A 57,671-nucleotide genomic window follows, 5' to 3' on the forward strand; every position below is an offset into this window, starting at 1 on the left:
CGCCAAACACGGCGCCAAGATGGTGACCGCGGTGGCCTGCGCGCGGGTCCCGAAGCTGACCGTGGTTATCGGCGGATCCTATGGCGCAGGCAACTATTCGATGTGCGGGCGGGCGTACTCGCCGCGCTTCCTGTGGATGTGGCCGAACGCGCGTATCTCGGTGATGGGCGGCGAACAGGCCGCCTCGGTGCTGGCCACCGTGCGTGGTGAACAGCTTTCGGCCGCCGGCAAGCCCTGGTCTCCCGAGGAGGAAGAGGCGTTCAAAGCCCCGATCCGCGCACAGTACGAGGACCAGGGCAACCCCTACTACTCGACCGCCCGTCTGTGGGACGACGGCATCATCGATCCTGCCGATACCAGAACGGTTGTGGGGCTGGCACTCTCGGTCTGTGCCCAGGCCCCGCTGGAATCGGTCTCCTACGGCGTCTTCCGGATGTGACATGTTTGACACTGTCTTAGTGGCCAACCGCGGTGAGATCGCGGTGCGAGTGATCCGCACGCTGCGCCGGCTGGGTATCCGCTCCGTCGCCGTCTACAGCGACGCCGACGCCGACGCCCGCCACGTGCGCGAAGCCGACACCGCGGTACGGCTGGGACCGGCGCCGGCGCGGGAGAGCTATCTCGACATCGCGAAGGTAATCGACGCGGCGGCGCGCACCGGTGCCCAGGCGATCCATCCCGGGTACGGATTCCTCTCCGAGAAAGCGGATTTCGCTGCGGCGTGCGACCGCGCGGGAGTGGTCTTCCTGGGCCCGCCGACTCGTGCGATCGAGGTGATGGGCGACAAGATCGCCGCCAAGAACGCGGTCGCGGCATTCGACGTGCCGGTGGTGCCGGGGATCGCGCGTCCGGGGCTGACCGACGACGAACTGATTGCCGCCGCCGACGAGGTGGGCTACCCAGTGCTGGTCAAGCCGTCCGCCGGCGGTGGCGGCAAGGGCATGCGGATGGTGGAGGACCCGGCCCGGTTGCGCGACGCGTTGGTGAGCGCTCGGCGCGAGGCGGCCTCCGCATTCGGGGACGACACACTGTTCCTGGAGCGATTCGTGCTGCGGCCCAGGCATATCGAGGTCCAGGTGCTCGCGGACACCCACGGCAATGTGGTGCATCTCGGTGAGCGGGAATGCAGCCTGCAACGACGTCATCAGAAGGTGATCGAGGAGGCGCCGTCGCCGTTGCTGGACGCCGCCACTCGGGCGCGGATCGGCGCCGCCGCGTGCGACACCGCCCGCAGCGTCGACTACGTCGGCGCCGGCACGGTCGAGTTCATCGTCTCCGCCGACCGCCCCGACGAGTTCTTCTTCATGGAGATGAACACCAGGCTGCAGGTGGAACACCCTGTCACCGAAGCGGTTACCGGGCTCGACCTCGTCGAGTGGCAGCTGCGGGTCGCCGCGGGTGAAAAGCTGGCCTTCGCGCAGGACGACATCGAGTTGCGCGGGCACGCGATCGAAGCCCGGGTGTACGCCGAGGATCCGGCACGCGGGTTCCTGCCCACCGGCGGTCGGGTGCTGCAGGTCGTCGAGCCGTCCGGGCCGGGCGTACGGGTGGATTCCTCGCTGCGGGCCGACACGGTGGTCGGCAGCGACTACGACCCGATGCTGAGCAAGGTGATCGCGCACGCTGACGACCGGGCGCAGGCGCTGGCCCGCCTCGATCAGGCGCTGTCGCAGACCGCAGTCCTCGGTGTGCAGACCAACATCGAGTTCCTCCGCTTTCTGCTCGCCGACCAGCGGGTGCAGGCCGGAGATCTCGACACGGCGCTGCTGGACGAGCGGCTGGGCGACTTCGAGCCGCTGGCGGCCCCGGACGATGTGTTCGCCGCGGCCGGCCTCTATGTCCAGTGGGCTCTGCAACGGCGCAGCCGGGGCGACCTGTGGGCCAGCCCCAGCGGCTGGCGCGTCGGCGGTGCCGCCGCTGCGGTGCGCACCGCGATGCGAACCGCGCAGCGCAGCGAGACCGTAGCGGTGCGGGGCCTGCCGGATGCGGCCGAGGTGACAGTGGGGGATGGCGAGACGCTTTCTGCGAGTGCGCAAGTCGAGGCTGGACGGTTGAGCGTGACGCTGGGTGGTGCGCGCCGGGATTACCGGTGGGCCGAGGTGGACCGGCATCTGTGGATCGCCGACGAGCGGGGCACCTGGCACATCCGGGAGGCCGAGGAACACAAGATTCACCGTGCCGCAGGGGAGCGGCCCGCTGAGGTCGTCAGCCCCATGCCCGGCAGCGTCATTGCGGTGCAGGCCGATTCGGGCGCCGAGGTTTCGGAGGGCGACGTGGTGGTAGTCGTCGAGGCGATGAAGATGGAGCACTCGCTGACGGCACCCGTCTCCGGTCAGGTGGAGGTGTTGGTGTCCGTCGGCGATCAGGTGACGGTCGACCAGGTGTTGGCCCGGCTGGTCCCGGCCACCGAAGATGCAACTGAAGGCAAGGATTAGCGAATCATGACGACAACGATTCCCGCAGGGACCATTCCGAAGGAATACGAGGACCTCCGCGACACGGTGGCCGACTTCGCGCGCACCGTCGTAGCACCGGTCTCGGCCAAACACGACGAGGAGCACAGCTTCCCGTACGAGGTCGTCGCCAAGATGGGGGAGATGGGGCTGTTCGGCCTGCCCTTCCCGGAAGAGTACGGCGGCATGGGCGGTGACTACTTCGCGCTCGCGCTGGCACTGGAGGAACTCGGCAAGGTCGACCAGTCGGTGGCCATCACCCTGGAAGCCGGCGTCGGGCTGGGCGCCATGCCGATCTTCCGTTTCGGCACCGAGGAACAGAAGCAACGGTGGTTGCCGGATCTGCTGGCCGGGCGGGCGTTGGCGGGATTCGGGCTCACCGAACCGGGCGCGGGATCGGACGCCGGCAGCACCCGGACCACCGCGCGTCTCGAGGGCAATGAGTGGATCGTCAACGGCAGCAAGCAGTTCATCACCAACTCCGGCACCGACATCACCTCGCTGGTCACCGTCACCGCCGTCACCGGCACCATCGCGGACGGCAAGAAGGAGATCTCGACCATCATCGTGCCCAACGGCACACCGGGATTCATCGTCGAACCGACCTACAACAAGGTCGGCTGGAACGCATCGGACACCCATCCGCTGACCTTCGACGACGCGCGCGTCCCCGAGGAGAACCTGCTGGGTACCCGAGGCAAGGGCTACGCCAATTTCCTGTCGATCCTCGACGAGGGCCGCATCGCGATCGCCGCGCTGGCGACCGGGGTGGCGCAGGGCTGCGTCGACGAAAGCGTCAAGTACGCCAATGAGCGACAGTCGTTCGGCAAACCCATCAGCTCCTATCAGGCGATCAGCTTCAAGATCGCCCGCATGGAAGCCCGTGCCCACGTGGCCCGTACCGCGTACTACGACGCCGCGGCAAAGATGTTGGCGGGCAAGCCTTTCAAGAAGGAGGCGGCGATCGCCAAGATGGTCTCCTCGGAAGCGGCGATGGACAACGCGCGCGACGCGACCCAGATTCACGGCGGCTACGGCTTCATGAACGAGTACCCGGTCGCCCGTCACTACCGCGACAGCAAGATCCTGGAGATCGGCGAAGGCACCACCGAGGTGCAGTTGATGCTGATCGCCCGGTCGCTGGGGCTGTCATGAGTCCCGCCGAGCGCGAATCCCACGACGCCGAATCGGCGCGTCGCGTCGCAGAAGTCACACTCGACGCGGAGAAGGGGGACGGCAAGCGGATAGTCCAGCGGGGTTTGTGGTTCGAGGAGTTCGAAGTCGGCACCACCTACCTGCACCGGCCGGGCCGCACCGTCACCGAGGCCGACAACGTTCTGTTCACAACGTTGACGATGAACACCCAGTCGCTGCATCTGGATGCGGCCTGGGCCGCCGAGCAGCCAGGTTTCCGCGGTGAGCGGCTGGTGAATTCGATGTTCACGCTCTCCACGCTGGTCGGATTGTCCGTGGCGCAGCTGACGCTGGGCACGATCGTCGCCAACCTCGGCTTCTCCGAAGTGTCCTTCCCCAAGCCGGTCTTTCACGGCGACACCCTCTATGCCGAGACCGTGTGCACCGACAAGCGGGAGTCGAAAAGTCGTCCGTCTGAAGGCATCGTCACGCTGGAGCACACTGGGCGCAATCAGCACGGTGATGTGGTGGCCAGGGCGGTGCGCACCACGCTCGTGCAGAAGCGCCCGTCATGAGCCTGCGCGCGGCGGGGCCGGGATGGTTGTTCTGCCCGGCTGACCGTCCCGAGCGTTTCCTGAAGGCCGCCGCGGCTGCCGACGTGGTGATCCTCGACCTGGAAGACGGTGTTGCCCCGGCTGAGAAGCCGGCCGCGCGGATTGCGTTGCGGGACAATCCGTTAGACCCGGAGCGCACCGTGGTGCGGATCAATGCGGCCGGCACCGAGGATCAGGCCCGGGATCTGGAAGCCCTGGCGGACACGGCCTACACGACGGTGATGCTGCCCAAGACGGAGTCGGCCGCTCAGGTGGCGGAGCTGGCGCCGCGCGATGTGATCGCGTTGGTGGAGACCGCGCGGGGAGCGTTGTTCGCCGCCGAGATCGCCGCCGCCGAGCGCACCGTCGGGATGATGTGGGGTGCCGAAGATCTGATCGCCACCCTGGGTGGCAGCTCCAGCCGGCGTGCGGACGGCACCTATCGTGATGTGGCGCGCCACGTTCGCTCGACGATCCTGTTGGCGGCCAGTACCTTTGACCGTCTGGCGCTGGACGCGGTGCATCTGGACATCCGTGATGTCGAGGGCTTGCAGACCGAGGCGCTCGATGCCGTGGCGGTGGGCTTCGACGTGACCGTGTGCATCCACCCCAGCCAGGTTGACGTGGTGCGCAAGGCCTACCGGCCCAGCGACGAAACCCTGGACTGGGCGCGCCGGGTCCTCCAGGCGGCCAAGACCGAGCGCGGGGTGTTCGCGTTCGAGGGGCAGATGGTGGATTCTCCGGTGCTGCGGCACGCCGAGGCGATGCTGCGCCGGGCGGGGGAGCCCGCGCCCGAGTGAGCGCGGCTGTCGTGTGGGCGCTCGTCGCCCTGGTGGAGTTCGGTGGCCTCATCGCACTGTTCGTCGTACTCGTCGTGTCCCGGAACCGGCTCACCGGCGCCAGGAATGCGCTCGAGCGGATCCAACAGAATAGACCCCGCCGTCGACGACGGCCGGGGGTCGCCCCGCTTGCGATCAGGACCGTCTGGCGCACCACGGATTCGCTCATCAGCAAGGGAATCGGTGCCACCGTGCGCAACTCGGTTGAGGACCTTGCCGGCTGGGCTCGGGTGGAACGTCCTGACCTGGCCAGAATGACAGCCGACGGCATCGTGGTGATCGCCTTCTCCGACATCGAAGGCTCCACCGAACTCAACGAGGAGCTCGGCGATCGTGGCTGGGTGAAGCTCCTCGAGCGCCATAACAAGCTGATCTACAAACACGTCGACGGCCATGGCGGTCACGTGGTGAAGACGCAGGGCGACGGCTTCATGATCGCCTTTCCGGATCCGGTCAAAGCGGTGCGGTGCGGCATCGCTGTTCAGCGTGCTCTGCAGTCAGAACCCGAGCGGTGGGACCACATCCGGATCCGCATCGGCCTGCACATGGGTGAGTCGGTGCGGCGGGGCGACGACCTCTTCGGTCGCAATGTAGCCATGGCGGCGAGGGTGGCAGGCCAGGCCGGCGGAGGGGAGATCTTGGTGAGCGAGACGGTTCGGGAAGCGATTTCCTCAGCGTCCGACATCATGCTCGGGACACCGCGCGAGGTCGAACTGAAAGGACTCCGCGGCAGCCACGCGGTCTACCCTGTCGCGATCTGACGAACCTGCCGAACCCGGTCACCGATGTCCACGTTGACCTGCGCCCGGACCGGCACGTCTCGCTGCGCGGACAATCGCGCGTTGGCGATCCTCTCGCGCGCGGGAACCGGCTCTGCCAGTTCGGCTTCCAGCATCCTGCTGATGGATTCGTCGATAAAGTCGAAAGCCCCGACGTCCGCCGGTGCCGGACCACTTCGCGCGGATGCGGTCAGAGCCGGATATCCGGCTACCGTCGGCGTCGAGGTGCGGAAGGTGACGGCGCGCGAGTACTTCGGCTGCACATCAACCACTTTGACGCGCAGCTTCTCGGCCGGTAACTCCCCGATCACCTCGCCGGTTTCGGGATCGCGAAGCGGGTCGCCCGCATCCGCCAGCACTGCGAAAACCATATCGGCCTTCGTTCCGTGCACCGAACCACGATTGATGATCAAGGTGTACTGGTCTTCCACGCGCGCCACACTGCCGCAGATCACATCGCCATCGGCGGCGGCGGTGCGGGTCTCGGGCGCCAACTGGCGCGGCATGTGTTCGGCGCCGCTCAAGGACAACTCGGTGGCGGTTCTCGCTTTGACCACTTCGATGAGTGCGCCGTCATTCGCGCCGCTTTCGAGATGAGTCTGCGCTGCCGAAAGCCTTTCGTCGACGTAGCGCACCGATCTCTGCAACTGCAGGGATGTGAAGACGGCCTCCTGCACTGTTCTCACCAGGTGCTGGTCGAGTTTCTGCCCGGCGTACCACCGTGTTCCGTAGCTGCCGATGGCGATGCAGAGGCCCGGAACGAAAGCGATGACACACGCCTGGCCGATCGGATTGGAGGGAAACGCGAGGGCCCCGAAAATGCTCGCCACGGCGAGTCCGCTCAGCAGCGCCAGTTTCTGCAGCGGAGTCGGTTTGATCTCGGCCAGCCGCGCGAGGCGCCTGCCCAACCGGGCCAGCCACCGGCCAAGGTGGGTCAGCCACTGACCGAGGTGAGCGAATCCGATCGCCAGTTGTCCCGGTACCGCTGCGAAAAGTGTTCTCCACGTTGTCTTCTCCGGCCCACTCGCGGTCGCTGCGGGTGTCGCGGATGCATTGGGCGCCGATTGCTCGGGCACCTCGGCCCCGCCTGCACGTGTTTCGCCGTCAGCCACGCCGTCATCATCGCATTGCCCGGTCGCCTGGGGCACGGGACGCGACGGTTCTGGTTGGTTCGGTTATCCGGACTCGCCGTCAGCGCCCGGGGCGAAGGAATCCAGGGAGTTGCCACCTCGCCCGCCGGCACCAAGGGCGCTCCCGCCGGCGCCGCCCTCCAGTCCGATCCCGAAACCGGTGATGCCGCCTGGTCCGCCAGCGCCGCCGTCAACTCCGTTGGCGCCGTTCCCGGCGGGGAAGTTGCCATTGTCGTTCTGGACGCCGCCGCCGCCTCCGCCGCCGCCGGTACCGCCGGGCTGCCCGCTGCCCCCTAAGCCACCATTTGCGCCGGCGAACGATGCGCTACCACCCGTTCCGCCGGCTCCGGCGGTGCCCCCGGGCCCACCGGCGGCGCCACCGCCGCCACCACCGCCACCGGTGGCGATTCCGGAGCCGAATACGGTGCCGGTGGCCGCACCGCCGCCACCGCCGCCGCCACCACCTCCGCGGCCGCCGTCCACTCCGGTGGCAACCGCGCCGCCACCCCCGCCGCCGCCATTACCACCGGTTGCGGCGTGGGTGAAGCCGATGTCTGAGGCCGGCCCGCCGGTGCCGCCTTTGCCGCCGGTGCCGCCGTTGCCGCCGAGCGCGCCACCGCCTCCGCCGGCGCCGCCGGTGCCACCCGCGCCACCGCCACCCCCGCCACCGGCATAGCCGATGACGCCATTCTGGCCGAGCGGGTTCGCGCCGCCACCGCCGCCCTCGCCGCCGCGGCCTCCGTTACCGCCCTGGCCGCCGGTCGTGCCGCCGGCGCCGGGAGCCCCACCGGCCCCGCCGTTGCCGGCATTGCCGCCCTGGCCGCCCGCCGCGCTCATGTTGGCGCCGGTGCCATTGCTGACTCCGCCGCTGCCGCCGATGCCGCCATCGCCGCCAACGCCGCCCTTGCCGCCGGCGCCCGCCCCGATCCCGTTGATGCCGTCTCCGCCGGCCCCACCCGTGCCTCCGTGACCACCGCGGCCGCCTTGGCTGCCCTTAGTCGGAGTCGCGCCGTTGGTGCCGTCGTTGCCCATGCCGCCGGTGCCTCCTTTGCCGCCGGTGCCGCCGGTGCCACCGGTGCCGACGTTCCCCGTTTTGCCCCCGTCGGACCCGATGCCGGCTGCCCCGGCAGTGCCGCCGGTGCCGCCCTTGGCGCCATCGGCACCTGCCACTCCGCCCACGAAGATGCTGCTACCGCCGTCACCGCCGTTGCCGCCTACGCCGCCGTTGCCGCCATCGCCGCCGTCGCCGCCACCGAAGCCTGGGGTGAGGCCGGCCCCGCCGGTGCCGCCTTGGCCGCCGGCGCCGCCGCGGCCGCCCTGCTGTCCCGCCGCCGGGACCAGGGCGTTGCCGCCGTTTTGGCCGCGGGCGCCGGCGCCTCCATCGCCGCCGTTACCGCCGCGGCCGCCTTGGCCGGTGCCGCCATCTTCGCCGCCGTTGACGCCGAGCCCTGCTGCGCCGGCGGTGCCGCCGGTGCCGCCACGTCCGCCGGTCGCCCCGTCTGCGTTCACGCCGGTATTCGCCCCGCCGTTTCCGCCGGTGCCGCCGGTGCCGCCGTTGCCGCCGTTGCCCCCGTCGCCGCCGCTGCCGGGCGTGAGGCCGGCCCCCCCGGTGCCGCCCTGGCCGCCAGTGCCGCCGCGACCGCCCTGCAGCCCTTGTTCGGGGTTCTGGCCGTCGGCGCCGGTATGGCCGGTGCCGCCGGTGCCGCCGTCGCCGCCGTTGCCGCCGAAGCCGCCGTGTCCGTTTTCCCCGGTCGCGCCACCGTCGGTGCCGGTTCCGGCGGCGCCCGCGGCTCCGCCGGTGCCGCCGGTGCCGCCGGCCGCGCCGTCGCCGCCGTTGTTGCCGGTGTTCGATCCGCCGGTGCCGCCGTTGCCGCCGGTGCCTCCGATGCCGCCGTTGCCACCGTCGCCGCCGTTGCCGAGGGTGAAGCCGGCGCCGCCGGCGCCGCCTTTGCCGCCGGCCCCGCCGGTGCCGCCCTGCTGCCCCGCGGTCGGGTTGAGGTCTCCGTTCGTGCCGATTGCTCCGTGGGAACCGGCGCCGCCGGTGCCGCCGTTGCCGCCGGTGCCGCCGTGGCCGTGGGCTCCTGCGGTCCCGCCTGCGGCGGCGGCGCCGCCTTTGCCGGCGGCCCCTCCGGCGCCGCCGTCGCCGCCGTCGCCGCCGTCTTGTCCGAGGGGAAGGATGCTGGTGCCGCCGGTGCCCCCGGTGCCGCCGGTGCCGCCGGTCCCGCCGGTACCGCCGTCGCCGCCGCCGAGGTTGTCGATGCCGGCTCCTCCGGTGCCGCCGTCGCCGCCGGCCCCGCCCGCGCCTCCGGTGCCGCCCGCCGATGGCTGGGGCAGGCCGGGGACTTGGTCGAGGCCGTGGGCGCCGTCTCCGCCGGTGCCGCCGGTGCCGCCGGTACCGCCGCGGCCGTTGGCTCCCACTGTCCCACCGAGGGCTGCGGTGCCGCCTTTGCCGGCGGCCCCGCCGGTTCCGCCGGTGCCGCCGGCCGCACCGGTCCCACCGGTGCCCGTGTTGGTACCGCCGTTTCCGCCGGTGCCGCCGCCTCCGCCGGTGCCGCCGGTGCCGCCGTCGCCGCCGCCGGTGCCGTTGATGCCGGCTCCGCCGGCGCCCCCTTGGCCGCCGGCCCCGCCCGTGCCGCCAACTCCGCCGGTGAGGGGGTTGGAATTGCTGGGCAGGGCATCGGCGCCGTGGGAGCCGGTGCCCCCGGTGCCGCCGCTGCCACCGGTGCCGCCGTGGCCGTGGGCTCCCGCGGTCCCGCCTGCGGCGGCGGCGCCGCCTTTGCCGGCGGCCCCGCCGGTGCCGCCGGTGCCGCCGTCGCCGCCGTCTTGTCCGAGGGGGAGGATGCTGGTGCCGCCGGTGCCCCCGGTGCCGCCGGTGCCGCCGGTCCCGCCGGTGCCGCCGTCGCCGCCGCCGAGGTTGTCGATGCCGGCTCCTCCGGTGCCGCCATTGCCGCCGGCCCCGCCCGCGCCTCCGGTGCCGCCCGCCGATGGCTGGGGCAGGCCGGGGACCTGGTCGAGGCCGTGGGCGCCGTCCCCGCCGGTGCCGCCGGTGCCGCCGGTACCGCCGCGGCCATGAGCTCCTCCTGCGCCACCATCGGTTCCGGCCCCGGCTTGACCGGCGGCTCCACCAGTGCCGCCATCGCCGCCGGCCGCGCCGTCCCCGCCGGTGTTGGTGTTGGTGCCGCCCTGACCGCCGGTCCCGCCAGCGCCGCCCGTACCACCAGCGCCGCCGCTGCCCCCGCCGGCACCGTTGATGCCGGCTCCGCCAACGCCGCCTTTACCGCCGGCGCCGCCTTGGCCACCTTGGTCACCGGTGGTGGGAGCCGGACCGTCTGATCCCGCCGCACCAATTCCGCCGGTTCCGCCGGCGCCGCCCTGGCCACCGGCCCCACCGGCGCCGTTGGTGCCGGCAGAGCCCAGGAAATTGAAGGGCGACGTGACCGCTCCGCCGGCAGCAGCGCTGCCACCGGCCCCGCCGGTACCACCGCTCCCGCCGGTGCCGGCTGGCACGGTGGAATTGCCGCCATGTCCGCCGAGCCCGCCGGCCCCGCCGATGCCGCCGGTTCCACCGGCACCACCGATCAGTGCTTGGTCGGCGCCGCCAACACCGCCGGCCCCACCACTTCCGCCATGCCCGGCCAGCATGCCGAGTGGGCCTGCGGATCCGACAGAACCCGTCCCGCCGACTCCACCGGCGCCGCCCGCCCCACCGGTGCCGAACAGCGAAATCAGCTGGCGGTTGGCACCACCAGTCCCACCTGCCCCGCCATCGCCGCCGGTTTGCCCAAGACCGGCAAGCCCGGCGCCACCGGCCCCGCCGACGCCGCCGGCCCCACCATTGCCTCCACCGAGGAAGCCATTGGCACCCCCGGTTCCGCCGACACCGCCGGTGCCGCCCGCGGCCGCCGCGGCTCCGCCGGCCCCACCAGCGCCACCGGCACCCCACAGCCCAGCCGACCCACCGGCACCGCCGGCTTGCCCAGGTGCCCCGGATCCGCCGTTCCCGCCGTTGCCGAACAACCACCCGCCGTCCCCGCCGGCCTGCCCGGTTCCGGCGACACCATCAGCGCCGTTGCCGATCAACGGGCGACCCGTCAGGTTCTTGACCGGATCCAGTGCCTGCAGGTCCTGGACGCCCTGCAGGAGAGATTGCAGCGGCGTGGCCGCGGCAGCCTCAGCGGCCGCATACGACTGCGCACCGGCGATCACACCCTGAGTGAACTCGGCATGTAACAGCGCGGTGCGCGCGCTGAGCGCCTGGAAATCCTGCCCGTAGGCATTGAAGAGACGGCTGATCGCCGCCGACACTTCGTCATGGGCCAGCGCGGTGATACCGGTGGTCGACGGCAACGCACCCGCTGTTGCGGCATTCAGGGCAGACCCGATTGCAGTCAGATCGGATGCTGCCGCCGTCAGCACCTCAGGCGCTGCAAACAGATATGACACTTTGACCTCCTGGTGCCCGATCACTGAGATTTCAAAGCTGCGCTCAGCACCGTACACCCGCGGGCGATTTATTTCTCGCATCAGTCGCTTAATTCCGGGATCCGGAACGGCAAATTCCGAAGTTAAATTCGTGTCTTAGCGCGGGACGTGAAATCCGTTGGGGTGCAGCGCCATACCGGTGTCAATGCCGAGACGATGCGGTATTCAAAGTCACCGCGCCCAGGCAATAGATTGAGGGGTTGACACCGCACCCATTTTCGTTTAGTACGCGGGCTGACGTGCCACAAACAAAGGTGCAAAAGCGTCGCAATCGCTTGGCCAAGGATGTTCCGGCGGCGTTGTCGACCGATCCGTGTCGATTGCCGCCCAGGTAAAGCGATCCCGAGGTGACGCACGAGGTGACGACACACCTCTGCCGCGCGAATCCCCAGTGGCCACACGCATTCCGGCAAGGCTGATGCCTTGCCGTGTGGTCCACTGCGAGAATGAAGTTAGGGTCCCCCGACCCCTGAAGTTTTGGTCCCCCGACCTTGAAGTGAAGATTATCGGCTCGACGCTGCCCCCGCAGGCGATTCGCGAAATTCGTCAAATTGCCTGGCGGAAGCGGCTGGAACGACCCCATCACTTGCCGCGCCAGCGCAGCACTTCCAGCGCGACGGCCACGTTGACACTGCGTTCGGCCAGCGGCCTCGGCAGCAGTTCGTCGGCGCGCGCCAGCCGGCGCAGCAACGTGTTGCGATGGGTGAAAAGCCGGGCTGCCGCACGCGATGCGTTGCACTGCTCATCGACGAAAACCCGCACATAGTCCTGCAGTTCGCTGCCGGCTGTTTCCAGGTCACCGAGCGTGTGATGGACGAATTCGGTGGCGCGGTCGGTGTCGCCGGTGATCAGCGCCACCAGTTCGACGTCGGCGAACAACGCCACGCGCTGCGGTGACTGCAGACGGGCCATCATCTGCTGGGTGGTGATGGCGTCGAAATGGCTGCGCCGAAAACCGTCGATACCCTCGGCGCACGGCCCGATCGCAACGCGGATGTCGGACATGGTGTTGATCGAATTGCCCAGCGCCGCAGTGTCGATCGTCTTACCCGGGACCCACACCCAACGGGTTGCGGTGCTGGCGAGGATGGTCAGCGGCCGCACCGCGGCGGCCTGCCCGAGTGCCTCGGCAGCCGCATCGAGCCGGGCCATATCACCGCCCGGGTCGTCGCTCCAGATGACCGCGGCGGTGTGCGGGCCCGTCAAGGCGTAGCCGAGCCGTGCCTCGGCTCGCTTCCGGGTGATCGGGGCGCCATCGAGGATCAGCGCGACGGTTTCCCGCCGTTCGGCATGTGTCCCGCGGGTCAAGTCGTCGAGTTCCTGTTCGATATGGGCGGCGATGCCCGCCAGCGTGCCGTCGATGAACGCGCTGATCGACCGGGAGCACACGTCGAGTAGTTCGTGCAGTTCGGCAGGGTCTGACGTCAGCTCGAAGGCGATCTCCATCAACCGGCGCCACGCCACGGCCTCACCGACTCGATAGGCGTCCAGGGTGAACGCCGTGAGCCCGCGCCGCGCCACTTCCCGGGCGATGTTCATCGGTTCGGGCCCCGTGTTGGGAGGTACCGGCGCCCCCGGGTCGCGGACATTGGCCGCCCCCCAGAAGTACAGGTTCGCCCGATTGCTGCGGCTGACCGCGGCAGCCAACTCGGGGTCAGCGGCAATGGCGGGGCTGGCCGCGAGCACCTCGGCGTCGAGTTCTTCCAGCCACTCGGCGCGCGGGTTGACGGTGATCTGCGCACACTGCCGAATAAGCTCCCTGACCGGCTCCGACGGAAGTTTCCAAGACATTTAGCTACAGTAATTTAGTGGTGCAATGTGCACCACAGCATCCGCTGTTTTGGGCAGATCTCATCTTGGTTCGGGCGCCCGTGATCGCCAGGATGAACACAACAGTTCACCCGCGTCAGGAGCCAAGCTCATGTCTCACACCGCCGTAGACACCGCCCTCGAGCACGTCGACGTCCTCATCGTCGGAGCCGGCATCTCGGGCATCGGCGCCGCGTACTACTTGCAGCGCGAGCACCCGGGCCGCAGCTACGTGATCCTGGAGGCACGCGGCGCCACCGGTGGAACCTGGGACCTGTTCCGCTATCCCGGGATTCGTTCGGACTCCGACCTGCACACCTTCGGTTACGAGTTCAAGCCGTGGCGAGACGAGGACGCTATCGCCACCGCTGACAAGATCCTGGCCTACCTGCACGAGACGGTCGCCGAGAACGGCATCGACCGCAAGATCCGGTTCCACCACAAGGTGCTCGGCGCCTCCTGGTCCAGTGCGGACGCCCGCTGGGTCGTCGACGTCGAGCGGTCCGACACCGGTGCGCGAGCGCAGATCAGCGCCAACTGGCTGTTCTGTGCCGGCGGCTACTACCGCTACGACGAGGGCTACACGCCGCACTTCGAAGGCCGGGATCGTTTCACCGGGCAGATCGTGCACCCGCAGCAGTGGCCGGAGGACCTCGACTACACCGGCAAGAAGGTCGTCATCATCGGCAGCGGCGCCACCGCCGTCACACTGTTGCCGGCCATGGCCGGGCGCGCGGGGCATGTGACCATGCTGCAGCGGTCGCCGACCTACATCATGCCGGTGCCGTCCAAGGACGTCATTGCCAACACGGCGCAGAAACTGCTGGGCGGCAAGCTCGGTTATGCGCTGGCCCGCCGCAAGAACATCCTCCAGCAGCGCGCGGTCTACGAGTTCTGCCAGAGGTATCCGGCCGCGGCCAAGAGGGTCATCCGCTATCTCAATGCCAAGCAGCTGCCCGAGAACTACCCGGTTGACGAACACTTCAGCCCGAGCTACAACCCCTGGGATCAGCGCCTGTGCGCGGTGCCGGACTCCGACTTGTTCAAGGCGATCAAGAACGGCAGCGCGTCGGTGGTGACCGACCGGATTGCCACGTTCACCGAGAACGGCATCCTGCTGGAGTCCGGCCGGGAAATCGACGCCGACATCATCGTCAGCGCAACGGGTTTGAACCTGCAGGCATTCGGCGGCATGTCGTTGACGGTCGACGGGAAGCCGGTCAATCTGCCCGACCATGTGGCCTACAAAGGCATGATGCTCTCCGACGTGCCCAACTTCGCGTACGCGATCGGTTACACGAACTCCTCCTGGACGCTCAAGGTCGGCCTGCTGTGCGAACACCTGTGCCGGCTGCTGAATTACATGGACGCCAACGGTTTCGACACCGCGCGCCCGGTGCTCGACAACCCGGCCATGGAGACCCGCCCATTGCTGGACTTCGGCGCCGGCTACGTCCAGCGGGCGGTGCACCAGTTCCCCCGCCAAGGTGCCGATCAGCCGTGGCGGACGTCGATGAGCTTCTACACCGACGTGAAACTGCTGCGCAATGACGGCGTCGTCGACCCGGCACTGAAGCTGAGCAGCTCGGCCGACGTGCGCAGCCGCCAGGCGGTTCCGGCGTAAGGGTTGTAACTCACGGCCCTAGATGTTGATGGGCTCGCGACGGGCGGGCCCAACACTTCGGAGGATCACCGCGACGACCTTGTACAAGCAACCAGCCCTGCCGGTGAAAATGTGGCACTGGCTTGCCCATCCGCCGACGCGCCCGCGGCGTTCGTGTTCCCGAACGCGTCGGGCGCTTCACCAAGCTCGGCATCCCGTTTCCCGGGCTGAGCGCGAATTTCGTTGGGCTGCTTGAGATCAGCGGGGAGTGCTGCTGCTGTTGGGCTTGTTCACCCGGTTCATCAGCATTCCCTTCATCGTCGAGATGATCGTCGCAATGCTGTCGACGAAAATCGCGATGTTCCTCGGGGCATCGCCGCTGCCGTTGCCTCCGGTGCCTCGCCAGACCGGCTTCTGGGTGGTGCTGCACGACGTGCGCTCCGAGTACGCCCAAGTGCTGACGGTGACGTTCCTGCTCATCGTCGGACCCGGCTCGTGGTCGGCGGACGCACTGCGTGCGAGGCGGAATGGTCGCGCACCGGCCGGGGCGACAAATGCCGCGAACGTGCCGGCGGAAGTTCTTTGACGGGGAGCGCGCCGCGGCTCACCCCGTCAGGGGCGGAATGTTGAGCGCGCGCAGCAGCGACCCCAGCCCGGTCGTCACCGCGGAAACCGCGGTGACGCTGGGCTGACCGAGGTTGATGGTGAGTCCCGGGTGCAACGACGCAACGTAGGGATAGGTGTCGGGCATGTATGTCTGCGGCAGCACACCCGCCCATACCAGGTTGGCCTGAACGCCTTGCACGGTTCCCTTGATCAGATAGCTGCCGACGTTGACCGGATTGACAACCGGGAACAGGCTGGCCGGAGTGGGCAAGTTCGCGTATTCGGTGTTCGCGCCACCGATATCGCCGTAGCCCAGGTCGACCAGCACCCGCAGGGGCGGCTGTATCAGGTTGAGCACCGGTTGCGGCAGATTCAGCGGCCGTAGCAGTGGCAGGTCCTGGCTCGGAATCATGTAGTAGGTGGTGTTGCCGGTCGCCCCGGGAGACACCGGAGCGACGAACGCCGACGCAATCTGCGCGGGCGTGAGGTTCTCGTATGCGGGAGCCGGACTCAGGTGGCCGTAGTACATTCCGGCCAGAGCATTGGCGGAGGCCAGCAGGTTGAGCGGGTACCGGGGGAAGTGGGCGAACCCGTCGTACTGAATGGTGTAGATCGACGTCGCATAGGCCGAATCCGGTGTCGCGCCGCTGAATGTCTCGTTGACACCGGGCAGGTACATCCCGACGAAGCGCTGGAACAGGCCGCCGTTGGGGTTGTTGGGGTTGCCGGCCAATACAAAGCTCAGGTCGGACGGGGGCGGCCCGGTGATCGAGCCGTTGGCGATGCCTTTGAGATATTCGGTGATGATGGTGGCACTTTGGGAGAAGCCGAACGCGACGGTGTGCGTGCCCGGTGGTTGCGCGGCGATCGCCTGCTGGAGAATTTCGAGTCCCCGAGCCACCGAGGTGTCGTAGGTCAGACTGTTCAAGCCGGTCAGCGGGAAGCCCTGCTCGGGGGTGGTCAATCCGGTAGGAATGGCCGCCTGCGGCGCGATGAGCGGGGCGATGTAGGCGTTGTAGATGCTGTTGAGGTAGCCGGCGTTCGGGGTGGTATTACCGGTGCCGCCCATGATCAGTGTGGTGACGCTGGTACTCGGCGGGCCGGCCAGCGTCGACTGCATCGTCGATGAACTGATCGCCTCCGTGCTCAGGTATGAACTTGACGCCGCGCCCAGCATCCGAGCGAAGTGCTGATGAAACGCGTTGGCCTGCTCGCTGAGCGCCCGGAACTCCTGGCCGTAACCGGTGAAGAACGTTGCGATAGCCGCCGAAACGTCGTCCGCCGCAGCCGATATCAGTCGGGTGGTGTGCCGGGTGGCCGCCGCGTTCACCGAGTCCAGCGCAACACGGATCATCTCCAGATCCGAAGTCGCCGCCGCGAGCGCCTCGGGAGTCACGGTGAGCAGCGACACGCCGCCCGGCAACGCCGGCCCGCTCATCGTGACTCCGCTTCACCGGACCCGGCGTGCGCCCACGTGCTCGGCATCATCGGTGTGATTGGGCCACTGCCGAATTCGTCGCCGGCCAGCATGGTCATTCCGGCGGCATCTGCATCTGCATCGGCAGCGACAGCGACAGCGGCCGGGCGGCGGGCGGTGCCGGCGAAGCCAAGTCGTTCCGATCCGCGGTCCGAGGCCGTGGTGGGCGGGGCGTAGGGACCGCTTTCGGCATTGTCGTCCAGGTCCATGTACTCATAGCCCCGTCCGCGTACCTCGACCTTGGCGCGTCGCTGCCGGCGCGCTCGCGCCTTATCCTGCGCCGGTGCCGCCAAAGCTGCCGGGGCGTCGGCGATGTCGGTAGCCCAAGACTTCCTCTTGATGCCGGCCTTGGTGGCTGCCGGAGAATTCATGCTGACCGAACCGCCCATCAGGTAAGGGAAGGGTCCGGCGGGGGTGCCGCCCGGGGGTGGTGCACCCGGCACGAAGGGTGCCGCGGGTGCGGGACTCGGCATCGGTGCGGAAGGCGCGGGAGCGGGGCTCACGGCCGTCGGCGCCGGCGCCGACGCTGTCCCGCCGGGCGCGAATGTCGGAGTCGGGCTCACGACGGGGGCGGTCGGCCCGATCGGGACCGGCTCGGCACCCGCGTGCACGTGGGCCGCCACCTCCGCGATTCCGACGCTGCCGGCGGCGGCCAGACCCGCCAGAGCCGGGCCGGCCAGCATGGGTGCCAGGCTCGCCGCCAACAGCGGAAAGGTCACCAGAAACTGGATGACCTGAATCGTCACGTCGTACACGATAGCCACTCCGCCGAAGGCGTAGGCGGCGGCGATCAGCGCCGGGTTGTTACCGGCCGCACCCACCAGCGCCTGCAACAGGGCTGGGTAGCCGGTGCTAGGTGACGAGGAGACCGAGATGTCTTTGAGAATCAGGGACAGCGGATCCGTTCCGGGCGGGACACTGAGCAGGTAGTCCAGCAGGGACTGGTTGCCCCCGCCCCCGACGCTGTTGAAGATCTGCTCGACCTGTGTCAGAAACCCGGTCAACGAGGACAGCGGGTCGGGCGAGGCTGCCGCCGTTCCGGCCTGCACAATGGGCGGTGCCGCCTCGGGGCGCGGTGTCGCGGTCACGGCCGCGGTCGAAACACTTTGGTAGACAGTCATTGTGCTGGCGGCTTGAATCCACATGCGGACGTAGTCGGCCTCGTTGAGCGCGATCGGGATGGTGTTGATGCCGAAGAAATTCGTTGCCAGCAGCACCGTGTGGGTGGCGTGGTTGGCGGCCAGCTCGCCGAGGGTGGGCATCGCCGCCTGGGCGGTGGCGTAGCTGACAGCCGCGGTCTCGTGCTGAGCCGCCGTCGCGGCTGCGTCGGCGGCCGCCCGGGCCAGCCACGCGACATATGGTGCGTTGGCCGCGGCATACGACGAGGCGGCAGAGCCCTGCCATGATTGCGCCTGCGCGGCAACGACGAGCGCCGACAATTCTGCGGCGACCGCGGCGTACTCAGTGCTCAGGTGATTCCATGCCTCGGCCGCTGCCAGCAGCGGGCCCGGCCCAGGGCCGCTATTCAGCAAAGCCGAATGAACCTCGGGCGGGAACGCCATCCATACCGGCGCGGTCAATGCCTGAGGGACGCAATCGGATACCTACGAGGGAGCAGCCGAATCGTCATAGCGCCACTCAGCTTTCTGCTCGCGCTAACGCTGCCGGCGGGCGGGTTCCCCGCCGCCGGGCGACCCTAGCAATCCTGCGAAGTGTTTGCATGTAGGACTTCAGGCGTTAGCGTAACCCAGGTGCGACTGACCGCGCTAGCAAAGGCTGCCGCTGCGGATCCGGATTCCGAAGTTGCTGCCGTAGCGCATCATTGCGGGTCGGCTTGCAGCAGGACGGTCGCGACGGAGGAGAGGCGTGCGAGAAGACACTGAACCGAACACCGCGCGACCGCCGGCAATTTTCAGACCAGCACGAGTGGCACTCGTCGGGTGCGGCCTGTTGTCGGCGGTCAGCGCACTTGCCGGGATGGCGCCGTTGCTGGCCGTCGTCGAAGTGAGCAGACGACTGCTCGCCGGCGACGCGGACGTGTGGCCGATCGTCGTCGCGGCGGTGGTGGCGATGGCGGCAAAACAGTTGGGCGTCTTGACCGCCGGTGTGCTGACCCATCTGGCCGACATCCGGGTGTCGTTTCGAATCCGGCGTGAACTCTTGGTCAAACTCGCCAAGGTCCCACTCAGCTGGTTCAGCGATCGCAACTCCGGCATCGTCAAGAAGGCGGTGGAAGACGATGTGGCGGCGCTGCACCGCCTCGTCGCGCACTCGATCGTGGAACTGAGCGCCGCATCGGTGCCGCCCGTGGTGGCGTTCGTCTACCTCTTCGCACTGGACTGGCGGATGGCATCGGCGACGCTGCTGCCGGTCATCGCCGGGTTCGCCGCATACCAACGCGCGATGGCCAGTGCCGGCACCAAGTATCCGGAGTTCATGGATTGGCTGGTTCGCCTCAACAGCGCGGCAGTGGAGTTCGTCAACGGCGTCGGTGTGGTGAAGGCGTTCGGCACGCCGGGAACGGCGAGCCGCCGATTCCGTGACGTCTCCCTGGCTTTCGCGCACTTCTTTCTAGACTGGGCCAAATCCACCAGCGTGGCCGGAGTGACGGCGGAGATTCTGCTCTCGCCACCGAGCATCCTGCTCGTAGTCGCAACGGCCGGCGCGTTTCTGACCGATGACGGCGATCTCAGGCCGGAAGACTTCATCGCCTTCCTGGTGTTCGGCACCGTCATCACCGCGGGGTGGATGACCGTGCTGATGTCCGTGCACCCGTTGGTCACCGCGGTGAAGGTGTCCCGGGGCATTCGTGAGTTGCTCGCTACCCCGGAACTTACGGTGCCGGGCGAACCGGTGGTCCCAAATCCGACGACGGCCGGGCCGGTGGTACTGATGCGCGATGTGTGCGTCACCTACGGCGACACGCTGGCCCTCAACGGAATCGACCTTCGCCTCGAGCGCGGCACCATCACCGCACTGGTGGGTCCCTCGGGTTCGGGAAAGTCGACACTGGCCAGGCTGCTGCCCCGATTCGATGATCCCTGCTCGGGTTCGATCGAACTGTACGGAGTGGACCTACGGCGGATTGCTGCCGCCGAGCTCTACCGGCAGGTGGCCTTCGTGTTCCAGGAGTCACATCTGTTGTCCGCCATGAGCATCCGCGACAACATCCGCCTCGGTAGTCCTGAGGCCGACGACGCGGCGGTCCGCGGGGCCGCCGGAAAGGCCCAGATTCTGTCGAAGATCGAGGAGTTACCCCGCGGCTTCGACTCTGTGGTGGGCCAGGATGCGGCGCTTTCCGGCGGCGAACGCCAACGCGTCTGCATCGCCCGTGCGATTCTTGCCGACCGCCCGATTCTGGTGCTCGACGAGGCAACGGCCAGCGCCGATCCCGAGAACGAGGCGCGCATCCAAGAGGCGCTCAGTGCGGTCGCGCGGGACCGGACGGTCCTGGTGATCGCACACCGGCTCAGCACCATCCGGGGTGCCGACAACATCGTCGTACTCGACCACGGCCGCATCGCCGAATCGGGACGACATGCGGACCTACTGACGGCCGGGGGAAGTTACGCCCGGTTGTGGCAGCAGGAAAGAACCGCCGAACGCGGCGTCATCGACCAACTGGAGGCAGGGCGATGATCATCGTGATCCGTTACCTGCTCGAACTACTCGACGGCCGTGGGCGCCGGCGACTGCGCTTGATGCTGATACTGCAAGGCGCGCAAGGGATTTTGCAAGGCGTCGGCTTTCTGTTCGTCGTCCCGCTCATCAGCGCCGTTGTCCAGCGTCCCGCGAATCAGGGGCAGCTCTGGTTCGCGGTGGTCGCGATCGGGGTGACGGTGGCGGTCCATCACGTCCTGCTGGCGTGGAGCACGTCATTGGGCTACCTGGTCGGCACGGACGCACTGACCGGATTTCACGCCCGGATCGGAGACCACCTGGCCAGGTTGCCGATCGGCTGGTTCGGGCCCGACCGCACCGGGCCCGTCGGACGCCTGGTCGCCAAGGACGCGATCGACGTCGCGGACTTCCCGTCCCATCTGCTCCGCCACGTGATCGTCGGTGTGAGCGCGCCGCTGACCCTGATCATCGGCAGCTATCTCAGCGACTGGCGTATCGGGCTCGCGCTCACCGTGGGCGCCGCGATGTGTGCACTGTCAGTGCGCATGTTCATGGGCATCGTGCACCGCAACGACGGCGACTACGAACACGATATCGGTGCCACCGCGTCACGGATCGTCGAGTACGCCCGCATGCAACCTACCCTGCGGGCCTACGGCGTCCTGGGCCGGCGGGAGCTGGGATTGCTGGAGGAATCCCTTACCCGACAACAACATTCACAGTCAAAGCTCACCATCCGCGGTGCCGCGGGGCTGATTGCATGCTTTGGCACCCTGCAGCTGGTCGTGACGACCGTCATCGCCTTCGCCGTCATGTTGACGCTGCGCGGCGAGCTGGCGCTTCCCACCATGATCGGCCTACTCATCATCACCCTGCGCATGATCGATCCCATCTCCCAGCTGGGCGATCTCGCCGGGCACGTTCAAGTGACCGCGGACGCGATCGTCCGGGTGCGTGAGCTGCTCGCGGTGCCGGCACTGCCGGAACCTGAGACCGCAAGTCCGGCACCCCTGAACTTCGGCGTCGAGCTGCGTGGTGTGCGTTTCGGTTACCGCGACGGGGAAACCATCATTCACGGCGTCGACGCCGTCATTCCGGCGCGCGGTCTCACCGCCATCGTGGGCCCATCCGGGGCGGGAAAGACCACATTGCTGCGACTCATCGGCCGGTTCTTCGACGTCGACGACGGCAGCATCCTGATCGGCGGCCGCGACGTGCGTCAACTCGGTACCAGCAGGGTTGCGCACCTGACCGCACACGTCTTTGAAGACGTCTACCTCTTCGACGGGACGATCGCCGACAACCTGCGGATGGCTGCTCCGGGAACCACGGAAACCGCGCTCGACCGCGTGGCGGCGATTGCCCGGTTGGACGAGGTGATCGATCGTCTGCCCGACGGCTGGGCCACCCGCGTCGGCGAAGGGGGATCGGCACTTTCGGGAGGCGAACGGCAGCGGGTCGCCATCGCCCGTGCGCTGCTTAAGGACGCCCCCATCGTGCTCCTGGACGAGGCGACCGCCGCGCTGGATGCCGTCAACGAGGCGGCCATCGCCGACGCAATTCGCGAACTGGCCAACGATCGCACCGTTGTCGTTGTCGCGCACCGGCTTTCAACGGTGATGGAAGCCGACCAGATCCTGGTCCTGGACCACGGTCGCATCACCGCGCGCGGCCGTCATGACCAACTACTGTCCGACGGCGGCACCTATGCCCGATTCTGGCGGGAGCGCCTGCAGGCCCGCGGCTGGCAACTGAGGGCCGAGCATCAGGTAACGGCTCTGAACACGTTGAACTTGTAGGTGTTGACCATCGACGGCATCAGGCGTCCCAACACCGACATGCCCAGCCGCCTTGGCAGGGGCCAGGATCCGGCGATCTCGGGCTGTGGGTTCGCCAGCGTGCGAGTTTCGAGCAACTCCAGGCCGCAGGGCTCGACGTCGTGTGGATCGTCGCAGACCCATCGCAGCCGAGCCTTCACCTTCGCCAGCGATCGGTTGCGGTCCTGCCCGGTGACCATCCGGTCGCCGGCGGTGTCGAACGCCAGCAAGGAGTCTGGAAACCGTTGCGCGAGTTGGGTGAGAACGCGACGCACGTCATCGTCGCGGAGATAGATCAGGACGGCTTCGCTGAGGAACAGGTGCGGTCCGGGGGAGGCGGCCACCACGTCGAACCAGTCGGTGTCCAGTACGGAACCCGCCAGCATCGTGCACCGCTCGCTGTCGCTGAAGAACCTGCGGCGCAGGGCGATGGTGTCGGGGAGGTCGAGGTCGAACCAGTGGATGCGGCCATTGTCGAGCCGGTCGAATCGGGTGTTCAGTCCGGTGCCGATCTCCACGACCGTCCCGCACGGGTGCTGGTCGATGAACCGAGCCGCCCAGCCGTCGAAAATCGACGATCGATACACCGAGCCGGACAAGGATGATCCGCCGAATCCGCTGAAGTCGTAGTCGATGGACTGAACGAGTTCGCGTGCCCGGCGGTCGCCGAGCACCGGCCGGCGCGACGCGGCATCACAGGCGCGGGCGTAGAGCGGAATCAGCAGTGTTTCCTGGACCTCGCCCAGGTCCGGAGCGGTCTTGCCCATGCGGTCACCTTGCCAGTTGTCAAACCGGGTATCAGAGGGTGCCGCCCAGGGCGTGCCCGAGAATGCTGATCAGACCCGCGGTGGCGCCAATCGGACCCACCGGTATGGCGGGAATGCTCAGGCTGCCGCCGGCGAAATCGTCCGGCGGAAAGAAGCTGAACTCCAAACCCAGAGCATTGAGCATGGATCCGCCGGTGCCGTAGTACATCGGGCCGCTGGCACCGGTCACCACCTCTCCCGGACTGAACAGCCCGCCGAAGGCGACGCTGAGACCGTCGAGTCGTTCCCCGCCCGCCGAGCCGGACGTGACGAACGGGTCGAACGTCGGAGCGAGCGCATCCAGATTGAGAGTGGCGCCGTTGAAGAAGGCGTCGACGACTTTGGCCGGTGCGTCGATCAGGTGGCCGAGCGCTGCTGCCGGTGACCCGCCGGTGAGGTCGCTGAAGATGGACCCCGCCGTGTTCCACAGCGCCACAGCGGGGCTGACCAACGGACCTACGGCGCCGAGCAGCACACCGCTGGCCGGCGATGCGGCGAAGTTGGTGAGACCCGCCACCAGCGCCTGCTCGAAGCCGGACGACCCGGTCTGGAAATCCGCCAGGCCGGCCAGCCCTTCGTACAGCTGGACATGCACGTCATTGATGGGAACGATCTCCGGAGGCGTGACACTTCCGTTGGTGGCCTGGGTGACGCCGCCCAGGGTGTGCTGGACGACGGCGGAGGCGAGATCCTGGGGTGCGCCGACCAGAAACACCGATTGTGCTGCCTTTTGGAGGTTTCCGACGAACGCCGCCGGATTGCTGGCAAATTGGCGTAGTCCGGTGGAGACACCGCCCGCGAACGTGTTCAGGCTCGCGGGCGCGGCACCGAATACCGTCTGGGCATTTCTGGCGGTGGAGTCCAGGACCGCGGTCCACCTGGAGAGCGGTTCGATGCCACCTGACGTCGCAGCGGCGGTGAGCACCGCACGGGCGTTGCCGACCTCGGCGCCGGCGTATGCCTCGGCGCCGGCGTTGATCGAACTGACGAATTCCGCGTGAAACGACCGTGTTCGAGCGCTGATGGCCTGGAAATCGCGGCCCAGGTCACGGAACAACGCGGCAATCGCAATCGATATCTCGTCTTGGGCCGCGGCCGCGATGCCGGTCGTGGGCCCGGCAACGGTCGCGCTCGCGTCGGCCAGCGACGAATCGATACCGGCCAGCTCGCGGGCCGCATTGTGCACCAGTTGCGGCGCTGCGATCACATACGACATATGTGGCGGTCTCCTGAGCTCCCAGAGGTGACGAGCGGTGGCCATCGGAACCATATTGGGAGTTCTTGCATATGATTCGCATGTAGTAATCTGCTGCGGTCGGGACGGCTTGTCAAGCGGAAGTTGACCGAACACGTGGTCTTTGCCTCGGTATCCGCGGCGAGGATGAAGGTCAACCGCGCCGGACTCCAGGTGACAGCACTGCGAGGAAAGTCGCCGAGAACCTCGACGCCGGAGAACGTGTTGCACATCGTTCGCAAGTAGTAACTTGCTTTGAGAACGGGTCGCCAACGCGCGTGATGTGCCCGCATCGCCAGGTTCGGAGGAGTCAAGGGATGGTGTTCGTGGCGAATGGGACACCCGAACTCCGGCCGCTTGATGGACAGTGCAAGCGGGATAGGGCCAGCCCGCCGGCGGATCGGCGCGTCCCCGACGTGATCGCCGAGTGGGTGCACCGGCGTCCTGAGGCCATCGCGCTTCGCATGGCCGGGCTGGCAGGGACGGACGTCTGGACCTATCGGCGGCTGTGGGAGCAGGTCTGCCGGATCCGGGACAACGCCTTCGGAGATCTGCCGACGGGATCCCGTGTCGTGATGGCCCAGGCCGGAGATGCCGACTACGTCGCCGGTTTCATCGCCGCGATGGATGCTGGGCTGATCCCCGTTCCGCTGTTCATGCCCGCCGCCGACGCGTCCCAGCGCTTCCTGCGACGGGCACAGCACATTCTGCGGGACTGTGAACCGGCGGCCGTCTACACGAGCGCCGGCCTTGCCGAGACGCTCGAAGGGGAGGCGCTGCCGAACGGAATCGCGCTGCGGACGCCGGACTCGAGCGTGACGTTTGCGCGGCGCGCTGTCGCCGCGGGCGACGTCGCCTTCCTGCAGTACACCTCGGGCTCCACCGGGGAGCCGAAGGGAATCGTCAATACCCACAAGTCGATGCTCTGGCAACGCACGATCGGGTTGGCGCTGTGGAATCACCCGGACGACATCCGAACCGTCAGCTGGCTGCCGCTGTATCACGATCTGGGGATTTTCTGGGGGGTGTTGCTGGCGTTGGCCACCGGTGGGACCGCGACCGTCATCCCGCCCTTCGATTTTGTGCGCCACCCGCGCATCTGGCTGGAGACCGTCGACGAGGTACGCGGAAACTGGATCGCCGGACCGGATTTCGCCTATCGGCTCTGCATCGATGCCTTCGACGATACGAGCGCGAAATCCCTGGACCTCACCTGCCTGCGCCTGGCCGTCGATGGCGCGGAACCGGTCCGGACCGCCACGCTGCGTGACTTCGCGGCGAAGTTTCAACCGGCGGGACTGCGAGCCGACGTCATGGCTCCGCAGTACGGGCTCGCCGAAGCCGGACTGGCGGTATCGGGCACCACGAGTCCCCGGCCGTGGGTGCGGGCGAGCTTCGACGCCGAGCAACTCAACCGCGGCCGTGCAGTCGCGTGCAGCGATGAGCCGGCGGATCGGCGCGCTCGCACCCTGGTCAGTTGCGGCGACAGCACACTGGGCTGGGACGTTCGCATCGTCGATCCACAGCTGCGGGTTGTCCTGCCGGACGGTACCGTCGGTGAGATCTGGGTCGCCGGAGAGGGCCTGCCGGCAGGATACTGGCGCCGGCCGGACCAGACGGCGGAAACGTTCGGCGCCAAGACGTCTGACGGTGGCGGGCCGTTCCTGCGCACAGGCGACGCGGGATTCCGCCGGGATGGCGAACTGTACATCTGCGGGCGGTACCGGGACCTGATCATCGTCGGGGGCGGCAATTACTTCCCGAACGACATCGAGCTGACCGTCGAAGAGGCCGGTTGCGGCGTCGACAACGGGGGCGCCTGCGCGGTTCAGCCGGAAGCGTCGGCCGGACAGTGGTGGCTGGTCGTCGAAACGGCCTCTCCGGCAGACGACCTCGACGACCTGAGCCGTATTCTGCGCCGCCGCATTCTGACCGCGCACCGGACCGCACCGGAGCGCATCATCTGGGTGCGACAGCGGGCGCTGCCCCGGACGACGTCCGGAAAGATTCGGCGACGCAAAACGCTCGAGTTGCTTGCGGCCAGCAAGTTAGATGTCCTGCAAGAGATTTCGGCGGATCCCAACCACCCGGTCGCGGTCACGGAGTTGGCGGGGCGCGTCGCGGCCCTACTCGGCGTCACCGCGGGTGATCTGGCTGGTGATACCGATCTGGTTACACTGGGCCTGACCTCGGTGATGGTCGCACAGGTCGTGGAATGGTCGGCAGCGCGATCACGACGATTGGACTTCGCCGAGCTCTATGCCGAACCGACACTGGATAATTGGCAGCGACTTTACGACGCTGCCGCTACGGCAAGCTCGCGACTGGTCGGCTCCGACGGATCGACGACGGCATTGCAACGCGCTTACTGGGTCGGCCGCGGCGCCGAACAACCCCTCGGCGGCGTGGGCTGCCAGACCTACTTCGAGTTGGGCGGCGCGGACATCGACCCGATTCGGCTGGACGCGGCGCTGGACGGACTGGCGCGCCGGCACCCGATGTTGCGCAGCATGTTTCCCGATGCCGACCGATTCCACATCGCGCCGCGCAACATCCACGCCCCGTTGCGGATACACGATCTGACCGGTACCACCGACACCGACCGCAGCCGGCACCTCACCGAGGTGCGTGCCCGGCTGCGCACACATCGATTCGACATCGAAAGCGGAGACACCTGGCGGGTCGAGCTCACGCGTCTGGATGATCGTTGCGTTCTGCACTGTGCCATCGACCTCATCATCGCTGACCTGACCAGCATCGGCATTTTCCTGCGCGACCTGGCCGCGCTCTACCGCGGTGACGAGTTGACCTGTGCTCCAAACTCTTTCGATGCAGCGGCCCGGATGCCAGCGCCAACCCGCGATGATGCCGAATTGTTGCCCGAAGGCCCACAGCTGCCCCGGGTCGAAGAGCGTGACGTCGTCTTCCGGCGTGAGCAACACGCGCTGAGCCGCGACTCGATCGCCGGCCTGGACGCGGCGTGCCGCGCCCACGGCGTCACCCGGGCCGCCGCCTTCCTCGCCGTGTACAGCCTGGTGCTGCAGCGCTGGAGCACCACACCCGACTTCCTGATCAATGTGACGACTTTCGGCCGTCCGCCGGGTGTCGCGGATGTGATTGGTGATTTCACTCAGACGCACCTATACCGGACCGGAGGGCATGCTCAGGCCGCTTTCGCCGAGCAGGTGCGCAACGCACAGCGGGGCCTGCGCGCCGCGCTCGCCGGCGCCGAATCCACCGATCTGTTGGCGGCGCAACTGCGGGCAGGTCACGGACACAGCGGAATCGCCCCGGTGGTATTCACCTACGCTGCGGACACCACCGTCCTGCGGCACGCCGACGCCGAAACCCTCGGCACCGTCGGCGAAGTGACGTCGATGACCCCCCAGGTGATCATCGACAACCAGGTCGGCGCGCTCGGTGGGGATCTGATCGTGTCCTGGGATTACCGCGCGGGTTGCTTTCCGGGTGCTGTCGTCACCGACATGTTCGCGGCATACGTCGGACTGCTGCAGCGCCTCGGCAGTCACGATTGGGCCCTCCCGCTCTCCATTGAGCTGCCGAAACATTCAGCCCTGGCCCGCCAACGGTGTAACGCCACGACCGTGCCCACGCCGCCAGGAGCGCTTTACCAGGCGTTCCGGGAGCACGCTCGACGCAACCCCGCCGCCATCGCGTTGTGTTGGGCCGCCGACGAATTCGGCCCAGGACTCAACGGAGATCCGATCGCCGCCGCTCACCCGCACCTGACCTACGGCGCACTCGACGAACTGGCACGCCGCGTCGCCGGCGCGCTGGCCGCTCGGCACGCGCCGGGCTCGATCATCGGAATTCAGCTTCCCAAGGGACCCGCGCAGGTCGTCGCCGTGCTCGGAGTCCTGATGTCCGGCTGCGGCTACCTCCCGGTCGGTGTGGACCAGCCCGGCGAGCGGTTTGCCCGCATTTGCGCACTGTCCGCAATGGCGGGCCTGATCCGGTCAGGAGGCCAGGAACACAGCGCGTTCACCGCCGGACCGATCGTGCACGACATCGAGTTCATGTTGCGAAGCGCGCCGGCCGAGCCTCTCCCGGTGGACCCGCACGACATCGCCTACGTGATCTACACTTCCGGTTCAACCGGCGAACCCAAAGGTGTTCTCATCTCGCACGCGGCGGCGCTGAACACGATCGTCGACGTGAACCGCCGGAACGCAATCGGCGCCACCGACGTCCTGCTGGCGTTGTCGGCGCTGGATTTCGACCTCAGTGTGTACGACATCTTCGGGCCGCTGAGCCGCGGGGCCAGCGTCGTGACGATCTCCGAGACACACCGGCGCGACGCGTTTCGCTGGAAGGCGCTGATCACTGAATTCTCGGTGACCGTATGGAATTCGGTGCCGCCGCTGCTGGACATGCTGCTGATCGCGGTGGGAGACGAACCCGCAGCGTTGTCGACGCTGCGTTCGGTGTTCCTCTCCGGGGATTGGATTCCGCACGACATGGCACGGCGTCTGCACGGAGTCGCCCCGCAGGCGCGGCTGGTCGCGATGGGTGGCGCTACCGAGGCCGCGATCTGGTCCAACGAGTTCGTGGTCGCCGACCGAGACCCCGAGTGGGTGTCGGTCCCGTACGGATACCCATTGGGCAATCAGGTGTTCCGGGTGGTCGACAACACCGGCCAGGATCGCCCCGACCACGTTGCGGGTGAATTGTGGATCGGTGGAGCGGGCGTCGCGCTCGGCTACCAGAGCGCACCGGCGCTCACCGCCGAGAAATTCGTGGCGGACGAGGAAGGGCGGCGGTGGTATCGCACGGGTGACCTCGGATGCTATTGGCCCGATGGCACCCTGGAATTTCTCGGCCGGATCGATGCCCAGGTGAAGATCAACGGCCACCGGGTGGAATGCGGCGAGATCGAACACGTGCTGCGGGGACATCCGGGAGTCGGCAGCGCCGTGGTGGTCCCCATCCACAGCAACCGGGCGCTGGGTGCCGTCATCGTCGCGGAATGCGATGCCGCGGAACCGAGTTCCGCCGAGTTGCGGATGCACCTCGAGTCCCGGCTGCCGCAGTACATGGTTCCGAACCTTTTCCTTTTCGGCTCCACGTTGCCGCTCAACGGCAACGGCAAAGTCGATCGCCGCAGGGCCGCCCTGGACGTAGAGGCCGACGCGCACGCGGCATCGCACCGGCAGCCGAGCGGTGCGCTCACCCCGGTGGAACAGCGTGTCGCCGAAGTGTGGTCGGCCGTACTGGACTCACCGATCACCAACCACGATGACAACTTCTTCCGCCGCGGTGGGGACAGCCTGCGGGCAACGCAGGTGGCCCGGGAACTGAAGCGCAAGGGTGTGCACGGCGCGGACGTCGGTCAACTGCTCAAACGCCAGACGCTCCGCGAGTTCAGCTCGGTATGTGTCGCCGGCCCGCTCCCCGACGATGCGGGCGAACACTCGGTCGCGACTGCCGTGACGGAGTTCCCGCTGACGCGTCTGCAGCAGGCGTACGTGCTCGGCAGCGCGGGGATGAACGGAACCCTCCGCGCGCCAACATACTTCGCGGTGGTTCTCGAGGCGACTGAGCCGGCGGACGACATCGACCCGGACCGGTTCGCCGCCGTTGTCAGCCGATGCGTCGACGAGTTCGACCTGCTGCGTTGCACCCTGGATACCGACACCGGACAACGAGTGCACGCCCACGCCGGGCCGGTTGCCGTCACGATGGTTGCCGGCCTCGACCCCGACGTGCTGATGCAACGAATGGCCGGCGAGACGTTCGATCCGCGGGCGGTTCCAGCCGTCCAATGCTTTGCGCTCACCGGCTCATCGCGCCACATCGGGTTGCTGATCAACTACCTGAGCCTCGATGCGCGCAGTCTGACCACGGTCATCGCGACGATCGTCGCCGACTACCAGCGCTCGCCACGGCCATTCCAAGTTGATTGCGGCGCTACCGTTTTCGCACGGTTCGCGGCCGAGACACCCCACAACGGCTATGCGCACGAGCACAGCCCGCCACCGGCGCTGCCATTGTGCGTTGGCGGCGCTGGTGACCACGACGGCCGGGTCCGCTTCGCAAGGTCCACCTTCACGCTTGATCCGCACGAGTTCGGCTGCCTGCGCGAGCGGGCCTCTCGGCTGGGTGTCACCCCCACCGCGCTGATCTTCGAGGCCTTCGGCGCGGCGCTGTACGCAACGGGGACCGGACCGCGGTTCGCAATCGTGGTGCCCACGTCGCACCGGCCGGACTACGCGCCGGCTGACCGTGAGGTGCTGGGCAGCTTCACCAGACTGATGCTGTGCGACCTGGACTACAGCGTCGCCGAACCCGGCTCCCAGGAGGCGGTCTCCGCCGCTCAGGAGCAGTTGTGGTGCGCGGTCGGCGATGCCGGTGATGCGACGGCGTACCTTGCCGCGCTGAGAGCGGCCGGATCGGCGGGCTATCCCGTCGTCTTCACCAGCACGCTGGGCCTGGTCCCTCAGCGGTCCGCTCAGTTGTCGAGCGTCTGCACCCTGACACAAACTCCGGGTGTGTGGCTCGACTGCCAGGTGGAAGACCACAGCGGGGGGGCCCGGATCAGCTGGGACGTGGCTACCGGAGTGATTCCCGATGAGGCGCTGACACAGGGATTCTCCTACTTCGAAAACGCAGTGCGCGGCGGGCGCCTCGCCGAACCGGTCCCTGACACCGAGGACTGTGATTGGCCCACCGCGGTGATCGCCACAGCGAGACGGCTGTGCGGCACGAGGCAGGTGCGCCAGGAGTACGCGGCTTTGCTGCGGCATTGGGGGCAAGTGCGGAACGGGTTTGCGGCGCACCAGGACACCGACCGGGCGGCGCGCAGGCTGGCCGACATCATCACCGGCGCGGCATCCCCGCAGACGCTGATCGGTGACCCACAACTGGCTCCGGAGGCGCTGCTGCTCGCCGACGAGCGGACGCAACGGGCGCTCGAGGAGCTCACCGAGCGAATCTTCGCACATTCGCGTCAGGTCGGCCGGCGGCTCCGGATCATGGAGATAGGCTCGCGGACCGGCCTGATCACCGAGCGGCTCACCGGTCTGATCGGTGCGGTCGTGCAGGAGTACCTGTGCTTCGAGCCTAACCCCGTGCAGGCTGCTATCGCGGCCGACCGGAACATGAAGTCGCCTGTCCGGCGGCTTAATTCGCATCGGCAGCTCGCCGCGACCGAGGCGGATGTCGTGGTCTGCTGCGGCTCCCTGCACCAGCTCACCGACGCGGGCGCGGTGCTCGACGCGGTCACCGTGGCCGAAGGTGGCTGGCTCTGGGTGGCTGAAATCTGTGAGATCAGCACGGCGACACTGGTCAGCGCCGCCGTGCTGAACCCCGATCTGCTCTCGGCGGGGCCACTGCCCGCGGCGCACGAGTGGTGGCGGTTTCTGGCGCAACGGCATTGGCAGCCGGCCCAGATGACGCAGAACGGACCCGGCCTGACAATCATCGCCCATCCCCGGTGCCAGGATCGGCGGCCTCGGGCGGCACCCCGGTCCGACGTGGCGCCGCCTCCGCCGCCGGCGGGCCCGGCGCGCGTCCGGGCCGTGGACGAGTCGGTGCTGGCGACGATCGCCGGAATTTGGCAGCGGCACTTGAACATTGCCGGATCCGCTTTACCCGCCGCCGATGACGATTTCTTCTTGCTCGGCGGGGACAGCCTGGTGGCTACCCGGGTTTACGCCGACCTGCAGAGTGCCGGCTTCACGCGGCTGGCCCTCGTCGACCTGTTCAACTACCCGGTGCTGGCCGAACTCGCCGAGCGCGCGGGTACACCCACCCCGGCGCGTCAAGCGCGGCAGCAGTCGACCATCACGGCCGGTGACGAATCGTCTTATCCGCTGACCGTCGTCCAGCAGGCCTACCTGGCCGGCCGGTTCGGCGGATTCATGCTCAGCGGTGTTGCCGCACACTGCTATTTCGAGTTCGACGTGCACGAGTTCGACCTGATGAAGTTCGAGACGGCCGCGCGGCAACTCATCGACCGCCATCCCGGGCTGCGTACCACGGTGACGCGCGAATCCTCGCGCTGGTGCGCAGTCGTGCACCCCGGCCCGATCGAACCGGTGGTGCGCGTTTACGACGATGTACGGACACCGATGCGCGACCAGGTCATCGACCTGACGGCGCGGCCCGGGATCGATTTTGGCGTGCAGCTGTGTGGCAGCGGGCGCGCCATCGTAGGGATCGGTATGGACAACATCATGCTCGACGGCGCCAGCATGATGATTGCGCTGGCTCAGCTGGAATACCTCTACCGGGGTGGCGGCATCGATGAGTTGCCTTCGCTCCCGACAACATTCGCACACTATGTGGCCCGTCACCCGGAACTGTGGCCCGACGCCGACGAAGACGTCCTGCCGAGGCTGGCCGACAGCCGTGACTACTGGCGTTCCCGCCTGCCCGTACTGCCCGCGGCGCCGCCGTTGGCCGCGATGCAGGAGCTGCTCGACATCGAGAAGCCGGTGTTCGAACGGGTGGAAGCAACTGTCGGGCCATCCGACTGGTGCCGGATCACCGAGGCATGCCGCGCCGAAAGAGTCACCGCTGCATCGTTTCTGCTTGCTCACTACGCGCGAGTGCTGGGCGGGTGGTCAGACACCGATCACTTCTGTGTCAATGTCACCCTCTTCGATCGGGATCCTGATGTGCCGGGGATCGAACAGGTCATCGGCGACTTCACATCGTTGCTACTCCTGGAGTGCCGCGTCGATGCCACCGAGTCGATATGGGAACTGGCGCGCCGGTTGCAGCGGCAGCTGTTCACCGACTTGCCCCATCGCGCCGCGGATGCGGTATGGCTACAGCGTGAACTGTTGCGCCATCATGGCCAACCGGCCAAAGCGGTGTTCCCGGTGGTATTCACCTGCGGGCTCGGCCTGACCGATACGTCGCGGGGTACGCCGTTGGAGCTCGGCCGGTTGGTGTTCGGCCTCTCCCAGACTCCGCAGACGGTGCTGGACTTTCAGATGTGGGAGCACGCCGGGGGACTGTCGCTCTCCTGGGACTTCGTCACCCAGGCGATTCCGCCGGAAGCCGCGCTGCACAACCTCGACACGATGGTCGACGGTATGCTCACGGCCGCCATAATCCCGGCTGCCATAAATCCGGACGCCCGGTACGACGAACTCAGCGACCAGGTTCTGCGGACCTGCGCGGCGACGCTCGGCCTGCCGCGTGTTGAGCCGGCAGACAATTTCTTTCGGCTGGGCGGGGACTCGGTGACGGCGACCAGAGTCGTCGAACAGCTCAGTCGGGACGTGTCGCCCGCCGCGACGCTGCGACTGTTGTTCGAGCATCCGGTGATCGGTGATTTCGTGACCCAACTCAGGACGGTCGCCGACGATGCCGGCCCAGACTTCGAAGAGGGCGTGCTGTGAGCGCCGCCGCGTTGATCGAGCAGGTGCGCAGCATGGGTGTGCAACTGTGGGTCGACGGTGTGAATTTGCGCTTCCGCGCTCCGCAGGGAGTGCTGGACGCCGAACTGAAAGCACAACTGTCTGCGGCCAAGTCGGACCTCATCGCGGAACTCAACCGCGAGACCGAGGTGCTGCGGGCCCCGCAGGACAGGTTCGAGCCTTTTCCCCTCACCGAAGTACAGGCCGCGTATGCGGTTGGTCGCACATCGGCCTTTCGGTGGGGCGGTGTCGGCTGTCACGGATATGCGGAGTTCGCCGTCGACCACGCCGTGGCCAGGCCCGACGCGCGGGCTTACCGCCGTGCGTGGCGCAAAGTCGTTGCGGCCCATGACATGTTGCGCTGTGTCGTGCATTCCGACGGCTATCAGATCATCCGCCCTGAGCTTGACGACGGCCTGACGGTCCGGCAGAGTGCCGACCACCAGCGAATCCTCGGTGAGCGCGAACGCATCGCGGACGAACTCGGCCACCGCACTTACCCGCTGGGTGAAGGGCCGATGTACGAGATAGTGGTGACGATCGGGCCCCGCGACACCGTGGTGCATGTCTCCGTTGATCTACTGATCGCGGATTTCGTCAGCATCTCGATCGTGATGACCGATTTCGGCCGGTTGTTGCTCGCGCCGGAACATCCTCTGCCGTTAGCCGAGTTCAGCTTTCGCGACTATCTGCTGAACGTCGCCCATCACCGCGGTACGGTTGCGGGCGCCTCGCGTAGGCAGCGGGACCTCGCCTACTGGCAGGCTCGCGTGGGCCAGCTTCCGCCGCCGGTTTTGCTGCCGCTGCGGCCCGTCGGGTCGGCCGGGTCGGTGCCGGAGGTCGCAGCAACGTTCACCCGACGGTCGATGCGGATACCTGCCGACCAGTTCGCCGCTTTCAGCCGCCTCGCGGCCCAGCATGGTGCCACCGCCAGCGTCGCGATCACCGCGGCATTCGGCACCGTGCTGGGCCGCTACGGTGATCGCGACCATTTCCTGCTGACGCTGACCACGATGAGCCGCCACCCCTTCACCCCGGACGTCGGTCGGGTGGTCGGGGACTTCACCGGGACCAGCCTGCTGGAGGTCGACGTCCGCGACGGGCGCCCGTTCGCCGAGCTCTTGCGGAGGATCGGCGCGCGTCTTTTCGACGACATGGACCATTCCGCCGTCGATGGTGTCGAGGTAGCGCGCATGCTGGCCCAAAGCGACGAGAATCGCGGGGCGCATTCACCAGTGGTGCTCACCTCGACCCTCGGTGCCGGCATCGCGGGGGACGTGGGCGCGAACGCGTCGTTCCTGCGACCGATACCGGGGCGTGGTCTGAGCCAGACTCCCCAGGTGCTGCTGGACTGTCAGGTGTTCGAGGCCGGCGGTGAATGCGAGATCAATTGGGACACCCGGGACGGTGCCATCAGCGACGAGGTGCTCGACCGGGCTTTCGCCGACCTTCGCGACGTGCTGTGGATGCTGAGCACCGACCCGCCGGCCTGGGACCGCCCCGTGCTGCCGGTGGTGGCACCGGCGCCCGCCCCAGTGCTGCAGACCAGCGGAACCACTATCCTGCATTCGGGTTTCGTAGATCATGCCGCCCACACGCCGGAGGCGGTGGCCATCCGGCAGGGCGATGAGTCGACCACCTACGGTCAGTTGATGGCCGCGGCCCGGTCGGTGGCGGCCGAGTTGTCGGCCGCTGGTGTCGGCGCCGGTGACTATGTCGCAATTCGCCTGCTGGAGGGCCGAAGTCAAGTCGCCGCGATTCTGGGTACCTTGCTGGCAGGTGCCGCCTACGTGCCACTCGACGTCGAGTGGCCGGACCGACGTACGGCGCAGATCATCCGGCAATGTTCACCGGCCGTGGTCTGCGAACCCGGCGGACCGATCGACGACCTACTCGCCGAACCGACGACCTGGCACCCGCGCGGCACGGCCATCGGCCCGATGGTGACCGCACCCGACGACATCGCGTACGTAATCTTCACATCGGGGTCCACCGGAACGCCGAAGGGAGTCATGGTCACTCACCGCGCCGCGATGAACACCGTGGCCGACATCAACGACCGACTGGACATCACGGCGAGCGACGCGGTACTGGCCGTCTCGCAGCACACCTTCGACCTCTCGGTGTACAACATCTTCGGGCTGCTCGCGGCGGGCGGCACGATCGTGTTCGCCGAAGGCGGCGGACGCAACGACCCCCGGGCGTGGACCGATGCCATCTTGAAAAACCGGGTCACCGTGTGGAATTCGGTTCCGGCACAGATGCAACTCTTACTGGACGATGCCGGGGGGCACCGGCTGCCCGGCCTTCGACAGATCATGTTGTCCGGCGACTGGATCCCGGTGTCCCAACCCGGACAGATCTCAACACTGGCCCCGCACGCGTCGATGCTGAGCCTCGGCGGTGCGACCGAGGCGGCGATCTGGTCTATCTGCCACCCGATTCAGCCCCGGCGCTACACCCGCAGCGTTCCGTACGGGACTGCGATGCGTAACCAGACTGTGCAGGTCCTGACCCACCGCGGCGAGCCGGCCGCACCGTGGCAAATCGGCGAGATCCACATCGGCGGAGCGGGTCTCGCCCGCGGCTATCTCGGCGACCCGGCCCGCACCGCCGCGGCGTTCATCACCCACCCCGTCAGCGGCGAGCGACTCTATCGGACCGGCGATTACGGCAGGGTCACCGACGACGGCGTGATCGAACTGCTCGGCCGGCGAGACAATCAGGTCAAGATCCGTGGGCACCGAATCGAATTGGCGGAAGTGGACTCGGCGTTGAGTGCCCTGCCCGGGGTACGGGGCGCGATGAGTGCTGCCATCGGTGCGGAACCCCACGAGCGGGTCATCGCCGCCGCCGTGGTCCCGGACTTCGCCGATGACGAGGAGCATTCCGAACGGCATCGCGTCGCGGCGACGGTCCGGCGTGGCCTCGACAAGGCGCACCGCCACCAGATCGCCGCTCTCGATATCGACAAGGTGCTGTTCTTCGCCTCCGCCGCCCGTGCGACCGCGTTGATGAGCATGTCTGCCGCGCTGGGCACGGGCGTGCCCGCCGGCGAATGTGTCGCCGTCGACGAACTGGCTCGCCGGTTGTCTCTCCCAGATCGCCTGCACCGGTTGTTCCACCGGTGGCTCGATGCGCTCGCCGACGATGGCCGGGTCCGGTTTGCGGCGGGAGCGCAGCTCGAACTGATTGGCCGCCAGAGTCTTTCGGATTGCGTCGGTGACTGGCAGCGGGTCCGTGAGCTGGGTGCGGCCGTCGATTACGGCGACGACCTGCTGGCGTATGTGGGTGAATGCATCGAGCACCTGCCCGGTCTGCTGGCCGGCACCGTCGACCCGTTGCAGCTGCTCTTTCCAGAGGGAACCGTCGACACCGCGACGGCCGCATACCGAGACAACCTGGTCAGCCGGTACACCAACCATGTGCTGACATGCGGCATCACCGCACGCGCCGGCCAGGCGACAGCGCAGCGGGCGCTGCGTGTCCTCGAAATCGGGTCTGGGGTAGGCGGCACCAGCGTGGGATTGATCACCGCACTGGCGGCCTACCCCGTGCACTACACCTTCACCGATGTCTCCCACTTTTTCCTCGCCCGCGCCCGAAACTTGTTCGCAGAGCACGACTTCATCGACTACCGCATCTTCGACATCAATCGGCCACCCGCGGAGCAAGGCTTCGCCGCGGCCTCGTTCGACATCATCGTGTGCGCCAATGTGCTGCACAACGCGGTCAACATCGATGACGCACTCGTGATGCTGGATCGCCTGCTGGCGCCCGGCGGGTCCCTTGTCTTCGTTGACGCCACGGCCGTCAACCCTCCACTGATGATCTCCATGGAATTCAAGGAAGGCCTGCACGGCTTCACCGACGTGCGCGCGGAGACGAACTCAGCGTTCCTGGCCTATGCGCAGTGGCACGATGCACTCCGGAGGTCACCATTCGGCGAGGTTTGCAGTTTCCCGCCACCCGGGCATCCGCTGGGCTTGCTCGGCCAGCATGTGTTCTGGTGTGACTCAGCGTCTCCCGCGCAGGCACTGCGTTCCCCAGAACTGATCGAGGGTGCCCGGCGGGCGCTGCCTGGTTATATGGTTCCCCAGCAGCTGGTCTGTCTGCCGGCATTCCCGCTGACCGCCAACGGCAAGATCGACCGGCGCGCGGTGACCGCCGAACTCGAGACGCTTCGGGCCGCGGCCCGGGTCACCAGCGGTGCGGCGGGCGGACGCCCGGTGGTTCTGGACGGAATGCAATCCCGCATCGCCACCATCTGGGCGTCGGTGCTGGGGTTGGACGTGGACCAGTTGTCGCCCACCTCAGACTTTTTCGCACTGGGTGGTGACTCACTGCTGATGGCGCAGGCGATCGGGCGGATCCGCCGGGACATCGCCGAAGCCGCCGGGCTGGCCTGGGATGAACTGCTCCGTGCGATGGTGAGCAATCCCACCCTGGTCGCCGCCGCCGATGCGGTGCGCCGTCCCGTCACCGAGTGCGCACCGGGTGCGTCCGGGCCTGTCGTGTCGCCGCTGGTCTATCTCGGTGCGGGCCAGGGCTTTTCCCCGGGCGGCGAGATCGCGGTCCTGGTCCACGACGGAAGCGGGGGATTGGCCCCTTATGACGAATTGGTTCCCTACCTGCGGGCGGGGGACCGGCTGCCCGACTTGTACGGCCTGCGCAGGGTGCCCGGTGACGGCTACTCCCAGATTCCGCCCGCTGAGCTGTTCAGCACCCTGGCCGCCCGGTACAGCGAACCGGTTGTCGCCCTGGCGCCCGGGAAGGTTCACCTGCTCGGCTACTGCATGGGCGGCCTGCTGGCGGCCGAGATCGCAAAATGTCTCGAAGAGGCCGGCATTGCCGTCGAGACCGTAACCGTCGTCAGCTCATACCGGGTACCCATCGATGTCCAAGACGACGACATCCTCGACTACTGCTTTGCCCAGATCCTCGGGGTGCCACCCGAAGTCCTCGGGATGCAAGTGGACGACGAAGCGGTACGCGGCGCGTTCACGCGGGCCCGATCCCGGTTCGTCGACGTCATACCGGCCGGGGCGCTGCGCAGCGTCGCCGAGCCGGTGCTTGCCGAATGCCTGCGGCGAAGTGCGGAACCGGGGGAGGCCCGGTTGCGCCTGCTGGCGGAATCCGGAGTCCTGGGACGGTCGTGGGACGTGGACTCGCTGCGCGAACTGCGGTCGGTGTTCGTGCACAGCCTGCGGGCGGTGGTGCACGGGGCGGCGGAACCGTTCCTGGGCGACGTCCACTTCCTCCGGCAGCGCGGCGACATCCACTTCCTGCCGACATTGCAGGAAGACATGACCGCCTTCTGGTCGGACTACTGCCTCGGCGAGTTGACCGTCAGCACCATCGACGGCAACCATTTCGACTGTCTGGCTGGCGAAAACGCGCGATCCGTCGCCAGACTGCTGGCGGAGTGCTGGGCCACGGACTCGTGAAGGTACTGCTGTTCGGCGCCACCGGGGCGGTGGGGAGAAGCTGCCTCGACGTGCTGACGCAGGCCGGGGAAGCCTCGGTGGTGCTCGCGGGTCGCGACGAGGCGCGGCTGCGGGAGGTGGCCACCGCCACCCGGGGCGACATCAGCATCGCGCGCCTGGACCTGACCGATCTCTCCGTCGTACCGGGCTGTGATGTCGTGATCAACTGCGCCGGCCCCTCACATCGACTCAGCGCATCAGTCGCCGGGACCGCCATCGCGGCCGGGTTGCCCTATATCGACCCCGGTGGTGACCAGGCACTGCTGGACCGCCTCACGGCCGCGAAACCCGCCGTTCCGGTGGTGCTGCAGGCGGGCGTCCAGCCCGGCCTCTCCGGTCTGCTGCTGCGTGAGCTGGCCGCCGACCTGGCGGGCGATTGCGACGACGTCACCGCATGGTGTGGCGGATTGCAGCGGTTGACGCCGGCATCGGTGCTCGAATATCTCGCCAGCCTCCAGGACGGGTGCAGCCACCCCGGTGCCGAATTGCGCGGCGGAAGGATTCACCGTGTCGATCGCACTGATCGTAAAATTCCTCCGGCCGGGTACTTTTCCGACTCGGTCACGCTGCATCCACACCTGGACGCCGAAACCGTCTCAGTCGCCGCGCATCTCGGCATCGGCAATGTCTTGTGGATGAACGTGTTCGACGGTATGCACACCACCCGGGCGATGCAGGGGCTCGCGCTTGACGGAGGGCAAATCCGCGACGCCGACCTGATCAATGTATCGGCGGCCGCCAAGCTCGATATGTTCGGACGTCGACCCTACTTCGCGATCGTCGGCGTGGCCGGCGCCAGGACGGTGGCCTTCACCTGTCCGGACAGCTATCGCGTCACGGGGGCGACGGCGGCGTACGCGGCCCGGCTCGTTGCGGGAATGCCGGCCGGCGTCCTGCCCTTCTGGCGCGTCGACGAGCCGCGTCGGGTGCTGGATTTCGTCACCGAGATGGTGCCCGAAGCCGCGGTGGCTTACGCCGACCATTTGGTGTCGCCGATGATCGAGGAAGGGGCGCTGTGACCGCCGCCGGCCGTCCGCGCGCAATCGTCGTGGGGGCGACGTTCGGCGCGGTCTACGCCGAGGCGCTGGCGGCCGCTGATTCACCGGTCGAGTTGGTCGGATTGGTCTCCACCGGATCGGCGGCATCGGCGGCTCTGGCCGATCGCTTGGGCATCGCGCTCTACCCGGACCTGGGCGACCTGCCACACGTCGACGTCGCATTCGTGGTGGTGCGCTCGGGTGTCGTCGGCGGGGACGGCGCCCAGATCGCCGAACGGTTGCTGACGCGAGGCATCCATGTGATGCAGGAGCAACCGGTGCATGCCGACGAGATTCTGTCCCTGCTGCGTACTGCGAAGGCGCACTCGGTCCGTTACGCCGTCAACGACTTCTACAGCCGGGTCGCACCGGTTCGTCAATTCATCAGTGCCGCAAGGGCCCTCGACAAGATTGAGCGGATTCGTTACGTGCATGCGCGGTCGTCGATCCATGTCGTCTACCCGTTGTTCGCCATCCTGAGTCAGCTCGTCGGACCACTGGCGCCGGCGCGAATCCGGGTGCCCGAGGAACGCGGGCCGGGCCCCTTCACCGCGGGCCGCCTGGTGCTCGGCGACGTGACGGTCGATCTGCTGATCCAGAACGAGATATGTCCCAGCGACCCCGACAATCACGCGCGACTGCTGCATGCCATCGCCGTCGGATCCGACGCCGGCGAACTCGTCCTGGACCACACCCACGGGACGACCCGGTGGCACCCTCGTCCCCGCGCCGAAGCGGCGGTGGGGGACTGGCCCATCGCCGAGTTGGTCGGCATCGAATTCGAGCCGACTACGTCGATTGTGCGAAATGAGCTGTGGCCAAGGGCAGTTCGGCGGGCGGCGGCTGACTTCGTCGAGTCGATCGACAATTCGGCAGCCATGATCACCCAGAGATTCATTCGGGCGACCCGACTGTGGTCGGAGTTCACCTCCGCGATGGGTCCGGCGGACTTGATCGAAGCCCGCGTGGCGAACGACGTCTCGGCGGACTTGCTCGCCCCAGGCCCGTCATAGTCCACGTTCCCGCACGATCCGCGCCAGATCGAGGCGATGAATCCTGCCCACGGTAGGCAACTGGGCCAGCGCGGCAGCGCAGAGAATGGCCAACGCCACCACCGCCGGTGTCGTCGCCTGCATCTCAAGACGCAGATGGTAACCAAGGCTGTGATAGGTGGACAGCAGCCGATCCGCGAGCAGTACGCCGCCCAACAGGCCCAGTGGCAGCGCGACCAGCGCGATGCTCATATTCTCCGCGGCGATCAAGCGGGACAGCATCCCCGCGCCCATGCCTTCAGCGTGAACCGCGCCGAGTTCACCCAGCCGCTCGGATATATTGGCAGACATCGCGTTATACAACATCGCGGCGGCCATCACCGCAGCGAACACCAGCATGATGCTGACGAGCGTGTCATAGAGGCTGAAAGCCTGCCGCATAGTCGAGGCGAGCGCCGTCGCCGAACGGTAGGCGACGACTCCCGGCAAGGCGGCTATCCGGTCCCCGGCCATCCGCGCGTCGGAACCGGGACGCAAAGTGATCAGCACGCCGTTGACGGGCAGCGAACCGGCCTGTGCTCTCAGGTGGTTCAGCGAAATATATACGACCGGTGAGAAAGGTTCGTCGACGAATCCGGCCACTCGCTCGGTGAGTCGCACTCCGGACTGTGGCACCACCACGTCGATTCGGTCGCCCAGCGACACGGCCAGCAGATCGCGGAGTCCCACTCCGAGCAGGACACCGTCGTCCGACAACCGGTTCGATCCCGATTCCATTGGGAAGGAGTGCATCTGGCTCTGTGGCTGCAGCCCGATCAACAGGGTCTGGTATCGGTGCGTGCCGGCGGTGACGGAGACGCCATAAGCACCGTACGGCTCCGCCGCGGCGACGTCACGGGCTCCGAGCAACTTCTCCGTGACGGCGCCGGCCGAACCGGACACCACCACCTCGCCGTCCTGCTTTGCGATCTGCCCGAACTGGCGATCCACCATGCCGGGCAGGGTGTCCCGCATGCCGGCGAAGACCATCACCAAGATGACGGACACAGCCACACCGAGCACCGTGAACACCGTCCGGCGCCGGTTGCGCAGTTGCGATCTGAGCACCATCCGCCATCTCGCCGGGATGCGACCAAGCGGCAAGCGGTATCCGGTGACACGGCGGCGGTCCGGCGGCGGGGCCACCCGCATCGCTTCCGCGGGCTGCATTCTCGCGGCGGCATTGGCCGGGGCCACCGCTGCCGACAGCGCGACGCCGATCACCGCGACCGCCGCGACGAGGTAGGTGAGTGGATGAATCGAGGTGAGGCGCATCGGCAATGCGATGGCCGCGGTGTACTTCGTCGTAATCCACTGTCCCAGTAGGAAGCCGCCGAACAAACCGGGAAGGATTCCCACTGCGGCACAGGCGAGTCCGTACCCCAGGTAGTGCCGGCGTACCGCGCCCGGCGAAAGCCCGTTGGCAATCAGGGTTCCTATGACGGCGCGTTGGGCGGCGACGATCCGCGAAAGCAGCACATAGGTGCCCAGCGCGACGGCGGCAAGAAACAGCCAGGGCAGAATCCCGGCGAGGCTGCCGAACTGCATGACGTCGTCCCGGAGCGTGTGGAATGACGGCTGCTGCTCGCGCGGAAGGAACTGCAGCCCTTTGTCTGTCGCCAGCGCGCCGACGGCCGTGGTCAGGGCGTCGGCCGCGGAGCGGTCGCGCGCATACACGGCCAGCTGTTCAACGGGCTGCGGCAGCACCCGCAACAGCTCGTCGTCGGGCAGAAACACCACACCGAAGTCCTCGGGAGTGGTCAGAACCTCCTGCGGGGAGCGCGCGGGCCACAGGTACTCCGTCGACAGAACCGATCCGGCAATCGTAAAAGGTTGCCAGCCTTGCTTTCCCAACAACTCGACTGTGTCGCCGGTAGCGAGGTGATAGTGCTCGGCCAGGTGCTGCTCGATCGCCAACTGGCCGGTGCGGGGCAGGGCACCGGTCCGGACGTCGAGCAACGACACGCTCGGCTGCCCGGAGTCGGGCACACCGATCGCGCGTCCGTACAGCGCGTGGCCGTTTACCCGGATGCCGACGTCGGCCTGGTGCCGGATCTCGACGAGCGGACTACCCGCCATCGCGCCGACGGCGGTACGCAATCCGGCCGCACCGGGCCCGGACACGACGGCGTCGGGCAACCGCTGGCTGGAGTAGGACCGTTCGAAGGAGCCTTTCAGATTGCGGTAACTGTCGGTGGCGGCGACGAAGACCGCGACGCCGATGGCCATGATCACGGCGATCGCCCCGAACCGCCACCGTGCCCGCTGCACATCGCGACGTATCTTGCGGCGCAGCGTGCGGCTCACCAGTCCAATTCCGATGCATCCAACGGGCTTTCGATCAACTCATTCTTGCTGATCGCGCCCGCATGCAGCCACAGCACCCGATCTGCCATCCGCGATATCTCGGTGTTGTGGGTCACCACGATCACGGTCTGCCCACCGTGCCGGGCGAGGTCACTGAGGGCCGCAAGGACTTGGCGACCGGTGGCCAGGTCCAGGCTTCCGGTCGGTTCGTCGCAGAGCAACAGTGGCGGCTGCTTGACGATCGCCCGGGCAATCGCAACCCGCTGCTGCTGGCCCCCGGAAAGTTGCGCGGGAAAGCGATCGGCGACGTCACCGACTCCCACCCGTGTCAACGCAGCGGCACTGCGGGATTGTGCATCGGGCCCCGTCAGCTCGGCAAGCAGTTCGACATTCTCGCGCGCGGTCAATGTAGGTACCAGGTTGAAGAACTGGAAGACGAAACCGACCTGCCGGCGCCGATACCGCGTACGAAGTTTGCGGCTGAGCGCGCCGACATCGTGACCGGCGACTTCGATCGTGCCGGCGGATGGTTGATCGATTCCGCCAATGATGTTGAGCAGCGTCGTCTTTCCCGATCCGGACGGGCCGAGTAGCACCACGAATTCGCCGGCCCGGATGTCCAGGTCCACCGTGTCCAGGGCGATGACCCGGTTGGGCCCGGCACCGTACGTCTTGCCGACGCCGGTCAGCCGCACCAGCGGTTCGTCGTCTCGACGGTGCGACTCAGAGTCCGCGTCACCCCCGTCCGGTTGTGCGCTCATGCGCTCACTATTTCATCTCCGTATTTCATCTCCGTCGTGGCGCGATCGGCACCCACATGTCCGCGAGGCCGTCGGCGGGTCCACACTTGTGCCATGAATGCCAGTGATTTCACCACCGCAGCCCCAGCGCGGGAGGCCTGATGGTGCCCGCCAGCCCCGCGCGGCGCCCGCTCAACGGCCTGTCGGACGTGCGCGCGTTCTTTCACACCAACACCAGACCGCTGTACTTCATCTCGCCGACCCCGTTCAATCTGCTGGGCGTCGACCGCTGGATACGAAACTTCTTCTATCTGACGTACTACGACGCTTTTGAGGGCACCCATTCGCGCGTGTTCGTGCCTCGTCGACGAGACCGGCGTGATTTCGACTCCATGGACGAGGTGTGCAGCCACCTGCTGTCTGATCCCGAGACGCTCGACTTCATCGCGGGCAAAGGCCCCGGTGGCAAGTGCTGCTTTGTCATGATGAATGAGGAAATCCAGGCCCTGGCGCGGTCGGCGGGGCTGGAGGTCATGCACCCGCCGATCGAGCTACGCGAGCGCCTGGGCTCCAAGATCATCATGACGCGGCTGGCCACCGAAGCGGGTATACCGAGCGTGCCCAACACGATTGGACGGGCCGGCTCCTACGACGAATTGCTGACGCTCGCGCAGGACGCCGGCCTGGGCGATGATCTCGTCATCTCGATCGCGTATGGCAACGCCGGCAGTGGGACCTTCTTCGTGCACGGTCAGCGCGATTGGGACCAGCACGCCGGTGACCTGGTCGGGCAGGACCTCAAAGTCATGAAGCGCATCCGCAACGTCGAGGTGTGCCTCGAGGGCGCCGTGACCCGCCACGGCACCGTGGTCGGTCCTGCGATGACGAGTCTGGTCGGTTATTCGGAGCTGACGCCGAGCCGGGGCAGCTGGTGTGGCAATGACATCTGGCACGAGGTTTTGCCGCCGGCCCAGACCCGCGCCGCGCGAGAAATGGTGTCAAAGCTGGGCGACGTCATGCGCCGCGAGGGTTACCTCGGCTACTTCGAAGTGGACCTGCTGCATGACCTCGACTCCGACGAGCTCTACCTCGGCGAGGTGAATCCGCGCCTGTCCGGCGCCAGCCCGATGACGAATCTGACCACTGAGGCCTACGCCGACATGCCGCTGTTTCTCTTTCATCTGCTCGAGTACATGGACGTGGAGTACGAGCTCGACATCGATGAGATCAACGCCCGTTGGGAGCGAGGCTATGGGGAAGACGAAGTCTGGGGCCAGGTGATCATCACCGAGACCTCGCCGGAAATCGAGATCTTCACCGCGACGCCGCGCACCGGTGTCTGGCGCATCGACGACGACGGTCGGGTATCCTTCGCGCGAACCGCGAACGACTGGGCCACCCTGCTCGACGGCTCCGAGGCGTTTTACATGCGGGTCGCGGCGCCCGGCGACTTACGTTCTGAGGGTGCTCAACTCGGCGTGCTCGTCACCCGTGGACACCTGCAGACCGACGACTATCAGCTGAGCGAGCGCTGCCAGCGCTGGGTCAAAGGTATGAAAGCGAAGTTCACCTCGACGCCCCTGACGCCCGCCGCACCGATTGTCTCGCGGCTGGTCGCGCGAGCGTGAGCGCCCCGGCGGGCATCTCACTGGACAACTGGCTGGCGGCGCCGTACGCGAAGTGGTCGTTCCAGCACGTCGAAGACTTCGTGCCGACCGAGAAGATTTTGCGGGGATCGGCGCCGGTCGCCGCGTTGCCCGCAGCGGGTGACGCGCTGGCGGACATCCCGGTGGCCAGCACCGGCGGGAGGGCCACCACCGTCGCCGCGGTGATGGCCGCCACGGCTACCGACGGGTGGGCCGTCGCGCACCGCGGGTCGTTGGTGACCGAGCAATACTTCGACGGCATGCAAGCCCAGACCCGGCATCTGCTGTTTTCGGTGAGCAAATCGCTGGTGGCCGCTGTTGTCGGTGTGCTGCACGAGGCGGGCGCGATCCAGCTTGCCGCACCCGTCACGAAATTTGTTCCCGCCCTGGGTAATTGCGGTTATGACGGGGCGACGGTACGGGACCTGCTCGACATGCGTTCGGGTATCGCCTTTTCCGAGAACTACGACGACCCGAATGCGGAGATCCACCTGCTCGACCAGGCGATGGGCTGGGCGTCCCGAAACCGTCCGGGCGCGCCCGCCACGCTGCACGATTTCCTGCTGACCCTGCGACGGAAGTCGCCGCACGGCGGGCCCTTCGAATACCGCTCGTGCGAGACCGATGTGCTCGGCTGGATCTGCGAGGTTGCCGGCGCCGCGCGGATGCCTGAGCTGATGTCGGACCTGCTGTGGAGCCGCATCGGGGCTCAGCGCGACGCCACGATCGGCGTCGACTCGGCAGGCACCGGGCTGTTCGACGGCGGGATCAGCGCGTGCCTGGCCGACATGATCCGGTTCGGGTCCCTGTTCTTGCGCGACGGTGTCTCGTTGACCGGCCACCAGGTCGTGCCGGCGGCGTGGGTGGCCGATACCTTCGAGGGCGGCCCGGACTCGCGCCAGGCGTTCGCCGCGAACCCGGACAACAACGAGATGCCCGGCGGCATGTACCGCAACCAGATGTGGTTTCCGGGCCCGGGCAGCAACGTTGTGTTGTGCCTGGGCATGTGCGGTCAAATGATCTACGTCGACCGCTCGGCAGAGATGGTCGCCGCCAAGCTGTCCACCCAGCCGCACTCGCACGAGCCTCACATGTTGGATACGCTGCGCGCCTTCGACGCGGTGGCGCAGGAGCTACGCGGCCGCTAGCACTCGGTGCCCGCAAGGGGCGAACCGTCGGTCCTGCTCCGGATGCCGTGCAATCAGAAGCGGCCCGACCGCACATGGGCACGACAATTCGCAGTGCCCTGATCATCCGCAGGCCAGCCGGTGAAAAAGCGCTATAACGCAAAACTCCGGCTGCGGCACCGCTGTCGGTCAATATCCGCAGGCCTGCCGACTGCGAATCCGAGAGGAGATCCGGTTCCCCCGGCCGGAAAGTCCACGCCGTGTTTTAGTCCCGGTTACTTTTGAACGGCTGGGGTGTGCAAGAAGGGTCCGACCAGCGGATCCACTGAGAGGCCGCGAGGCCAAACCGCGGGACACAGTTGAATTCGGGTAAACGATCTCACCGGCCATTCAAACTGCCTCGCGGTTCGACAGATCGGAGAATAATGACCACCGCCGTATGTGATTCCTTTGCGCCGCCGAGCTTTCCTTTTCGGGAAAACGTGAGTTTGCGGCTCGCGGACGCAAATTGCAGACTCGTCGTATCCAGTCCGGCGCTGGACCCTACGCTATGGACTGAATACCTCGCTGGTGCGGTTCGTAGCTATGCCAAACACGGGGTAGAACGTACTTTGAATATCGACGCAATCCGGGATGGTGCGGACACCCGGCTATTTTTCGCGGCGGTAGATAATCGGAACCGTGTCATAGGGGGCGAGCGGGTAGTGGGGCCGCTGTGGTCGGCCGATGATTCACATGCTGTGATCGAATGGGGAGGTAGTCCGGGTGCGGTTACGGTTCGCAAGATGATCAATGATCGGGTGCCATTCGGCGTCGTCGAGGTGAAGTCGGCGTGGGCGCAGAGCGATTCGCCATACCGTGACGCGATCGCGACAGCCCTGGCGCGCACCGCGTTACCGATCATGGCTCTGTTGGGGGTTCAGTTCGTGATGGCGACGGCGGCGGCCCATGTGTTGGACCGTTGGCGTGCCTCGGGGGGAGTGGTGGCAGCGGCGATTCCGGCGGTGGCCTACCCGGATGAGCGTTACCGAACCAAGATGATGTGGTGGGACCGCAGCACCATCGCCAACCATGCTGAACCCAAAGAACTCTCGAGGATGTATACGGAGACGAGCGAGTTGATGAGGGACGTGCAGGGATCGAGCGGCATCGCCGTGGCGGGTGCAGGCACCGCCCGGTGAACGACGCGCCCGACCGCGAGACTTACAAAGCTCTCGTGCTGTCCGAGGATGATCCCGAGGGTCGCCTCGAGCTCGATCGGCTGCGTTCAGGTACGGACATCCGGTGGATCGACCGGTTCGAAGAGCAACTCGACACCGCGCGGCGCTCGCTGCCGCGAGCCGACCCGGATCTGCTGGGGGAGACCAGACGGTGGGTGTACTACCCCTGGCGGCGCACGGTGGTTGCCGTGCTGGGTCCCCGAGCTTTCCGCGCGGTGCGCCTGGACCGCAACCGGCATCTCATCACCGCCCGGGAGCAGGGCGTATTGAACGGCCTACGGGTGGGTGTCGTCGGTGTCAGCGCCGGCCATGCGGTCGCCTATACGCTTGCTGCCGAGGGAGCTTGTGGCACAATACGACTGGCCGATTTCGATGAGCTCGAGCTGTCGAATCTGAATCGAGTGCCCGCCACGGTCCTCGACCTCGGCCTGAACAAGGCGACCGTCGCGGCCCGGCGGATCGCGGAGTTGGACCCATACCTGGTAGTAGAGGTGGTCACCTCCGGTCTCTCGCCCGAGTCGATCGAGGAATTCGTGGACGGCCTCGATGTCGTCATCGAGGAATGCGACTCCTTGGATATGAAAGTGTTGGTGCGGCAGACGGCACGCGACCGTGGCGTCCCGGTGCTGATGGCGACCAGTGACCGTGGCCTGGTGGACGTCGAGCGCTACGACATCGACCCGCAGCGACCGATCTTGCATGGCCTGCTGGGTGATATCGACGCAGCCAGACTGAGCGGGCTGACGACCCGGGATAAGGTGCCCTACGTACTGAACATTCTTGACGGTCAACAGCTTTCCGCGCGTGGTGCCGCGTCGCTGATCGAGGTCGGCCAGACGATAGCGGGTTGGCCGCAGCTGGCCGGTGACATCTGGATCGGCGCCGCGACGGTGGCCAGCGCGGTGCGCCGGATCGGCCTCGGGGAACCCCTCGACTCCGGACGGGTGCGAGTGGATGTCGGTGCGGCCCTCGATCGTTTGCAGGAGCCGGCCGCGATGAATGGCAGGGCCGCGACCACACCGGAGTTGGCGCCGACCGATGCGCCGGACGCGCAACGGCGCGTCAGCGAGGCAGTGGCGCAGGCAGCGATCTGCGCGCCGTCCGGTGGCAACGCCCAGCCTTGGCACGTTGTGGCCGAAGCAGATTCGCTCACCATGCGACTGGCGCCGGAACGCACCTCGATGATGGACATCGCCTTCCGGGGCAGCGCGGTAGCGCTCGGTGCGGCGATGTTCAATGCCCGGATTGCGGCCGCGGCACATGAGGTGCTGGGACCCGTCGAATTCGACACCACACAGCCCGGCTCACCGCTGCAGGCGACACTGCGGTTCGGCCGCGGCAGTGACCCGTCCTTGGCCACCCTGTACCAGCCCATGCTGCTCCGGGCGACTAATCGCTACTGTGGCGCGCCCACTCCGCTCGATCCGACGACCGTGAAGTTGCTCGCAGACGCCGCCGCGACCGAAGGCGCGGCGCTGCGCCTGTTGTCCGACCGCGCCGAGATCGACCGCGCGGCAGAGATTCTGGGCGCGGCAGATCGCATCCGCTATCTCACTCCCAAGCTGCATGAGGAGATGATCTCCGAGCTGCGCTGGCCCGGGGATCCCTCGGCGGAAACCGGCATCGATGTTCGAAGCCTGGGACTCGATCCCAGCGAAATGGGTGTCCTCGAGGTGTTGCGCCGCTCCGATGTCATTGCGCGCCTGGCAGAATGGGATGCCGGAGCCGCACTGTGCAACAACATGGCCGAGCGCGTGTCGATGAGTTCTGCGCTCGCCGTCATCTACGTCGAAGGCGCCCAGCTCATCGATTTCGCCCGTGGCGGCTCGGCGATGCAGGCGGCGTGGATCACCGCCCAACAATGCGGGCTGGCGGTCCAGCCCGTTTCGCCAATTTTTCTCTACGGTCGTACGAAAGAGGACTTGCAGAAGGCGTCACCACACTTTGCAGCAGAGTTGCTGGGACTGCAGCATGAGCTAAGGACCCTGACCCGGCCGGCGGGCAACGAGCACGAGGTGCTGGTGTTCAGGCTTTTTCACGCCCCGCCGCCTTCGGTGCGCAGCCGCCGGCGCCGGCTTGGAACCAACTGAGAGTCGCGAACTTCGAGAAATGCAGGACTACGCCACGCCGCATCGGCTTGACCAGATCGTCACCGCCGTTGCCAATCAACTCATTACTGCCGATGCCGGCACCTCAGTCGACGTCAGCCGTCGGGTTCTGGCCTATCTGGTGGATCAGTTGGGCGTCGACGTCAGCTTCCTTCGTCACAACGATCACGACATCGACGCCACGAAGCTGGTGGCCGAATGGCCACCGCGTGACGATATACCGGACCCCGACCCGCTTGCGGTGATTTATTTCGCTGATGCCGACCCGGTGTTCGCATCGGCCAAGCACGCCAAGGAGCCGCTCGTCTTGCGCCCGGAACCGGCTTCCGACGACTACCAGCAACGCATCCGCGAAGGCCGGCAGGTCATGGCCACCTCGTTGGCCGCCGTCCCCCTGATTTCGGCCGACGTCACCACCGGGGTACTGGGGTTCGTGAAGTACGGCGACCGGGAGTGGCACGAGGCCGAGTTGAACGCGCTGATGGCGATCGCCAGCCTGTTTGCTCAAGTCCAGGCTCGGGTGGCCGCCGAAACGCAGCTCCGCCACCTCGCCGACCATGACGATCTGACCGGCCTGCACAACCGTCGGGCGCTGCTGCGCCATCTCGACCAGCGGCTGGCTGCCGGCCAACGCGGCCCGGTGGCGGCGCTGTTCCTCGACCTCGATCGACTGAAGACCATCAACGATTACCTGGGCCACGCCGCCGGCGACCAATTCATCCAGGTGTTCGCCCAGCGACTGCGTTCCGCGTGCGTCAGCGACAGCCTGATCGCGCGACTGGGCGGCGACGAATTCGTCGTAGTGCCGCCATCGCCGATGACGCCCGATGCCGCGGTGCGGTTCGCTGAGCGGCTCAGCGACCAGTTCAAGGAACACGTGTCGATCGGGGGCGAAGTCCTCACCCGCACCGTCAGCATCGGCACCGCGTGCGCGACGCCCGGCATAGACACACCGTCGCACCTGATCCGGCGGGCGGATCAAGCCGTGCTGGCGGCCAAGCACGCCGGCGGAGACGGCGTCGCGGCCTTCACCGCGGACATGTCCCAGCGAAGCGAACTGCGCAACGACATCGAGTTGCACCTGCGCAGCGGCATCGAATCCGACGCGCTGCGTCTGGTCTACCTACCCGAGGTGGACCTGCGTTCCCGCTCGATCATCGGCGTGGAAGCCCTGGTCCGCTGGCAGCACCCGACGCGCGGGCTGCTGCCGCCCGACTTGTTCATACCGGTCGCCGAATCCGTCAATCTCGCAGGTGAATTGGACAGGTGGGTGTTGCGCTCGGCCTGCGAGGAATTCGCGGCCTGGCGGTCCGCCGGAGTGGGCCGTGATCTGGTGCTGCGCATCAACGTCTCGCCCGGCCAGCTGGTGACCGGGGGATTCGTGGACTTCGTCGCGGACACGATCGACCGCCATGGTCTCGGCGCGTCCTCGGTGTGTCTGGAGATCACCGAGAACGTCATCGTCCAAGACCTACAGACGGCCCGAGCCACCCTGGCCCGCCTCAAAGACATCGGAGTTCGGGTCGCGATCGACGACTTCGGCACCGGCTACAGCGCTATGTCGCTGTTGCAGACGCTCCCGGTCGACACCCTCAAGATCGACCGAGGGTTCGTGCGGCGACTCGGTGCCGACGCCAGCGATCTGGTCATCGTGCGCGGGATCATGGTGCTGGCCCGGGGCTTCAACCTCGATGTGGTGGCCGAAGGCATCGAGACCGAGGACGCGGCAAGGGTGCTCATCGAGCATGAGTGCTACCGCGGGCAGGGGTTCCTGTACTCGCCGCCGGTGAGTGGTGCCGTACTGCGGCGCATGCTTGCCGAATAGCCCTGGACCGGCTTCTAGCAGCGCATTTCATCGCCGCTGCGGCTTTTCTTCATCGCCGTTTGGCACACCTTCGGTGGGGTATCCGAGCGTGCCACGGCTGACGAGGAACATGGTTGTCAGAAGTGGGCCGCGACGAGCAGCCGCGATAGCGCCCGACGGATGCCAGCCACACGTGTCACATCCGTCACTCGAGGTAGCAGACGCCCCAATCGGCGCCCCCGGCACGACTCGAACGTGCGACCTAGGGATTAGAAGGCCCTTGCTCTATCCACCTGAGCTACGGAGGCAATGCGCAGGTCAGTCTATCCAAAGCCGAAAAATCAAGGGGCGCAGGCGGCGCAACGCGCCCGAAAAGGGTTTGACTGAGCGAAAAATCGGCTATGGTGTGAGCCTCGACACACGTACAACACCGGCCGGTAATCGGCCGTTAACCGCAACGAGGCGTGTGCCTGACGTCGAGGGGTGTGCTTAGCAATGTGTATTGCAAGTGTGACCGCGCGGTGCTCGCAAGCGGGTGCCGAGGCGTTGCGCCAGGGCGCGCAGCTCGCGGCCGACGCCCGGGGCATCTCCCGGGCCGGCGCGGTGCTGCTGCGTGGCTCGCCTTTCGCCGTGGGCTGGATCGCCGGATGGCTGGCCACCGAGTTTCCGCCGCACGTGCTGACCGGGCACGCGCTGTCCCGGGTGGCGCCGACGGCCATCAACCGGGTCGGGACCACCTGGGCCGCGCAGCGTGCGGACCATGCGCTCACCGCTGCCCTCCAGGCGTCGTTCGGGTCGGATTTCCGTGAGCAGGTCTTTCACCCGACCACCAACCCGGCGCTGAGCGTGCGCCGCGGAATACTGCCCAAACCCAAGCCGGGCCCGCACCGCCGCTACGCGGCCAAGACGTCGGACATCTCCTACGGACCGGGTGGCACCGAGCATCTTCTCGACATCTGGCGCCGTCCCGACCTGGCTCCCGGTCACCGGGCCCCGGTGCTCATCCAGGTCCCCGGCGGGGCGTGGAGCGTCAACGGCAAACGTCCGCAGGCGTACACCCTGATGAGCCGGATGGTCGAGCTGGGCTGGATCTGCGTCTCGATCAACTACAGCAAGAGTCCGCGCGCCAAATTCCCCGCGCACATCATCGACGTCAAGCGAGCGATCGCCTGGGTCCGGGAGAACATCGGCGACTACGGCGGCGACTCCGACTTCATCGCGATCACCGGTGGGTCAGCGGGCGGACACCTGGCTTCGCTGGCGGCGCTGACCCCGAACGACCCGGCGTTCCAGCCCGGGTTCGAGCGGGCCGACACCACCGTGCAGGCCGCGGCCCCGTATTACGGCGTCTACGACTTCACCGACTTCGACAACATGCACGAAATGATGATGCCGTTCCTCGAGCACTTCGTCATGAAGGCCCGATTCGACGACGAGCCGGAGCGCTTCACCGCGGCATCGCCGATTTCCTACGTGCACCGCGACGCTCCGCCGTTCTTCCTGCTGCACGGCGACCGCGACCAGCTGGCGCCGATCGGCCAGGCTCGAGCCTTCTGCGCGGCGCTGCAGGGAGCGGGCGCCCCTACGGTCGCCTATGCCGAACTCGCCAATGCCCACCACGCCTTCGACATCACCCCGACGGTGCGGTCCCGGCTTGCCGCCGACGCCGTCTCCGACTTCCTCGGTGTGGTCTACGGCCGGCGGGAGAGCGCGCTGATGGGTTCGTTCGCGCTGTCCGCCTCACCCGCCAGCTGAGTCAAACCCATCTCGCGGGCCGCCTCCTCGGGCTGAGAGCACCCTCACTTTCACCACCGCCGCAACCGGACTAGCGTTGGGTGAGCATTCTGGTGGCGGGGCCTGATAGCAGGAGGTTTGATCAGCGGTGAGAGGGTTGACGTGTCGGGGCGCCCGGCTCGCGGGGGGTCTTGATCATGGCTGAAGCCGTGGGGTTGTCGGACGAGCTGGGACCGGTCGATTATTTGCTGCACCGCGGAGAAGCAAATCCGCGGACACGCTCGGGAATCATGGCACTGGAACTGCTCGACACCACGCCGGACTGGAACCGGTTCCGGTCCCGCTTCGAGAACGCCTCTCGCAAGGTGTTGCGGTTACGGCAGAAGGTCGTCGTGCCGACCCTGCCGACGGCGGCACCCCGCTGGGTCGTCGACCCCGACTTCAACCTCGACTTTCATGTTCGCCGGGTGCGAGTGTCCGAACCCGGCACGCTGCGCGAGGTTTTCGATCTCGCCGAAGTGATGCTGCAATCCCCGCTGGACATTTCTCGCCCGCTATGGACGGCCACCCTGGTCGAAGGGCTGGCCGACGGGAAAGCGGCCACGCTGCTGCACCTCAGCCACGCGATCACCGACGGGGTCGGCAGCGTCCAAATGTTCGCCGAAATCTATGATCTCGAGCGCGATCCGGAGCCGAGGCCAATTCCGCCGCAACCCATTCCGCAGGATCTCACACCCAATGACCTGATGCGGCAAGGCATCAACCACCTGCCCATGGCGATCGTCGGGGGTGCGCTGGGCGCCTTGACCGGGGCTGTATCAGCGGCCGGAAAAGCGGTGCTCGATCCGTTGTCCACGGTGTCCGGGATCTTTGGCTATGCCACCTCGGGCGCACGGGTGCTGAACCGGGCCGCTGAACCGTCGCCGTTACTGCGCCGGCGCAGCCTGGCCAGTCGTACCGAGGCGATCGACATCCGGCTCTCGGACCTGCACAAGGCGGCCAAGGCCGGTGGCGGATCCATCAACGACGCATATCTTGCCGGTCTGTGCGGAGCGCTGCGCCGCTACCACGTCGCCCTCGGTGTGCCGATCAGCACGCTACCGATGGCGGTTCCGGTGAATCTGCGTGCCGAAGGCGACGCGGCCGGCGGCAACCAGTTCACCGGAGTCAATCTCGCCGCCCCGGTCGGCACGATTGATCCGGTGGCCCGGATCAAAAAGATCCGCGCGCAGATGACCCAGCGCCGGGAAGAGCCGGCGATGAACATCATCGGGTCCATGGCGCCCGTGCTCAGTGTGCTGCCGACGGCGGTCCTGGAGGGGATCAGCAGTTCGGTGATCGGCAACGACGTGCAGGCCAGCAATGTCCCGGTCTATCCCGGCGACACCTACATCGCCGGCGCAAAGATCATGCGGCAGTACGGGATCGGCCCACTGCCGGGGGTAGCGATGATGGTCGTGCTGATCTCCCGCGGCGGCTGGTGCACCATCACCGTTCGCTACGACAGGGCTGCGGTGCAGAAGGACGAGCTGTGGGCGCAGTGCCTGCTGGAGGCCTTCGACGAGATCCTCGCGCTGGCCGGTGATCCGCCACCGCGCGCGGTGGCGGCATCGTTCGAGCCCGGGCAGGTCGGCTCCGCGCGATCGGCGTCGGGCTCGTGAGCGCCGCCGACGACAAGGACGCGGGGACGCCGGTCAAGGATATGCGGCTGCCCGGTTCGGTGGCCGAAATCATGGCCAGCCCACCGGGTCCCAAGGTTGGCGCGTTTTTCGACCTTGACGGCACGCTGGTGGCCGGCTTCACCGCCGTCATCCTCACTCAAGAGCGGCTGCGCCGCCGCGACATGGGCGTGGGGGAGCTGCTCAGCATGATTCAGGGTGCGCTCAACCACACCCTGGGCCGGATCGAGTTCGAGGAGCTGATCACCAAGGCGTCCATGGCGCTGGCCGGGCGGCTGTTGGACGACCTGGACGAAATCGGGGAGCGACTGTTCAATCAGCGGATCGAGTCCCGGATCTACCCGGAGATGCGGGAACTGGTGCGCGCGCACGTGGCGCGCGGCCACACCGTGGTGCTGAGCTCGTCGGCGCTCACCATCCAGGTCAACCCGGTGGCGAGATTTTTGGGCATCTCGAACACGCTCACCAACAAGTTCGAGACCAACGAAGACGGGCTACTCACCGGCGGGGTGATCAAGCCGATTCTGTGGGGGCCGGGCAAAGCCGCTGCGGTGCAACGCTTTGCGGCCGAACATGACATCGACTTGAAGGACAGCTACTTCTACGCCGACGGCGACGAGGACGTCGCGCTGATGTATCTGGTCGGCAACCCGCGCCCGACCAACCCCGAGGGCAAGATGGCCGCCGTGGCCAAGCGCCGCGGCTGGCCCATCCTGAAGTTCGACAGCCGCGGTGGAGTGGGATTGCGTCGCCAGATCCGCACGCTGGCCGGCTTCAGTTCGATGGTTCCGGTGGCGGCCGGCGCCGTCGGGCTCGGCCTGTTGACCCGTAACCGGCGGCGCGGCGTGAATTTTTTCACCTCGAATTTCTCTTCGTTGCTCCTGGCCACCTGCGGGGTGCACCTCAACGTCATCGGCGAAGAGAACCTGACCGCGCAGCGGCCGGCGGTCTTTATCTTCAATCACCGCAACCAGGTTGACCCGATCATCTCCGGCGCCCTGGTGAAGGACAACTGGGTGGGCGTGGGCAAGAAGGAACTGCAGCGCGACCCGATCATGGGCACGATGGGCAAGATGCTCGACGGGGTGTTCATCGACCGGGACGACCCGGACTCCGCGGTGGAGATGCTGCACACCGTCGAAGACCGCGCCCGCAACGGCTTGTCCATCGTCATCGCCCCCGAGGGCACCCGGCTGGATACCACCGAGGTCGGCCCGTTCAAGAAGGGTCCGTTCCGGATCGCGATGGCGGCGGGAATTCCCGTCGTTCCCATCGTGATCCGCAACGCCGAGACCATCGCGTCGCGTAACTCCACCGTGCTGAACCCGGGCACTGTGGATGTGGCGGTGTTCCCGCCGATTCCGGTGCAGGACTGGACGCTGGACACGTTGTCCGAACGCATCGCCGAGGTCCGTCAGCTCTACCTGGACACCCTGGCGGACTGGCCGTATGACGGGCTGCCCGAAGTGGATCTGTACAAGAAGAAGCCCGCGGCTCCGGCTGCCAAGAAGGCGGCGGCCAAGAAGGCGGCGGCCGCGAAGAAGGCTCCGGCGAAGAAGGCCGCCGCGAAGAAGGCTCCGGCCAAGAAGGCCGCCGCGAAGAAGGCCGCCGCTAAGAAAGCGCCCGCCAAAAAGGCCACTGCCGCAGAGACTGTCGGCAAGAAAGCCACCGTGCAGAGTGCGCCGGAGCCGACGCCGGACAAGACTCCGCACGAATCCAGCGTGGACCCGGTACCGGTAACCGAGAGGCGGCAGGAAAACTCGGACCAGTCCGACTCGTCGACCTCCGCGTCCTGAGGACTGCCGTGACCAAACCGGCCGCCGACACCAGCGCAGTCCTGACTGCCGAAGACTCCCTGGTGCTCGCGTCCATGGACACCCCCGTGGAGATGGAGCTGGTCATGGATTGGCTGGGCCAGCAACGCGCCCGCCTACCCGGGACCACGTTCGACGTCCTCAAGCTGCCGCCGCGCACGGCGCC

The 57,671-nt window shown here is 67.3% G+C and carries 32 protein-coding genes and 1 tRNA gene (2 of these 33 cut by a window edge); 23 read left to right on the top strand and 10 right to left on the bottom strand.

All coding sequences use genetic code 11. From position 1 onward, the window contains the following. The 6 genes in view from AWC08_RS02785 to AWC08_RS02810 are tightly spaced (at most 6 nt apart) and all read left to right on the top strand, a layout consistent with a single transcriptional unit that may run on beyond the window. Positions 1 to 439, top strand: partial view of a carboxyl transferase domain-containing protein gene (locus tag AWC08_RS02785; protein WP_069432735.1) — the 3' portion only. 1,139 nt of this gene lie to the left of the window's left edge; the window shows 439 of its 1,578 coding nt (coding positions 1,140–1,578); the start codon falls outside the window, past its left edge; the stop codon is at positions 437 to 439. A gap of 1 nt (position 440) precedes the next feature. Beyond that, positions 441 to 2,435: an acetyl-CoA carboxylase biotin carboxylase subunit gene (locus AWC08_RS02790; protein WP_069432734.1), complete on the top strand. Its 1,995-nt coding sequence runs from the start codon at positions 441 to 443 to the stop codon at positions 2,433 to 2,435. Positions 2,436 to 2,441: 6 nt separating this feature from the next. Then, positions 2,442 to 3,608: an acyl-CoA dehydrogenase family protein gene (locus AWC08_RS02795; protein ID WP_069432733.1), complete on the top strand. Its 1,167-nt coding sequence runs from the start codon at positions 2,442 to 2,444 to the stop codon at positions 3,606 to 3,608. After that, positions 3,605 to 4,162 (top strand): MaoC family dehydratase, encoded by a 558-nt coding sequence (locus tag AWC08_RS02800; RefSeq protein WP_142283378.1) that lies wholly within the window; start codon positions 3,605 to 3,607, stop codon positions 4,160 to 4,162. The genes AWC08_RS02795 and AWC08_RS02800 overlap by 4 nt, the downstream gene beginning before the upstream one ends. Continuing rightward, positions 4,159 to 4,980 carry an HpcH/HpaI aldolase/citrate lyase family protein gene (locus tag AWC08_RS02805; RefSeq protein WP_069432732.1) on the top strand — a complete coding sequence of 274 codons (822 nt, stop codon included), beginning with the start codon at positions 4,159 to 4,161 and terminating at the stop codon, positions 4,978 to 4,980. The genes AWC08_RS02800 and AWC08_RS02805 overlap by 4 nt, the downstream gene beginning before the upstream one ends. After that, complete coding sequence (locus AWC08_RS02810; protein WP_069432731.1) at positions 4,977 to 5,780, top strand: adenylate/guanylate cyclase domain-containing protein; 804 nt, start codon at positions 4,977 to 4,979, stop codon at positions 5,778 to 5,780. The genes AWC08_RS02805 and AWC08_RS02810 overlap by 4 nt, the downstream gene beginning before the upstream one ends. On the opposite strand, the gene AWC08_RS02815 is transcribed toward AWC08_RS02810, so the two are convergent. From AWC08_RS02815 to AWC08_RS02830, 3 genes are all read right to left on the bottom strand, one after another. Then, on the bottom strand, positions 5,762 to 6,910 hold the full coding sequence (locus AWC08_RS02815; protein WP_142283379.1) for an MreC domain-containing protein: 1,149 nt from the start codon (positions 6,908 to 6,910) through the stop codon (positions 5,762 to 5,764). The genes AWC08_RS02810 and AWC08_RS02815 overlap by 19 nt on opposite strands. A 63-nt stretch (positions 6,911 to 6,973) precedes the next feature. Beyond that, positions 6,974 to 11,371 (bottom strand): PE family protein, encoded by a 4,398-nt coding sequence (locus AWC08_RS38915; RefSeq protein WP_174900750.1) that lies wholly within the window; start codon positions 11,369 to 11,371, stop codon positions 6,974 to 6,976. Between the two features lie 621 nt (positions 11,372 to 11,992). After that, the gene (locus AWC08_RS02830; protein ID WP_065135756.1) at positions 11,993 to 13,201 is read right to left on the bottom strand and encodes an Rv1453 family transcriptional regulator; all 1,209 of its coding nucleotides are present in this window, start codon (positions 13,199 to 13,201) and stop codon (positions 11,993 to 11,995) included. 130 nt (positions 13,202 to 13,331) lie between these two features. On the opposite strand from AWC08_RS02830, the gene AWC08_RS02835 reads away from it, so the two are divergent. Then, entirely contained in the window at positions 13,332 to 14,843 is a 1,512-nt protein-coding gene (locus tag AWC08_RS02835) for a flavin-containing monooxygenase (RefSeq protein ID WP_069432729.1), read from the top strand. Positions 14,844 to 15,090: 247 nt separating this feature from the next. Then, positions 15,091 to 15,408, top strand: a complete 318-nt coding sequence (locus AWC08_RS02840) for a hypothetical protein (RefSeq protein ID WP_069432728.1) — start codon at positions 15,091 to 15,093, stop codon at positions 15,406 to 15,408. An 18-nt stretch (positions 15,409 to 15,426) separates the two neighbouring features. Here the strand turns inward: AWC08_RS02840 and AWC08_RS02845 are convergent, their stop codons facing one another. Continuing rightward, positions 15,427 to 16,866: a PE family protein gene (locus tag AWC08_RS02845; protein WP_142283380.1), complete on the bottom strand. Its 1,440-nt coding sequence runs from the start codon at positions 16,864 to 16,866 to the stop codon at positions 15,427 to 15,429. Then, positions 16,863 to 18,485 carry a PPE family protein gene (locus AWC08_RS38920; RefSeq protein ID WP_069432727.1) on the bottom strand — a complete coding sequence of 541 codons (1,623 nt, stop codon included), beginning with the start codon at positions 18,483 to 18,485 and terminating at the stop codon, positions 16,863 to 16,865. Before AWC08_RS38920 ends, AWC08_RS02845 begins: the two co-directional genes overlap by 4 nt. A 346-nt stretch (positions 18,486 to 18,831) precedes the next feature. Here AWC08_RS38920 and AWC08_RS02855 point away from each other — a divergent pair, with 346 nt between their 5' ends. Together AWC08_RS02855 and AWC08_RS02860 are read left to right on the top strand one after the other, a co-directional pair. Next, positions 18,832 to 20,544 carry an ABC transporter ATP-binding protein gene (locus AWC08_RS02855; protein ID WP_232007732.1) on the top strand — a complete coding sequence of 571 codons (1,713 nt, stop codon included), beginning with the start codon at positions 18,832 to 18,834 and terminating at the stop codon, positions 20,542 to 20,544. Next, complete coding sequence (locus tag AWC08_RS02860) at positions 20,541 to 22,325, top strand: ABC transporter ATP-binding protein (protein WP_083270994.1); 1,785 nt, start codon at positions 20,541 to 20,543, stop codon at positions 22,323 to 22,325. The genes AWC08_RS02855 and AWC08_RS02860 overlap by 4 nt, the downstream gene beginning before the upstream one ends. On the opposite strand, the gene AWC08_RS02865 is transcribed toward AWC08_RS02860, so the two are convergent. Next, on the bottom strand, positions 22,292 to 23,110 hold the full coding sequence (locus AWC08_RS02865) for a class I SAM-dependent methyltransferase (protein ID WP_069432726.1): 819 nt from the start codon (positions 23,108 to 23,110) through the stop codon (positions 22,292 to 22,294). The genes AWC08_RS02860 and AWC08_RS02865 overlap by 34 nt on opposite strands. Positions 23,111 to 23,141: 31 nt before the next feature. Then, the gene (gjpA, locus tag AWC08_RS02870; protein WP_069432725.1) at positions 23,142 to 24,365 is read right to left on the bottom strand and encodes an outer membrane porin GjpA; all 1,224 of its coding nucleotides are present in this window, start codon (positions 24,363 to 24,365) and stop codon (positions 23,142 to 23,144) included. A 335-nt stretch (positions 24,366 to 24,700) separates the two neighbouring features. Here gjpA and AWC08_RS02875 point away from each other — a divergent pair, with 335 nt between their 5' ends. The 4 genes from AWC08_RS02875 to AWC08_RS02890 are packed head-to-tail and all read left to right on the top strand — an operon-like array spanning position 24,701 to position 41,308. After that, complete coding sequence (locus AWC08_RS02875) at positions 24,701 to 33,754, top strand: non-ribosomal peptide synthetase (RefSeq protein ID WP_083270992.1); 9,054 nt, start codon at positions 24,701 to 24,703, stop codon at positions 33,752 to 33,754. Beyond that, the gene (locus AWC08_RS02880) at positions 33,751 to 39,219 is read left to right on the top strand and encodes a non-ribosomal peptide synthetase (protein ID WP_159459952.1); all 5,469 of its coding nucleotides are present in this window, start codon (positions 33,751 to 33,753) and stop codon (positions 39,217 to 39,219) included. Before AWC08_RS02875 ends, AWC08_RS02880 begins: the two co-directional genes overlap by 4 nt. Next, on the top strand, positions 39,216 to 40,277 hold the full coding sequence (locus tag AWC08_RS02885) for a saccharopine dehydrogenase NADP-binding domain-containing protein (protein ID WP_232007731.1): 1,062 nt from the start codon (positions 39,216 to 39,218) through the stop codon (positions 40,275 to 40,277). Before AWC08_RS02880 ends, AWC08_RS02885 begins: the two co-directional genes overlap by 4 nt. Then, positions 40,274 to 41,308 carry a Gfo/Idh/MocA family oxidoreductase gene (locus tag AWC08_RS02890; RefSeq protein WP_232007730.1) on the top strand — a complete coding sequence of 345 codons (1,035 nt, stop codon included), beginning with the start codon at positions 40,274 to 40,276 and terminating at the stop codon, positions 41,306 to 41,308. The genes AWC08_RS02885 and AWC08_RS02890 overlap by 4 nt, the downstream gene beginning before the upstream one ends. Here the strand turns inward: AWC08_RS02890 and AWC08_RS02895 are convergent. Both AWC08_RS02895 and AWC08_RS02900 read right to left on the bottom strand, forming a co-directional pair. Then, complete coding sequence (locus tag AWC08_RS02895; RefSeq protein WP_069432724.1) at positions 41,303 to 43,633, bottom strand: FtsX-like permease family protein; 2,331 nt, start codon at positions 43,631 to 43,633, stop codon at positions 41,303 to 41,305. The two genes, AWC08_RS02890 and AWC08_RS02895, sit on opposite strands and share 6 nt — an antisense overlap. Then, on the bottom strand, positions 43,630 to 44,394 hold the full coding sequence (locus tag AWC08_RS02900) for an ABC transporter ATP-binding protein (RefSeq protein ID WP_069432723.1): 765 nt from the start codon (positions 44,392 to 44,394) through the stop codon (positions 43,630 to 43,632). The genes AWC08_RS02895 and AWC08_RS02900 overlap by 4 nt, the downstream gene beginning before the upstream one ends. A gap of 140 nt (positions 44,395 to 44,534) precedes the next feature. Here AWC08_RS02900 and AWC08_RS02905 point away from each other — a divergent pair, with 140 nt between their 5' ends. The 5 genes from AWC08_RS02905 to AWC08_RS02925 all read left to right on the top strand — a co-directional run bounded on the left by AWC08_RS02905 (position 44,535) and on the right by AWC08_RS02925 (position 52,299). After that, positions 44,535 to 46,001 (top strand): biotin carboxylase, encoded by a 1,467-nt coding sequence (locus AWC08_RS02905; protein WP_065135748.1) that lies wholly within the window; start codon positions 44,535 to 44,537, stop codon positions 45,999 to 46,001. Beyond that, positions 45,998 to 47,167, top strand: a complete 1,170-nt coding sequence (locus tag AWC08_RS02910; RefSeq protein ID WP_069432722.1) for a serine hydrolase domain-containing protein — start codon at positions 45,998 to 46,000, stop codon at positions 47,165 to 47,167. Before AWC08_RS02905 ends, AWC08_RS02910 begins: the two co-directional genes overlap by 4 nt. Before the next feature lie 404 nt (positions 47,168 to 47,571). Continuing rightward, on the top strand, positions 47,572 to 48,327 hold the full coding sequence (locus AWC08_RS02915; protein ID WP_069432721.1) for a hypothetical protein: 756 nt from the start codon (positions 47,572 to 47,574) through the stop codon (positions 48,325 to 48,327). Next, complete coding sequence (locus AWC08_RS02920; protein WP_069432720.1) at positions 48,324 to 50,456, top strand: Rv1355c family protein; 2,133 nt, start codon at positions 48,324 to 48,326, stop codon at positions 50,454 to 50,456. The genes AWC08_RS02915 and AWC08_RS02920 overlap by 4 nt, the downstream gene beginning before the upstream one ends. 19 nt (positions 50,457 to 50,475) lie before the next feature. Beyond that, positions 50,476 to 52,299, top strand: a complete 1,824-nt coding sequence (locus AWC08_RS02925) for a putative bifunctional diguanylate cyclase/phosphodiesterase (RefSeq protein ID WP_069432719.1) — start codon at positions 50,476 to 50,478, stop codon at positions 52,297 to 52,299. 213 nt (positions 52,300 to 52,512) lie between these two features. Here the strand turns inward: AWC08_RS02925 and AWC08_RS02930 are convergent. After that, a tRNA-Arg gene (locus AWC08_RS02930) sits at positions 52,513 to 52,586 on the bottom strand. Positions 52,587 to 52,773: 187 nt separating this feature from the next. On the opposite strand from AWC08_RS02930, the gene lipQ reads away from it, so the two are divergent. The 4 genes from lipQ to AWC08_RS02950 all read left to right on the top strand — a co-directional run. Continuing rightward, complete coding sequence (gene lipQ, locus AWC08_RS02935) at positions 52,774 to 54,033, top strand: esterase LipQ (RefSeq protein WP_065135743.1); 1,260 nt, start codon at positions 52,774 to 52,776, stop codon at positions 54,031 to 54,033. Positions 54,034 to 54,209: 176 nt separating this feature from the next. Continuing rightward, complete coding sequence (locus AWC08_RS02940; RefSeq protein WP_069432759.1) at positions 54,210 to 55,673, top strand: WS/DGAT/MGAT family O-acyltransferase; 1,464 nt, start codon at positions 54,210 to 54,212, stop codon at positions 55,671 to 55,673. A gap of 41 nt (positions 55,674 to 55,714) precedes the next feature. Further along, a complete protein-coding gene (locus tag AWC08_RS02945) occupies positions 55,715 to 57,487 on the top strand; it encodes an HAD-IB family hydrolase/lysophospholipid acyltransferase family protein (RefSeq protein WP_069432760.1) in 1,773 nt (590 codons plus the stop codon). Positions 57,488 to 57,495: 8 nt separating this feature from the next. Next, positions 57,496 to 57,671: the 5' end (the start) of a glycerol-3-phosphate 1-O-acyltransferase gene (locus AWC08_RS02950; protein WP_065135742.1), read on the top strand. The gene runs 2,176 nt beyond the window's last position; only the first 176 of its 2,352 coding nucleotides appear in the window; its start codon is at positions 57,496 to 57,498; the stop codon falls past the right edge of the window.

The organism is Mycobacterium gordonae, assembly GCF_002101675.1.
Classification (GTDB): Bacteria; Actinomycetota; Actinomycetes; order Mycobacteriales; family Mycobacteriaceae; genus Mycobacterium; species Mycobacterium gordonae.

Excerpts from the sequence above, each read along its gene's own strand:
- AWC08_RS02790 (WP_069432734.1), top strand. The coding sequence starts at position 441 with ATGTTTGACACTGTCTTAGTGGCCAACCGCGGTGAGATCGCGGTGCGA.
- AWC08_RS02795 (WP_069432733.1), top strand. The coding sequence starts at position 2,442 with ATGACGACAACGATTCCCGCAGGGACCATTCCGAAGGAATACGAGGAC.
- AWC08_RS02800 (WP_142283378.1), top strand. The coding sequence starts at position 3,605 with ATGAGTCCCGCCGAGCGCGAATCCCACGACGCCGAATCGGCGCGTCGC.
- AWC08_RS02805 (WP_069432732.1), top strand. The coding sequence starts at position 4,159 with ATGAGCCTGCGCGCGGCGGGGCCGGGATGGTTGTTCTGCCCGGCTGAC.
- AWC08_RS02830 (WP_065135756.1), bottom strand. The coding sequence starts at position 13,201 with ATGTCTTGGAAACTTCCGTCGGAGCCGGTCAGGGAGCTTATTCGGCAG.
- AWC08_RS02835 (WP_069432729.1), top strand. The coding sequence starts at position 13,332 with ATGTCTCACACCGCCGTAGACACCGCCCTCGAGCACGTCGACGTCCTC.
- AWC08_RS02845 (WP_142283380.1), bottom strand. The coding sequence starts at position 16,866 with ATGAGCGGGCCGGCGTTGCCGGGCGGCGTGTCGCTGCTCACCGTGACT.
- AWC08_RS02860 (WP_083270994.1), top strand. The coding sequence starts at position 20,541 with ATGATCATCGTGATCCGTTACCTGCTCGAACTACTCGACGGCCGTGGG.
- AWC08_RS02865 (WP_069432726.1), bottom strand. The coding sequence starts at position 23,110 with ATGGGCAAGACCGCTCCGGACCTGGGCGAGGTCCAGGAAACACTGCTG.
- gjpA (WP_069432725.1), bottom strand. The coding sequence starts at position 24,365 with ATGTCGTATGTGATCGCAGCGCCGCAACTGGTGCACAATGCGGCCCGC.
- AWC08_RS02875 (WP_083270992.1), top strand. The coding sequence starts at position 24,701 with ATGGTGTTCGTGGCGAATGGGACACCCGAACTCCGGCCGCTTGATGGA.
- AWC08_RS02900 (WP_069432723.1), bottom strand. The coding sequence starts at position 44,394 with ATGAGCGCACAACCGGACGGGGGTGACGCGGACTCTGAGTCGCACCGT.
- AWC08_RS02905 (WP_065135748.1), top strand. The coding sequence starts at position 44,535 with ATGGTGCCCGCCAGCCCCGCGCGGCGCCCGCTCAACGGCCTGTCGGAC.
- AWC08_RS02915 (WP_069432721.1), top strand. The coding sequence starts at position 47,572 with ATGACCACCGCCGTATGTGATTCCTTTGCGCCGCCGAGCTTTCCTTTT.
- AWC08_RS02925 (WP_069432719.1), top strand. The coding sequence starts at position 50,476 with ATGCAGGACTACGCCACGCCGCATCGGCTTGACCAGATCGTCACCGCC.
- lipQ (WP_065135743.1), top strand. The coding sequence starts at position 52,774 with ATGTGTATTGCAAGTGTGACCGCGCGGTGCTCGCAAGCGGGTGCCGAG.
- AWC08_RS02940 (WP_069432759.1), top strand. The coding sequence starts at position 54,210 with ATGGCTGAAGCCGTGGGGTTGTCGGACGAGCTGGGACCGGTCGATTAT.
- AWC08_RS02945 (WP_069432760.1), top strand. The coding sequence starts at position 55,715 with ATGCGGCTGCCCGGTTCGGTGGCCGAAATCATGGCCAGCCCACCGGGT.